We start from the raw sequence: 50490 nt of genomic DNA on the forward strand, positions 1-50490 counted from the left end.
TAAAAAGTCGCGGTCACCGGGGCACCCCTTGGGCGCGACTCTTTAAGAGTTGCGGTGGGGGTGGGGGTGGGGGTGGGGTGGGCGGGCGGGGAGGTCAGGGGAGGAGGACGACCTTGCCGACCGTGGCTCGGTTCTCCAGGGCGGTGTGGGCGTGGGCTGCTTCGGTGAGGGGGAAGGTGGTCAGGGCAGGGGTGAACCAGCCCTCGGCGGCGTCGCGCAGGGCCTGCTCCTCCAGCGGGCGCAGGCCGCCGGGGGTCTTCATCATGGCGGGGCCGATCGCGGAGGAGGCGACGATGCCGCGGGCGTACAGGTCCTGGGTGGTGATCTGGGTCGGGGTGCCCGCCGAGCCGCCGAAGATCAGGAAGCGGCCGAGCGGGGCGAGCAGTTCCAGGGCCGCCCGGCCCTCGGTTCCGCCGACGCCGTCGAGCACCACGGTCAGCTCGCGTTCGCCCAGTTCGGCACGCACCTTCTCGGCCCAGCCGGGCTCGCGGTAGTCGGCGGCGATGTCGGCCCCGTTGCGCTGCACGAGGGCGACCTTGTCCGGGCCGCCCGCCACGCCGACGACCAGCGCCCCGGCCCGCTGCGCCGCCTGGACGAGCAGCGTGCCCAGCCCCCCGGCCGCGCCGGTGACCAGCACGGCGTCGCCGTCGCGGAGCTGCGCCTGGCGCAGCACGCCGACCGCCGTCCGGCCCGTTCCGATCATGGCCACGGCGGCCGGGGCGGTCAGCGAGGCCGGGATCTCGTGCAGGGAGGCGACGTTCGCGACGGCACGGGAGGCGTACCCGCCGCTGGTCATGCCCAGGTGCGCGACCACCCGCCGGCCGTGCCAGACCGGGTCGACGCCCGGACCGGTCCGTGCCACCCGCCCGGCGACCTCACGGCCCGGCGTCATCGGCAGCCGAGGCGGCGGGAACGGGCCGGGGCTGCCGGACCGGATCGTGGTGTCGATCAGGTGTACGCCGGCGGCCTCGACGTCGATCAGCACCTGCCCCTCGCCCGGCAGGGGGTCGGGAACCTCCTCGTAGCGCAGGTTCTCGGCCGGGCCGAACTCGTACTGCCGGATGGCGTGCATGGTCGCTCCTCGCGTCGGATGCCGACGACGCTAGAAGCTCCAGCGCACTTGAGGTCAAGCCTTAGGCGTGCTCAGCCAGCGCGCGGACCGCCTCCAGCAGCACGTCCACGTCCTCGGCGGTCGTGTAGTGGTAGATGCCCGCCCGCACCGCGCCGCCGGTCTCGCGCAGGCCGGTCGCGGTGAAGTACTCCCACGCGTAGTAGTCGCCCGCGAAGGCGCAGATCCCGGCCTCGCCGAGCAGCTTCGACGTCTCGGCCGGGGGCTGCCCGCCGACCCGGAACGACACCGTCGGGCAGCGGTCGGCCGGGGCCGGGCACAGCCGCACCCCGTCGATCGCGGCGAGCCCGCCGACCAGCCGCGCGAACAGGTCCGCCTCGTAGTCGCGCACCGCCGCCAGGGAGGTGAGCAGCCGCTCGCGGCGGGTGCCGGTCGCGGCCGGGTCCAGCCCGGCGAGGTGGTCGACGGCGGCGGTCACCCCGGCCAGCGAAGCGAAACTCGGCGTGCCGAACTCGAAGCGCTCGGGCACCGCGTCGCTGGACGGGCGCAGCTTCGGCGGGAACATCCACGCCCACGTGTCCGGGTCGGCGACACAGGCCGCCAGGTGCGGCCCGGACCACTTGTAGGCGCTGGTCACGTAGAAGTCCGCGCCGAGCGCGGTCACGTCGGTCGGCTGGTGCGGCGTGGCGTGCACACCGTCGACGAACACCAGCGCGCCGACCGGGTGCGCGAGCGCGGCGATCGCGGGCACGTCGGGCCGGGTGCCGATGGCGTTGCTGGCCGCGGTCACCGCGACCAGCCGGGTCCGGTCCGTGATCAGATCCCGGTACTGCAGGGTCGGCAGCTCGCCGGTGGCCGGGTCGAACTCGGCCCAGACGACCGTCGCACCGCGCTCCTCCGCGACCTGCACCCAGGGCCGCACGTTCGCGTCGTGGTCCAGCCGCGACACGACGACCTCGTCGTCCGGCCCCCAGGACTGCCCGAGGGTACGGGCCACCAGGTACACCAGCGACGTCGCGCTGTTGCCGAACACCACCCCGGCCGGGTCCGCGCCGAGCAGGTCCGCGACCGCGCGCCGCGCGTCGGCGACGATCCCGATCGCGCGTCGGCCCGGCGCGAACGCCTCACTGCGGTTAGCCACCGCACCCCGGTAAACGGCGTCGACCGCCGCCGCTACCGGCTCCGCGACCAGCGACCCCGCCGCCGCGTCGAAGTGCCGAAAACCCTCACCCAACGCCGGGTACGCCGCCCGCGCCCACGCGATCTCAAACGCCATGCCCGCCACCCTAACCACCCCGCCCGCCCCCGTCATGATCCGGACGGCTTGCACTTTCGGGGCCGCACCCTCGGGGAAAGTGCACGAACCGGCGGCCCGATGGCTGCGCTTCCCCGAAACGGCAGCTCCGGCCCGTGGCTTCGTAGAATGCAGGGCGTGGCGGAGATCGTGCAGTTGCTGGCGTCACCGGTGCGGCGGTTCCAGGGGCGGCCCGGGGACGGGCCGTCGGCGGCGCCGGAGGGTGAGCTGGTCGAGCTGGTGCGGGTGCGGGCACTGCTGGGCGTCGCCGGGGACCGGTACTTCGGCAGGCAGGCGCACCGCGACGCGAGCGTGACCGTGATCGCGCAGGAGTCGCTGCCGCCGGGCGCGGACCTCAGCCACGTCCGGCGCAACATCCTCACCAGCGGCATCCCTGTCGACGACCTCGTCGGATCGGTGCTGGTGCTCGACACCGGGGACGGTCCGGTGCGGCTGCGCGTCAACCGCCCCGCGAACCCGTGCGCCTGGATGGACGTGACCATCGGCCCCGGCGCGTGGCGGACGCTGCGCGGCCACGGCGGCATCCGCTGCACCCCGCTCGACGACGGCATCCTGCGCGTCGGCCCGGTCACGTTCAGCATCGGCGCTGTCGTTCCGGCGGCACCTCCAGCCTCGGCTCGCTGATGATCGCTGTTTCGGGTCAGAACATCGGGTCCCACCGCAGCTTTTGACACGAAACGGCGATCATCAGCGGCCCGCCGTCCGCCCGTCCGGCCGCCGATGGGGGGCTACTAGGCTGGTTCGTATGACGTACGTGGCAGAGGCGAAGCGATACGACTCCATGATCTACCGGCGTACCGGGCGCAGTGGGCTGAAGCTGCCCGCGATCTCGCTGGGCCTGTGGCACAACTTTGGCCACGAGCGTCCGTGGGACCGCCAGCGCGACATCGTGCGGCGCGCGTTCGACCTCGGGGTCACCCACTTCGACCTGGCCAACAACTACGGCCCGCCGCCGGGGGCGGCCGAGGAGAACTTCGGCCGGATGCTGGCCACCGACCTGAAGCCGTACCGGGACGAGCTGGTCATCGCGACGAAGGCCGGATATGACATGTGGCCGGGCCCGTACGGCGAGTGGGGTTCGCGCAAGTACCTGACCGCGTCGCTGGACCAGTCGCTGCGGCGGATGGGCCTGGACTACGTCGACGTGTTCTACTCGCACCGCTTCGACCCGGACACCCCGCTGGAAGAGACGATGGGCGCGCTGGACGCGGCCGTACGCGCGGGCAAGGCGCTGTACGTCGGCATCTCGTCGTACACGGCGGCGCAGACGCGCGAGGCGGCGGCGATCCTGAAGTCGCTGGGCACGCCGCTGCTGATCCACCAGCCGTCGTACTCGATGATCAACCGCTGGACCGAGCGGGACCAGCTCCTGGACACCCTGGAGGAGGTCGGCGCGGGCTGCATCTCGTTCTCGCCGCTGGCTCAGGGCCTGCTCACGGACCGCTACCTCCAGGGCGTTCCCGAGGATTCGCGTATCCGGACCAGCCATTTCCTCAACGAGGACGCGCTGACCCCGAGCAACCGGGTCAAGGTCGAGGGCCTCAACGAGATCGCCCGGCGGCGCGGGCAGTCGCTGGCGCAGCTCGCGCTGGCCTGGGCGCTGCGCGACGAGCGGATGACCAGCCTGGTCATCGGCGCGTCCAGCGTGGGCCAACTGGAGAACAACATCGCGGCGCTGGGCAACCTCGACTTCACCGCCGAGGAGCTGACCGAGATCGACCAGTTCGCCACCGAGGCGGAGATCGTCATCTAGTGCTCGGCGATCACCGGCTCGTCACCGAGCACAGCATCCTGTCGGTGGTGGTGGGCTCGCGGGCGTACGGCCTCGCGGGTCCCGCCTCCGACACCGACCGCCGGGGCGTGTTCGCCGCGCCCACCCGGCTGTTCTGGGGCCTGGACAAGCCGCCCACGCACGTGGACGGCCCGGCCGAGGAGCAGTTCTCGTGGGAGGTCGAGCGGCTGTGCACGCTCGCGCTGACGGCGAACCCGACGGTCCTGGAGTGCCTGTGGTCGCCGCTGGTCGAGCTGTGCACGCCGACCGGCGAGCGGCTGCTGGGGGTGCGCGGGGCGTTCCTGTCGAGCCGGGCCGCCGAGACCTACGGGCGGTACGCGGCCGACCAGTTCGCGAAGCTGCGGGCGCACCGGGAGCGGACCGGCGACGTGCGCTGGAAGCAGGCCATGCACATGCTGCGGCTGCTGCGGGCCGGGGCGCACGTGCTGCGCACGGGCGAGGTGCTGGTGGACGTGTCCGACGAGCGTGAACTGCTGCTGTCGGTCAAGCGCGGCGAGGTGCCGTTCGCCGAGGTGGCGGCGCTGGCCGAGGCCCGCTCCGCGGACCTGGCCAAGGCCGCGGCCGACACCGCGCTGCCCGCCGAGCCGGACCGTGCCACGGTGGACGATTTCCTGATGGGGGTACGCGAAGAGGGGCTGGACTCGGCCGTTCGGTGACGGCGGCGGCCGATCGGGTGGTCTTACCGCAGGGCACGGTCGTTGTGGATACTTGCCCGGTGACCCGACCCCTCGGCCGCCGCCTCGCGCTGCTCGTCGCCGCGCTCCTCGCCACCGCCGTCGCCGCCTGCGACACCGCCCCCGACGAACCGGCGTTCGTCGCGCCGAGTTCGGCCGCGCCGTCGGGCTCGACGGCCCCGGAACCCTCCCCGGCCGCGTACGCGGGCTGGCACGATCCGGCGTCGGCCGGTAAGCCGTGGGGCGACAAGGTCAAGGGGCTGCTGACGTTCCGGGGCAACCCGACACGCACGTACCTGGGCTCGGGGCCGATCCCGAAGACCAAGCCCGAGGAGCTGTGGCGCTTCCCGAAGACGGGCGGCATGTGCCGTCCCTCGGTCGACGAGCACGGCGAGCGCATCTGGTGCGGCATGGGCTGGACCGGCCAGCCCGCGGTGTTCGAGCGCGACGGCAGGACCTGGCTGGTGTTCGGGGCGTACGACGGCAAGGTGCACTTCCTCGACGCGACCAGCGGCGAGCGGATCCTGCCGGACTTCACCACCAACGACATCATCAAGGGCTCGGTGACCATCGACCCGGACGGTTTCCCGCTGGTCTACACCGGTTCGCGCGACGACTACTTCCGGATCATCGCGATCGACGGCGACAAGCCCAAGGAGCTGTGGAAGCTCTCGGCGTACGCGGTGAAGCCGACGCTGTGGAACAACGACTGGGACAGCTCGGCGATCATCATCGACGACTACCTGTTCGAGGGCGGCGAGAACAGCCAGTTCCACATCGTGAAGCTGAACCGGGGCTACGACGCGAACGGCAAGGTCACCGTCAAGCCGAAGCTGATCTGGAACACCCCGAGCTGGGACGAGAAGCTGATCAAGGACGCCGGGCACAAGACGTTCTCGGTGGAGAACTCGGTCAACGTCTCCGGCAACACGATCTACTTCGCGAACTCGGCCGGGCTCGTGCAGGGCTGGGACATCAGCGGGCTGAAGAAGGGCGAGAAGCCCAAGCGGGTGCTGCGCTTCTGGACCGGCGACGACACCGACGGCTCGATCGTCTCCGACGAGAAGGGCATGCTGTACGTCGGCTCGGAGTACGAGAAGAAGAACGCCCGGTCCAAGCAGGTCGGGCAGCTGATGAAGCTCGACCCGAGCAAGCCCGACGACCCGCTGGTCTGGAAGATCGACGAGCGCAACGGCGGCACGTACAGCACCGCGGCCCTGCACAAGGACCTCGTCATCTTCGGCACGCACGCCATGGACCTGGTCGGCGTGGACCGGGAGACGGGCAAGGTGCGCTGGCGGCACCACGTGCCGGGGATGGGCCACGGTTCGCCGGTCATCGTCGACGACGTGCTGATCATCGGTGACTGCAACGCGGGCTGGCTGTACGCCTACGACGTCGCCGACACCGCGGTCGCGCCGAAGCTGCTGTGGAAGGTCAAGCCGGGTGCCTGCATCGAGTCGACGCCCGCGGTCTGGAACGGCGTGATCTACGTCGGCACCCGGGCCGGGCAGCTGCACGCCATCGCGCTGCGATGACGGTCACTATCCCGGACTGGACCGGCCAGGTCGCCGACGAGCAGCCGTACCCGCTGGTCTTCGCGACGGTCAGCGGCGCGCACCTGTACGGCTTCGCGTCGGTGGACTCCGACGTCGACCTGCGCGGCGCGCACCTGCTGCCCGCCGCCGAGCTGGTCGGGCTGCGGCAGGGCCCGGCGACGATCAACCACATCGGCGACCGGCACGGCGTCGAGCTGGACCTGGTCACCCACGACCTGACCAAGTGCGCCAAGCTGCTGCTCGGCCGCAGCGGCGACGTGCTGGAGCAGGTCACCTCCCCGCTGGTGGTGCGCACCACGCCGCTGCACGCCGAGCTGCTGTCGCTGGTGCCGGGCTGCCTCAACGCCGGGTACGCCGACCACTACCTGGGTTTCTCGATCTCGTCGGAGAAGCTGTTCGCGAGCACCGGCAAGCTCAAGCCCGCGCTGTACCTGCTGCGGGTGCTGGCGACCGGCCTGCACCTGATGCGCACCGGCGAGGTGGTGGCCGACCTGAACCTGCTGGCCGAGGACGCGAAGCTGCCGTACGTGCCGGAGCTGATCGCGGCCAAGCGGCAGGGCGAGCACCGGCGGCTCGGCGTCGATGCGGGCCTGCCCGCCCCGGAGCAGATCCTCGCCGACGTCGAACGGCTGCGCGAGCAGCTCCGCGAAGCGAGGACGACGACCGCGCTGCCACCGCAGCCGACCGCGTACGACGCCCTGCACGACCTGGTCGTGCGGGTCCGCCTCGAACGGGTCTGAAGACAGAAAGGCCCGCCTGCGCCCCTGACCGGCGCAGGCGGGTGACTGTGGAGCTGAACGTCAGCGACGGCGCCAGTTGCGCCCGCGCACCGCGGCGGCGAAGCCGGCCAGGTGCAGCGCGACGAACAGGAAGCCCAGCAGGGTCAGCGTGCCGACGGTGAACAGCGGCTCGACACCCTCCCCGAGCAGGTCGAGCAGCAGGGCGAGCCCGAAGCAGATCGCAGCGATGATGGCGAACATCGTGACTCCAGTTATGTCAGTAGGGGTTGACTGACACTCCGATGTCCACATGCGCACAGCCGCAAACCTCAGCGCAGATCGACCCGCAACCGGCCCTGGTCGGTGGCGGTGACCTGGGTGCCGAGTTCGGCGCAGGCCTTGCCGAAGCGCCACCCGATCCACTCCGCCTCGTGCGGCGCCGCCGCGCGGGTACGGGTGAAGTCCAGCGCCAGCGGCACCGCCTCCACCGACACCGGCCCCCGCTCGTCGATGGTGACCTCGAACAGCAGCCCGAGGTCGTTGCGCAGGCCGGGGTCGACGGCGTAGTCGTCGACGAAGTCGCCGAGGTCGTACAGCACCGGCCCGTGCACACCGTGGAACACGTGCGCCGAGTGCCCGGCCACCAGCGTCGCCCCAGCCGCCAGCAACTGCGTCGCCGCCTCGCGTACGTGCCCGACCGGCCCGCTGGTCATGTTCGGTCCCCAGTGCGGCGTCACCAGCGCCACGTCGACCTGCGCGGCCATCTCGCCGACCAGCGTGGCCAGCCAGTCCGGCAGCCCGCGGCGCAGGTCGGCGAAGGCGACGCCGGGGCTGTCCTCGGTCGCCGCGAAGTCCAGCGGGTGATCGGTCACGCCGAGCACGCCGACGCGTACGCCGTCGGCCTCCAGCAGCCGCCAGGCCCGCGCGCGCTCCTGGTCGGGGCCCGCGCCGACGACCGCGACCCCGGCCCGTTCCAGGTGCTCCAGGGTGTCGGCGAGCGCGACCGGGCCGAAGTCGAGGGCGTGGTTGTTGGCCAGGGTCACGCAGTCGACGCCCAGCCAGGCCAGCAGGCCAGCGGCCCGGGGCGGGGCGCGGAAGAAGAACGGCTTGCCGGGCGTGGGCCACGGCTCGCCGCGCTCGGAGATGCAGCACTCCAGATTGACCACGCACAGGTCCGCGGCGGCGGTGAGCTGCTGCACCTGCTCAGCGAAGATCTCCTCGTACGCCGCATGCCCCAGGCTGAGCCGCTCCCCCACGGACCGGCCGAGCATCGTGTCCCCCGCCAGCACGAGCTTCACGCCCTCATTGTGCGCCCGCTGCGATCTTGCGCCACCTCGGAGCGCCTTGTTGCACATTGGTGGCAACAGCGGATACCTTGCGAAACGTGTCGTCACCCGGTGTCGTCGTCGAGGCCATCCTGCTCTCCGCGCGGGACGGCGGTCTGTGCTTCCGCCAGCGTCGCGCCGAGGTGACCGGAGGCGCGCACCCGGACGACGTCGCCCGGCAGCTCGCGGGCCTGTCCCCGTGTACGGACGGCGGGCTGCTGCACTCGACCTCGTGGCGCGTCGAGGACGGCGCGGTCGTGCTGACCTACGCCGCCCTGCCCGACCTCGACCCTCAGCACACCCGGCCGGTACGCCTCGACGCGATGACCTCCGGCCCGCACCCGCTCGCGCCCAGCCCCGCGACCGTCGACCTGGACGCCGTCGCCGCGCACGCGTGCCGCCACCTGGCGATGCTCGCCGACACCGACGCGACCGTGGCCGCCGCCACCCGGCTGCAACCGCAGCTGTGGGAACCGCTGCGCAAGCTCACCCCGGTCCCCGCCGGCGCACTGGCCGCCGTCCCGGTCTGAACCCCACGGCGCCGATCCGCACCGACGTCGCCAGTCCGGTCGCCGACGCCGCAGCGGCACGACGGTTCCTCGCACCACTGGTCGCGGTTGGACCAGACGAGCTCCCCGCATGACCTTCACCGGCTCGCGCGATCGTGTCGGCCGCCTCCATTCCACGAATTCATGAATAACGGCCGCGTGGATGGGGTAGATCTCCAAAGGACGACTAATCGGACCTTCGGGAGGAACCATGAGCCAGACGGCGAGCACCACCCGCCAGAGCAAGGCCGCGACCCCGGCGAAGAAGGCGGCCAAGGCCACCAAGACCGCGGCCAGGACCGCGGCGAAGTCCGTGGCGAAGACGGTCGCCAAGGCCGCCCCCAAGTCCGCGGCCAAGACGACGGCCAAGACCTCGCAGGGCAAGAAGTCCATGCCGGCGGCCGCCGTCGGCCAGGACGCGATCGCGCTGCTGAAGGACGACCACAAGGTGGTCGAGAAGCTGTTCAAGGAGTTCGAGAAGGCCGGCGACTCGGCGTACGCCAAGAAGCGCAAGATCGTGGACCAGGTGATCACCGAGCTGACCACCCACGCGTACATCGAGGAGACGCTGTTCTACCCGACGGCGCGCAAGGCCGCTCCGGAGACCGGCGAGCACGTGCTGGAGAGCGTCGAGGAGCACCACGTGGTGGCCTGGATGATGTCCGAGCTCAAGGACCTCGACGCGCACGACGAGCGCTTCGACGCCAAGATGACGGTGCTGATGGAGAACGTCCGGCACCACGTCAAGGAGGAGGAGCAGGAGTGGTTCCCGGAGGTCCGCAAGGCGATGAGCCGCGGCGACCTCAAGGAACTGGGCGCGAAGATGGAGGCGGCCAAGGGCAAGGCCCCGGCCGACCCGCTGAAGCTGCGCAGCGCCAAGTCCTGATCCACCGGCCGCCGCCCCGGACCGTGTACCACGGCCCGGGGCGGCGACGCTGCGTCCGGGCCCTTAAGAGGGCCCGAGCGCGGCAGGCAGACCCGCGTGTGATCATCGAGCGGTGACGGTGACGGGTGTGCACGACCGGGACGAGCTGGCGCGGCTGCTCGGCGGCGCTCCGGCGCTGCACGCGTACCAGCTGGGCGATCTCGACGACTTCTTTTGGCCGTACACGACCTGGTATCGCGAGGGCGACGCGGTCGCGCTGGTCTACCACGGCGGCGGGCTGCCGGTCCTGCTGGCCTTCGACGACCGGCCGCAGGGGTCGCACGCGCTGCTGGCGGGACTCGTGCCGCTGCTACCCCGGACCTTCTACGCCCACCTGTCCCCCGGCGCCGAGCAGGTGTTCGACGGTTTCGCCTGCGAGCCCGGCGGGCCGCACCTCAAGCTGGCGCTGACCGACCCGGCCGCGCTCGCCGCGCCGCTCGGTGACGTGCTGACCCCCGCCGACCTGCCGGACCTGCTGGCTCTCTACGAGGTCGCCTACCCCGGCAACTGGTTCGACGCGCGGATGCTGGAGACCGGGCAGTACGTCGGGGTGCGCCGCGACGGCGAGCTGCTGGCGGTGGCGGGCGTGCACGTGTGGTCGCCGAAGTACCGGGTGGCGGCGCTGGGCAACGTCACGACACATCCGCGGGCTCGGGGCGAGGGGCTGGCCCGGGGCGCGGTGTCGGCGCTGTGCAGGCGGCTGCTGGACACCGTCGACCACGTGACCTTGAACGTGAAGGCCGACAACACGGCCGCGCGCGCCCTGTACGCGGGCCTCGGCTTCACGCAGGCCGCCGCGTACGGCGAGTTCACCTTCACCGCTCGTTGACGGACGGGGCTGCGGCTCCTACGCTCGACGCCGTCCGGTGATGTTGGATTTCGTTGGAACGGGTGGAATTCCGTGGGCGGTTCGGAGCTGGTGGCGCTGCGCGCCGCCGGGGTGTCACTGGTGCTCGACGTGGCGGGTCCGGGCGTGCCGCGGGTGCTGCACTGGGGCGCCGACCTCGGCGAGGCCGTCGACGGGCTCGCCGCCGCGCAGGACGCGGGTGGCAACGCGGTCCCGCCGACCGTGCCGCTGCTGCCCACCCAGCTCGACCGCTGGGCGGGCCGCCCCGGCCTGTCCGGCCACCGCGACGGCGGGCCCGGCCACCTGCGGCTCAGCCTGACCGCGCCGGTCACGGTCGTCGCCGACCCGTCCGGCGGGGGTACGGTGACCGCCACGTCCCGCGACGAGCGCGCGGGCATCACGGTGCGCACCGAGCTGGAGCTCACCCCGCAGGGCCTGATCCGCCAGCGCCACGCCGTCACCAGCACCGCGCCGGGAGTGTGGCATGTCGACAGCCTGCTCTGCCTGCTCCCGGTGCCCGCCCAGGCCGCCGAGGTGCTCGACTTCACCGGCCGCTGGTCGCGCGAGCGCGCCCCGCAGCGCAGCGCGTTCGGCGACCAGACCATCGCCCACGAGAGCCGCCGCGGCCGCACCGGCTTCGGCGCGCCGTCGCTGTTCACCGCCGGGACCCCCGGCTTCGGGTTCCGCACCGGCGAGGTGTGGGGCGTGCACGTCGGCTGGTCCGGCGACCACCAGCATTTGGCCCAGCGGCTGCCCGAGCGCGACGGCGTGCTCGGCGGCGGCGAGCTGCTGGAACCGGGCGAGGTACGGCTGTCGGAGGGCGAGACGTACACCAGCCCGTGGGTGCACTTCGCCTACAGCGGCAGCGGCCTGGACGGGCTGTCCGCGGCCGTGCACGGCTGGCTGCGCGCCCGCCCGTCGCACCCGGCGTCGCCCCGGCCGCTGACTCTGAACACCTGGGAGGCCGTCTACTTCGACCACGACCTGGACAAGCTGACCGCGCTCGCGCGTACGGCCGCCGAGCTGGGTGTGGAGCGGTTCGTGCTCGACGACGGCTGGTTCCTGGGCCGCCGCGACGACAAGGCGGGCCTCGGCGACTGGCACGTCGACCCGGACGTGTGGCCCGACGGCCTGCACCCGCTGGTGGACGAGGTGAACCGGCTCGGCATGCAGTTCGGCCTGTGGGTCGAGCCGGAGATGGTCAACCCGCGCTCCCGGCTCGCCGAGCAGCACCCCGACTGGGTGCTGGCCGCGCCCGGCCGGCTGCCCGAGGAGCAGCGCTGGCAGCACGTGCTCGACGTGGCCCGGCCCGAGGTCTTCGCGTACCTGCTGGAGCGGCTCGACGCGCTGGTCGCCGAGTACCGCCCGGCGTACCTGAAGTGGGACCACAACCGGGACCTGGTCGAGGCGGTCCACGACGGCGCCGCCGGGGTGCACGCGCAGACCGAGGCCGTGTACCGGCTGCTGGACGCGCTACGCGAGCGGCACCCCGGGCTGGAGATCGAGTCCTGCTCGTCCGGTGGCAGCCGCGTCGACCTGGGCGTGCTGGCCCGCACCGACCGGGTCTGGGGCTCGGACAACAACGACCCGCTGGAGCGCCAGCACATCCAGCGCTGGACCGGCCTGCTGCTGCCGCCGGAGCTGGTCGGCAGCCACGTCGGCCCGCCCGTCTCGCACACCAACGGCCGCGCCACGTCGCTGGCGTTCCGGTGCGCGACCGCGCTGTTCGGCCACGCGGGCATCGAGTGGGACATCACCGGCTGCACCGACGCCGAGCGGGACGCGCTGTGCTCCTGGATCGCGGCGTACCGGCGGCTGCGCGGGCTGATCCACACCGGCCGCACGGTGCGGGCCGACCACCCGGACCCGACGGCGTTCCTGCACGGCGTGGTCGCCGCCGACGGCGGGCACGCGCTGTACGCGTACGCCCAGCTGGGTGCGAGCGCCCGGGACGGCGCGACCCGGCTGCGGCTGCCCGGCCTGGACCCCGACGCGACCTACCGGGTGCGGCTGCTGCCCGAACTGCCCGGCCCGCAGCTGCACGGTCGGCCCTGGCAGCCCGACCTGGTCCTCACCGGCGCGGCCCTGGCCGGGCACGGCCTGCTCGCGCCGCCGCTGCGCCCCGCCGAGGCCTTCGTCCTGGAACTCCACCGCCAGCTCTGACGGGCGAGACCCGACCGGGTGCGCACGACTCGTCGCCGAGCTGTGCGCACCCGGTCGTGGTCGAACGCTGCGCGGGGGTCAGGGCTGGGACTTGCGCTGCTGCCCGATGCCGACGCCGAGGGCCACGCCGATCGCGACGCCCATGCCGATGCCCAGCGCCAGGTTGCCCAGGGCCAGGCCCAGGCCGGCACCGATCGCGGTGCCGAGAGCGATGCCCAGGGCGAGGGCGTTGTTCGCGTTCTTGCCCGAGGCCGGTGCGCCGCCGGATTCCGGGCCGCCTTCGGATTCCGGGCCGCCACCCGATCGACCCGGGTCGTCGCCCTGGTGCTCGACGGGCTTGTCGGGGCCGTTGTCCGTCACAGTCGCCTCCTCGCGGTCGTGCATCCGTTGGAGCCGTTCCGATACCCGGTCCGCCCCGGACTATGTCAGACCGTGTCATCCCGGCGGTCACCGTGCACGGGTCCGGGCAGGCCGGGGATCGCGAGCTGCCCGGGGATCTCCGGGGTCGGGCCGCCGGGTTCCCGTTCGGGTCCGCCGGAGACCGGCGGCAGGGGCACCGGGGGCAGCGGCTCGGTCGGCAACTGCGGGAACAGGCGGGCGAGGGCGGGCAGGCGGCGGGCCATCTCGGCGGGGTCGTCGAAGTTCCAGTGCTCGTCCTGCAGGGTCTGCAGCCGCGGCTCGCGCCGGTGCTCCTCGACCGCGCGGTAGATGTTGGCGCCGTGGCCGCGTACGCCCTCGAAGGCTTCGGAGGCGGCGTAGTTGAGCTCCTCCCACTCCGGCCACTCGTCGGCGAGCCAGCCGCCGCGCGCACGACCGGCCAGGCTGCGGACCTGCGGCACGGCCGCCAGCGCGTCGGGGTCGTCGACCAGGCGCTCGAAGGACTCCCGGCCCAGGCTCATCAGCCAGGTCCGGAAGTAGCAGAAGCCGTCGTCGGAGCAGCCGCCGAAGATCCGGTATGCCGCGCCCCACATCAGCCAGGACATGGCACGGTCGGACGCGTCGTCCAGGTGCGCCTCGAAATCCAGGATCTCCTCGACCTCACGTGCCGCGAGCTGCTCCTGGAGCCACCCCGCCCGGTGCGCCCGGCCGGGCTCCTGCCGCACCGCACGCTCGATGAGCCCCCAGAACTCCCCCACATCCACGGCAGGCACTCTCCCACATCCGTCCGACGGTCCCACCCCGGCACCGCCGTCGAGCACGGTGCCGGGGTGGTGACACGCCGTCGAACACGTCCACAAGTTCATGATCGACGGCGTGCGGGGTCGGGCCGGGGTCAGCCGGCGGGGAACAGGCTGCCGTAGTCGGCGAACGCCATGGCGATGTCCGACTGGGCCCAGAACCGGTGGTAGGTGAAGGTCGGAGCCGGGCCGGTGCCGTTCATGTACGCCGCGACGGCCGGCCAGGCCGGGTCGGTGGCGTAGAACGGGCGGACCGACATGAACGTCGAGCTGGAGTTGATCGGCACGCCGGTGCCCATCATGCCGCTGAAGCTCGACGGGACGTACATGCCGGTCTGCGTGGTGGAGTTCCACACGTCGTCGAACCGGTTGTAGTCCTCGCGGACCTCGGGGACCACGATGCCCTTGGTGTCGTTGGCCTTGAGCAGGATCATCCGGTCCAGCAGGCCCTTGGCGGTCGCCTTGGCGGAGTTGCCCAGCGTGGTGCTGCCCGCCTTGGCCGCGTAGTACGTCAACGTACGGGCGTAGGCCGCCGCGACGCCGACGTCGTTGCTGGTCTTGGACACCGTCACGTGCAGGCCGGGGTTGGCCGCCGGGGTGCCGCCGCCGCTGAAGTTGCCGGACGGCTGGCCGGACCAGGTCATGTCACCGGGGATGGTGAACGCCGAGCCCGAGCCGAGGGTGGTGTTGGCGACCGCCCAGGCGACCCACTTGTCGAGGATCTGCTTGGCCTTGGCGTTGCCGGTGACGTAGTAGTACTCCGCCACCCGGTGCAGCGACCACGCCTGGAAACCGAACCACTGGTTGCTGGGCGGGTCGTGGTAGACCGGCTTGACGTCGTACGCCATGCCGTAGAAGGTCGGCGTGCCGGACGGCGGCGCCGAGTAGTTGCCGTTCCAGCTGTTCGTCGCGCCACCGGCGATGGCGCCCTCGGCCGACTGCAGCCAGAGGTAGAAGTCGAGCTGGCGGGTGAGGCTGGTGTCCCAGTCCGTCGCCGCCGTGGGCGACTGCGGGCGCAGCGCCGACGGGCCCGACGAGCCGAGCACGTACGCCGCGAGCGGGTTCTGGTAGCCCTGGTGGTTGTGGCTGGAGCCGATGCGCCACGACCACGCCCCACCGATGTCGCCGCCCCAGGCGTAGTACCACGACATCAGGTAGTTGCTGCTGCTCTTGCCACTGCCCGGCGTGCAGGACGTGGACGTGCAGCCGGGGGTCTTGAAGTACTTGTCGTACATCGCGTACCGCAGGAAGTCGCCCATCTTGGCGGCCTTGGCGATCGTCGCCGAGATCTGCGACTGGTTGCCCTGGGCCGTGGCCCACTGCAGCGCCCAGTACGCCGCCTCGACGGCCCGCGCGTCGGCGTCCGGCGCGTTGGTGTACCGCCACTGGTTGGTGCCCGAACCCGCGATGAACAGGGACGGGAAGTTCGCGAACCGGCCCGTGTCACAGGACGGGTGCGCGACCGTCTCCCAGGTGGACTCCTGCGGCCCGCGCTGGAACGTGTTGATGTAGGTGACGCGCTGCGTGCTGTCGCCGCACTCGGCCCCGGTGCGCCCGGTGCCGTACTTGTACACGTCGTCGACGTCGAGCAGCCAGTGCATGCCGTAGATGTTGCGGTTGCCGTACGTGCTCTGCAGCTCGTTGGCCAGCGGGTCCTGACCGGCGACCACGCTGGTGCTCAGCGCCACCGGGTAGCCGTTGGGCTGCAACGACTCGGGCGCGTAGTCGGCCGGGTCGCTCGGGTTGTACGTGCTCTGCCCCGGCTGGGCGGCCGCGGACGGGATGATGTACTGCTCGGTGATGTTCCAGGCGTTGTTGAACGGGGTCCAGTTGCCGGTGACCCGGCCGTACTGGGCCTCCATCCAGATCCAGAAGCTGAACGCCTCCGACGTCGTCTCGTGGCCGTGGTCCGGCGCCTCGACGAGCAGCGTCTCGATGGTGTGGTACGGGATGCCCTCCGGCGAGAAGTAGCCGTTGGCGGGGTCCTTGAGCTTGTTGTACTGCGTGGTGAACTCGGTGATGTAGGCGTTGGCGGTGTTCTCGTCGTCGACCTCGGTCGCGGTGACGGTCACCGAGGACAGCCCGCTGGACGCGACCGTGATCGGCCGGGTGCCGTTGGTGCTGTCACTGTCCTGCGCCGCGGCCAGGGTCACGTTCTGTGTGGTGGCCCAGTTGCTCGTCGTGAACGTCAGGCTCGCGCCCGACGACACGGTGATGCTGGTGTCACCGGACCCGGCCGTGTTCGTGACCGTCACGCTGCTGGACGGCTGCGCGGCCAGGCGTACGGCGTACACGGCGGTCGAGCCCTCGGGCACGCTGACGCTGGTCGGCGAGACGACGAGGGACTGCGGGGTGACCGTGTCGTTGTCGGCCTCGGTCGCGTTCACGGTCACCGAGGTCAGTCCGCTGGACGCGACGGTGAACGGCCGGGTGCCGTTGCTCGTGTCGCCGTCCTCGGCCGCCGCGAGCGTGACGATCTGATTCGTGTTCCAGTTGCTCGTCGTGAACGTCAGGCTCGCGCCGGACGACACGGTGAGGTTGGTGTCACCGGAACCGGCCGTCGTGGCGACCGTGACGTTGCCGCTGGGCTGGGCCGACAGGCGTACGGCGTAGGTGGCGGTGCCGCCCTCGGGCACGCTCACCGACGTCGGCGACACGACCAGGCTCACCGTCGGCGTGGTGCCACCGCAGGAGACGCCGTTGACGGCGAAGTTGCTCGGGTTGGTGTTGGTGCCGCTGTAGGAGGCGTTGAAGCCGATACCGGTCGACGCGCCCGTGGCCAGGCTGCCGTTGTAGGACAGGCTGGTGGCGGTGACGTTCTGGCCGGACTGGGCGTAGTTGGCCGACCAGCCCTGGATGCCGCCCTGGTTACCGGGCCAGGTCCAGGTCAGTGACCAGCTGGTCAGCGGGTCGCCGGTGTTGGTGAGGTTCAGGTTGGCGCCGAAGCCGCTGCCGTTGTCCCAGGCCTTGGTGTAGGTCACCTGGCAGGACACGGCGGCGTGGGCCGGGGACGCGATCGTCGCCCCCGTGACCACGACCATGGCGCCGACCGCGACGAGCGCGACGCGGCGTCTCAACGTGCGGATACTCACGAGTTCTCCTCATGGAGCGGGTGCCGGCCGCTAGTCCCGGATCGGGGCCGTGGACGGGACGGGAACGCGGCGGCCGCGCAGCGGCCAATCAGGCGCCGTCCGGTCCCCCGGTTGCCCTCGGCCGCCCGATCCGCGTGAGGCTCCACACGAGTAGATGCATCGTCGCATCGACCTCCACTGATCACAAGGCCCGTCCACGCAGCACTTCTCAGCCCCCTCCCAGCCTTCCCAGCAACTCCCCAGCAACCCCGCCACACACCATCCGCCCCGCCCGCCGCCCCACGCCGCGCCACCGCCCCACGCAACGCCACCACCGCACCGGGCCGCGCCACCACCGCATACCGCGCCACCGCACCGCGCCACCGCCGCACGCCGCGCCACCGCACCGCACCGCGCCCGCGCCGCGCCGCGCCGCGCCGCGCCGAAGGAAGGGCACCTTCCCATCGCTATGCGTAGAGGAAGGTGCCCTTGTTAACCCTGCCGTTCGGGGCGGCGGTCGAAGATCGCTGTTTACGGTCAGAAAGTGTGGTCCCACCGCAGGTTTTGACCACAAACAGCGATCATCACCATGCGAGCCGAGCCCCGCCGAGCCCAGCCCAGCCGAGCCCCGCCGAGCCCAGCCCAACCGAGCCCCGCCGAGCCCAGCCCAGCCCTGCCGAGCCCAACCCAGCCACCCGCGCCGCTCCGTGTCACCTCAGCCGCGCAGGACCAGCCCTCGCCGCTCGCCGGTGAACCGGCCAGCCTCGATCACGATGTGGCCCGCCAGCAGGACGTGCTCGACGCCGGTCGGCCGGATGTCGGGTACGGCGTAGGTGCCGTCGTGGCCGATCGTGGCCGGGTCGAACACGACCAGGTCGGCGGCCGCCCCGATGCCGACGTAGCCGCGCCCGGTCAGCCCGAACTGGTCGGCGATCGCCGAGGTCATCTTGCGGATCGCCTCGGGCAGGGTGAGCAGGCCGCGCTCGCGGACGTACTCGCCGAGCACCCGCGGGAAGCAGCCCCATGTACGCGGGTGCTGCAACCCGACCGGCGGTCCGTTGTCGGAGCCGATGCCGACCAGCGGGTCGACCATGATCGTCTCCACGTCCTCCTCGGCCATCATCGTGATCACCATGCCCGCGCCCGGATCGGCGATCAGCACCTCGCAGAGCGCGTCGAAGGCGTCGCCCGTACCCGCCAGCTCGGCCAGTGTCCGGCCGATGACCTCGGGCCGGGTCGTGTGCGTGGTGACCAGGACGTCGGCCGGGGTCACCCGCGCCCAGAACCCGTTGGGCCGCGTCAGGTCCTCGGCCAGGGCCCGCAGCTCGGCGCGAACCGCCGGGTCGGCGAGCCGGGCCCGCATCGCGTCGGTGCCGCCGACCTGGGCCGCGCCGGGTAGCAGCGCGTTGAGGAAGGTGCCGCCCGCACGGTACGGGTACTGGTCGCCGCGTACGTCGACGCCCGCCAGGCGGGCCTGGTGCAGTTTCGCGAGGAGCTGCTTGGCGGTGCCGTGGTTGGCCTGCCCGGCGACCTTGCAGTGCGACACCTGCAACCGGACCCGGGCCTGTGTGGCGATGGCGATCGCCTCGTCCAGGGCCTCGCCGAGCCGGTCGTCCTCGTTGCGCAGGTGCGTGGTGTAGGGCCGGTTCCAGCGGTGCGCCACCCGGGCCAGGGCGACCAGTTCGGCGGTGTCGCCGTAGCTGCCCGGCGGGTAGATCAGGCCGCTGGACAGGCCGACCGCCCCGGCCGCGAACGCGTCGTCGGCCAGGCGGCACATCCGGTCGAGCGCGCCGGGGCGCAACCGCTCGTCCATGCCGTTGGCGTACGCCCGCAGGGTGTTGTGCCCGACCAGGGCGGCGATGTGGTTGGTCGGCCCGGCGGCCGCGATGTCGGCCAGGTAGCCGGCGAAGTCGCGCGGCACGACCGGGACCCCTCCGGCCAGCTCGGCGAACAGCGGCCCGGTGGCCGCGATCGTGGCGTCGTCCAGGGGCGCGAAGGAGAATCCGCAGTTGCCGACGATCTCGGTGGTGACGCCCTGGTGCAGCTTGAACGGCTGTGGGTCGGGCATCAGCGGCACCGGGTCGGAGTGGCTGTGCGCGTCGATGAAGCCGGGCGCGACGGCCAGGCCGGTCACGTCGAGCGCGCGGCGGGCGGGGCCGGGGTCCGCGCCGACGGCGACGATCCGGTCGCCGGTGACCGCGACGTCCGCGGCCAGGCCGGGGCCGCCGAGGCCGTCGTACACCGTGCCGCCGCGCAGCACCAGGTCGTGCATGGTCTTTCCTCCACAGGACGAGCCGACCGGGCACCGGTCGTGGGGGTGGGTCCGCGCCGGGGAGGCTCAGGCCGCGACGCGGGCGCGGGCCGCGGCGGCGAAGGCGATGAGTCCGGCCGCGACGACGGGCAGGCCGATGGTGAACAGGGCCAGCGCGCCGAGCGCGCAGAGCAGCACCCCGGACGCCAGCAGCGCGGGAGCCCTGAACCGCCGCGAGCGGATCGAGCCGTGCAGGGTCAGCGCGGCCGCGACGAGCAGCCCTGCGACGAACCACAGCACGGGCGCGTCACCGGCGCCGACGACCAGCGCGACGTAGCCGCCGGCGGTCGCCAGGCACAGCAAGGCGACGACGAGTGCCAGCCAGTCGATGCCTGCTCGGGTACGCGTGGCCACCTGGTCATTGTCGCCGACGCAGGCCCCACCGGCAGGGGCAACAGGCCGACGGCCGGCTCATCTGCTGATCCACTCGGTGGCGGTGGTGACCTCGGCGAGGGCGTCGGGGTCGGGGTCGACGCCGATGCCCGGTCCGGTGGGCACGGCCAGGTGGCCGTCGGCGAGCACGAACGGGGCGGTCACGTCGCGGCGGAAGTAGCGGTCCGAGGCGGAGGTGTCGCCGGGCAGGACGCAGCCGGGCAGCGCGGCCAGGGCCACGTTCGCGGCCCTGCCGATGCCGGTCTCCAGCATGCCGCCGACCCAGACCGGCACGCCGCTGGCGGCGCAGACGTCGTGTACGCGGCGGGCCTCCAGGTAGCCGCCGACCCGGCCCGGTTTGATGTTGACGACCGAGGTGGCCCCGAGCGCGATCGCGTCGGCGGCGGCCCGCGCGCTGGTGATCGACTCGTCGAGGCAGATCGGGGTGCGCACCTGACGGGCCAGCTCGGCGTGGCCGCGGATGTCGTCCTCGGGCAGCGGCTGCTCGATGAGCAGCAGGTCGAACGGGTCCAGTTTGGCCAGGTGGCGGGCGTCGGCCAGGGTGTACGCCGTGTTCGCGTCGACCTGGAGCATGATGTCGCCGAAGCGCTCGCGTACCGCCCGGACCGGCGCGACGTCCCAGCCGGGCTGGATCTTCAGCTTGATCCGCAGGTAGCCCTCGGCCAGGTAGCCCTCGACGGCCTCCATCAGCTCCGGGATCGAGTCCATGATGCCGACCGACACGCCCGCGGGCACCCGGTCGCGCACCCCGCCCAGGTAGGAGGCCAGCGGCAGCCCGGCTGTACGCAGCCGCGCGTCCAGCAGCGCCGTCAGCACGGCCGCCTTGGCCATCGGATGGCCCTTGATCTTCGCGAACGGCACCTCGGCGCGGTACGGGTCGGCGTCGGGCAGGCTCAGCACCGCCGGGATGAGCAGCCGTCGGATCACCTCGGCGGCCCCGTCGACGTACTCGCTGGAGTACAGCGGCTCGGCCATCGCCACGCACTCGCCCCAGCCCTCGGCCCCGTCCTCGGTGACCGCGCGCACCAGCAGCACGTCGCGGTCGTGCTCCACCCCGAACGAGGTCCGGAACGGACTGACCAGCGGCATCGCGATGCGGCGCAGCTCGAACCCGGTCACCTTCATGCGCTCTCCTCCAACACGTACCATCCGTCACGGCTCATCCCGGTGATCCGGTAGCCGCTGTCCAGCGCCCGGCAGATCGCGTCCCGCACCGCGGGCCGCCACAGTCTCGCCACCTCGCGGTCGTCCACCCGCAGCCGTTCCACGTCGGCGGGCACCGCGACCAGCACCGGACGCCGGTCGGCAGGCGGCCGGAGCGCGGACGGCACCGGCCAGTCGCGCTCGGTGCGGCCCAGCAGTTCGACCGCCCCGGCGGCGCGCAGCGCGGGCACGTCGACGTCGCGCACCTCGCCCTGGGCCGCGGCGCGGGCGGCCGGGGACAGCAGCTCCCAGCGGATGTAGATGCGGTCGGTGGCCTCGCCGGTGTTGATGCCGTCGTTCATCTCGCCGTAGAAGTCCGGCAGGTACTCCGCCGCCGTCGCGCCGAGCTTGTGCAGGTTCACGTAGGCGTTGCGGCGCACCAGCGGGTCGAAGGTCCAGCACACCTCGCCGATGCCGCGCGCCAGCGACCAGGCCCGCTGGTGCTGCTTGAGCACGAAGCCCACCCCGCCGCTCTGCCGCGCCGGGTCCACTCCGGCGATGTGCGAGTGCAGGTGGCCGGTCCCGAAGAAGCCCACCGCCGCGCCGACCAGGTCGCGGTCGCGGTATGCCCCGACGACGTAGTTGCCGGAGTGCTCCAGCGCGCGCATCATGCCCGCGTTGACGAGCTGGTCCGGCGAGTCCGCCCGCCACACCCGGCACAGCAGCTCCGCGGCCGCGTTCTGCTCCGCCACCGTCGACAGCTCCCGTACGCGGACGCCGACCCGGTCCGCGGCGGCCCGCGCCAGCTCCTCGGCCCGTACCACCGTGTCCACGGTGATCTGCTGCGTCACGTCGCCCCACTCTCCTGACCGGGCGTGCCCGGAGCGCGCCGTGTCCACCGTAGGCACGATCATGCCGTGCCGCGATGGGCCTGCCCGGCGGAGGCGGTGGTACGAAAGCCCGGTGTCAGCGAGGGTCGGCCGTGTCGACCAGCGCCAGCGCCTCCTGGAGTGTGCGCGGCCGCAGCACCCCGGTCGGCAGCTCGTCGGGCCAGCCCGGACCGGCCGCCGCGACCACGGTCGGCCGCCGCGGCAGCTCCAGCACGGCTGTCACGGTGGCCAGGTCGGCGGTGTCGGCCTGGTGCGACCACACCAGCACGACCGACGGCCCGGTACGCCGCACCGCGTCCAGCAGCGCGCGCGGCGGGACCCGCGCCCCGAGCAGCCGGGCGGCGACGCCGCGTTCGGCGAGCGCGGCGGCCATCGCCTCCAGCGGCAGGCTGTGCTGCTCCTCGTCGGCGCAGGCCAGCAGCACCGGCACGGGCGAACCCGGGGCGGGTCGGCGGATGCCGCCGAAGACCTCGCTGACGCAGCGCGAGACGAGGTGTTCGACGTCGACCAGGCGCTGGGTGGCGGCGTGCCGGGTGCCGATGCCGACCAGTACGGGCACCAGCAGGTCCTGCCAGGCGTCGACGACGCCGTGCTCGGCCACGGACTCCTGCACCAGGTGGCGCACCGTGAGCGCGTCGAGCCGCATGGCCGCCCGCGCCAGGCCGCGCGCCTGCGCACCGGCCCGGCCGACGGCGACGGTGTGGCCGCCGCCGTCGCGTACGGGCGGGCGGTCCTCGGCGAGCTGGGCGATGCCGGCGGCCCCGGCGGAGCGGGCGACGCGGGCGGCTTCGGCGGCGGGCACGCCCTGGGTGGTGAGCCGCCGCATGGTCTCCAGCCGGGCCAGGGCGTCGGCGTCGTAGCGGCGGTGGTGGCCGGGATCGTGCCCGCTGGGCCCTAGCCCGTAGCGCTGATGCCAGGTGCGCAGCGTGGTCACGGCGATGCCGAGCCGACGCGCGACCGCACCCGCGCTCAGACCCTCGTCCTCGCCTGCCACCTCAGGAGCCTATCGCAGCGTACAGTTGCGTTGATTGCTGCATCGTTATCTCCCGCCGAACGCCTGGGGATGATCATGAAAACCGTCGTAGTCCTCTTGACCCGTGATCTGCGCGTGCACGATCATCCCGCGCTGGCCGCCTCCTGCGCCAACGCCGAACGGGTCGTCCCGCTGTTCGTCGCCGACCCGGCACTGGCCGTCCCCGACAACCGCCGCCGCTTCCTGCTGGAAAGCCTCCAGGACCTGCGCGACGGCCTGCGCAAGCGCGGCGGCGACCTGCTGGTGCGCTCCGGCGACCCGGTCGCCGAGGCGGTTCGGCTGGCCCGCGAGGTAGGCGCGGAGGGCATCGCGCTGACCGCCGACGTGTCCGCGTACGCCGCGCGCCGCCAGGAGCGGCTCACCCGGGCCTGCGCGCGCGAACGCATCGCGCTCAAGCTGTTCCCGGGCGTCACCATCGTGCCCGCGGGCGAGGTCACCCCCTCGACCGGCGGCGACCACTACAAGGTCTTCACCCCGTACTGGCGGGCCTGGCAGTCGAAGCGCTGGCGCAGCACCGTCGCCACGCCACGCCGCGTCCCGCTGCCCGACGGGCTCACCGGCGACGATCCGCGCACCGTGCTCGGCGAGGCGAAAAGCGAGTCGCCGAGCCCGATGCCCGGCGGGGAGACCGAGGCGCTGCGCCGCCTCAAGAGCTGGCAGACCAAAGCCGCGGCGTACGCCGACCGCCACGACGACCTGCCCGGCGACGCCACCTCACGAGTCAGCCCGTACCTGCACTTCGGCTGCCTGTCCCCGCTCGCCCTGGCCACCGCCGACGGGATGCCCGACGCGTACCAGCGACAGCTGTGCTGGCGCGACTTCTACCACCAGCTGCTGGCCGCGTTCCCGAAGCTCGGCACGCAGGCCTACCGGCCGGGCGCGCAGGAGCAGTGGAAGGACGACCCGAAGGCGCTGCAGGCGTGGCAGGCGGGCGAGACCGGGGTGCCCATCGTGGACGCGGGCATGAAGCAGCTCGCCGCCGAGGGCTGGATGCACAACCGGGCCCGCCTGGTCACCGCGTCCTACCTGACCAAGACCCTCGGGCTGGACTGGCGCGACGGCGCGGCCTGGTTCAACCGCCTGCTCATCGACGCCGACGTGGCCAACAACAACGGCAACTGGCAGTGGGTCGCCGGGACCGGCACCGACACCAAGCCCTACCGCCGCTTCAGCCCGGACCGGCAGGCCGAACGCTTCGACCCCGACGGCGAGTACGTACGCCGCTGGACCTGACCGGCCCCGAAACCGGTTCCGAGACGCCCACCCATCCTGCGAGCTGCGGTTTCGCGGACCCTCCCAGCTCACGATCCCCGTTGGCTGATCCGCTCGCCGCCCACCCGGTGCTTCCGGAGCGTCTTACGTCAACGCGTTGACCTGCTGCTTCTCACAGAAACGCCAGGCACGATCCATGATCACAGTCTTCGTGATCATGGATCGTGTGCGCCTGCGCGGCATCAGGCCGCGCGGGCGCCCTGCCGCGCCAGGTGCTCGCGCGCCTTGGCGACGAACTCCTTCGGCTCGTCAGCCCAGATCCGCAGCTCAGTGACCGGCTCGGTCGTGCCCTTCGGGAGCGCGAACACCGTCGGCTCGCGCAGCACGACGTCCACGTTGGTCTGGCTGAGCACGACGACGCTCAGGACGGTGCCGTCGGAGGTCTGCTCGTACTGGAAGGCGCGGCCCGTCGGCAGCGAGCGGTTGCGCGTGCTGACCGAGACCACGTTCTCCCACGGGATCGGCAGCAGGACCGTCGCCGACTGCCGCAGGCGCAGGCCGGTGGGGGCGACCACGTGCGGGTGCGTCTTCACCATGGCCAGCAGGCCGACCATCCAGACCAGGCCGTACACGCCGAGGAAGGCGAACGCCAGCCGGGCGCTCTGCCACGGCAGCAGCAGGTCCACGGCCGGGATCTCGATCGCGGACAGCACGATGAACACCCAGATGACCGGCGTCGTCGACTTGGCATGACCGAAGGGCACCGCCCCCGGCTCGGTCACCAGCGGGCGGCGCAGCGTCCAGCGGTACAGGCTGCGCCACATGGCGACCTCGTACGCCCAGAGCCTGCGGAGCAGCCGCCACGCCGGTGCGGACCAGTGCGTCGCCGGGGGTGTCATGGCTGCTCCTCGCTGGGGGTGGTGGTCAGACCGGCCGCGCGCAGCCGGTCCACGATCTCGCTGAGGCCCGCGTACAGGCAGTCGAACCGCTCGTCCGGCATGCCGCCGAACAGCAGGTCGGCGAATCCGCCCTGCTGCTGCTCCATCTCGGCGACGACGGCCGCGCCGTGCTCGGTGAACGTCACGAGCAGCGCCCGGCGGTCGGTGGGGTGCGGCTGCCGGGTCACGAAGCCGGTGGCCTCCAGCCCGTCGACCAGCCCGGTGACGGTGCGGGCGCTCACGCCGAGCCCGTCGGCCAGCGCCCGTTGCGTGCTCGGGCCGTTGCTGCGCAGCAGCCACAGCAGGGTGGTCCGGGACGGGGTGAGGCCCTGCGTGGCCAGGCTCTCGGTCATGTCCTTGTCGAGCAGCACGACCAGTTCGAGCACCCGGTCGAGCCCCGCGATGTGCCGCTGCTCGGCCATCGACCCTCCCAATATCGTGATGCACACTCACTATGTGCTAGGCACACAATGATGGCATGACACGACTGGGCGGGCAAACAGAACCCCCGCGCGACGAGTCCCGCGCGGGGGTTCTGCACGCTGTCAGCGCCCGGGAGCCCGGACCCGGATCTCCTGGAGCACCCAGCCGTTGCCGTCCGGGTCCTCGAACTCGGCGAACGAGCCGTAGTCGGCCCGCTCCGGCTGCGGACCGGCCACCCGGTCCTTGCCGCCGACGTGGTGGAAGATGCCGCCCGCGTCGTGGAAGATCTCACCGACCTGCGCACCCTTGCCGATCAGCTCGTCACGGGCCTGCACGATGTCCTTGACCACCAGGTGCAGGTTCTGCTGCGAACCCGGCGCGGCGTCGGTGATCCCCGAACCGATGATGACGGCGCACTCCGAGCCCGGCGGCGTCAACTGCACCACCCGGAAGCCCTCCTCGCCGACGTAGTCGATGTCCATCCGGAAGCCGAGCATCTCGTAGAACGCCTTGGCCCGGTCCACGTCGGAGACGGGCACCACGAGTACTTCGAGCTTCATGTCCATACGGCACTCCGATCAGCCCGCCACGCAGGCTGGGCATGTCGCCAGGCACGCCAACAATGATCAACATCGTATCCCGGCCACCCCGCCCGACGCGGACGAACGCCGACACCGGCCAGCTCACCAGCCGCGCGGGCAGGCGTCGCGAGGCACACTGGGGTCAGTGCCGAACCATGATCGAGGGAGCCGAGGTGCGCGAACCCGCGCTGGAGATCCGCGACGCCACCGACGTCCCCCGCGCGCTGGTGATCCTGCTGCCCGGCGGGGCCGAGCGCGGACACGGCAGGCTCTGGCGCGGCAGCCCGGCATACCTGCGCATGCTGCCCTTCCAGCGGGCCCTGCCCGCCGACGTCACCGTGTGGCGGCTGCGCTACCGCCTGCGGGGCTGGAACGGCCCGGCCGCCGACCCGGTCCGCGACCTGGCCTGGGCCCTCGACCGGGCGCGCGAGCGCCACCCACGGCTGCCCGTCATCCTGATCGGCCACTCGATGGGCGGCCGCGCCGCGCTGTGGGGAGCGGGCGACCCGCAGGTCACCGCCGTATGCGCACTCGCCCCGTGGATCGAACCCGGCGACCCCGTCGGGCAGCTCGCCGGACGCACCGTGCTCATCGCCCACGGCGACCACGACCGGATCACCGACCCTGCCGCCTCCCGCCGGTACGCCGCCGCGGCCGAGCGGGCCGGTGGGCACGTCACGTTCCTGTCCGTCGCCGGGGACGGCCACGGGATGCTGCGCCGCGCCCGGTACTGGCACCGGCTGGTCGGGGGCTTCGTCGCGGCCCGTACGCCCCGGCCCAGCACAGCCCCCACGGCCTGAAACGGGCCCGGACAGCGCGATGCGGGCCGGGTATCCACCCGGCCCGCATCATGGTCGATGGGTCAGTCGACGCGCGACCGCGAGGCGATCGGCGCGACCAGCGCGACACCCAGCGCCGCGAATCCGATCTGGAACAACAGCTCCAGCCAGTCCACGCCACCAGTGCTCGCGACGTTCAGCGCACCGGCCACGAACGTGCCCAGCAGCGCGGCGGCGATGCCGATGACGACGGTCAGCCACAGTGCGATGGACTGGCGGCCCGGCAGGACCAGCCGGCCGAGCACACCGATGACCAGACCGATGATGATCGCGGTGAAGATACCGGTGATTTCCACGGTGCCCTTCCTCTCCCTGTCGTTGACAAGAAGATGCCCACCCCCCACCCCCGCAAAACCACCCGAGGTCCACACCCGACCCGACCTGCCTCACCCGGCGGAAACGGCGTGACGGAACGGCGCTGTCGACGCACACTGCACGGATGGATCGCGTGTATCGGTACGTGGGGCCTGGCGAACTGCTCGTCGCGGCCGCCGCCCAGGACGGCGGGCGGCCACTGGAGTCGTTTGAGGCGGTCGGCGCGTGGGCGGCACGGGTGAGCGGAGAGCCGTTCACGTACGTCGTGGATCTGGACGGGCGGCTGCTGGTCGCCGACCGGCGCAGCGAGCATGTCGCGTGCGCGGGCGGCCGCGACGTGCTGGGCGCGGGCGAACTGTCGCTGCGGTGGACGGGTGCGGGCTGGGCCGTCGCCGAGATCAGCAACCAGTCGACCGGGTACGCCCCCGCGCCAGGCTCCTGGCCCGCGGTGGCCGCGGCGCTGGACCGGGCCGGGATCGCGCGGCCGGGCGGGTTCACGGCGGCGTTCGAGTTCCGGCACTGCCCCGGCTGCGGGCAGCTGAACCTGGTCAAGGACGGCGACTACACCTGCTGCCTGTGCGAGACCGCGCTGCCTGAGTAGGCACGAGAAGGGCGGGCCCCGGCGTGTATACGCCGGGGCCCGCCCTTTCACATCGTCACCGACGTTCGCGGTCGCCGTAGTACGTGCCGACCTGATCGCGGTACAGCGTGTCGTCGCGACGGTCCGGGTCGTACTCCGGAGCGTCCTTGATCTCGGCCTTCGAGCGGTTGACGTACACCTTCTCCTCGGCGAAGTCGATGTTGTTCACGACTCCCGCCGGGAGCATCCGCTTGCTGCCGAAGATCCACGGACCGGTGTCGACCACGATGTAGCTGGAGCCGACAGCCCCGGTCGCTTCATCGATCTTGCCGATACCGCCGTCGACGGCCTCGATGTGGAAACCGACGATCGAACGGTCACCGCCGTCGTCCGCCGTCTTGTAGTCGAGGTCCGCGCTGTAGCTCCACGGGTCCCAGGGGATCGGGTTCATGGCAGTCATGATTTTTCCTCCTCCTCGTTGGACTGGTTGCTGACGACGACCGCCTACCCGTTCTCCTGCCCGCCTAACCCGTCCTCCCCCGCCCATGATCACTCGACTTGCCGGGCACCTGGGCGAATGGCCGCTCAAGATACGCGCGATTCCCCGGCAGGTCGGATGATCATCGCGGCATATGGGCGAAATGCATATTTCGTACGCCGGGCGGGTACGACCCAGCCATGGCACGAACCGAGCGCGTCATCGCGACCTCGCCCGAGCGCGTCTTCGCCGTCCTCGCCGACGGCTGGACGTACGCGGACTGGGTCGTCGGCACCGCGCACATCAGGGACGTCGACTCCTCCTGGCCCGCCCTCGGCAGCCGGCTGCACCACAAGGTCGGCCCCTGGCCGCTGTCGACCTCCGACGTCACCCACGTGGTGGCCTGCGACCCGCCGCACCGGCTGGTGATGCGGGCGCGCATGTGGCCGCTCGGCGAGGCCGTCGTCGACTTCCGCCTGGTCCGGCTGGACGCCACGACGACCCTGGTGACCCTCGTCGAGGACTTCACCAGCGGCCCGCTGCTGGCCGCCCGCAACAAGCTCAACGACCTGCTGCTGCACGGCCGCAACCGGGAAGCGCTGAGCAGGCTCGCCGACTTCGCCGAGAACCGCGAGAACACCTACGACGCGCGGGCACTGGCCGAGGTCCGGCTGGAGCGTGTCGCCCGGCACTGACGCCCGGCGCGGGTCGCTGTACCCGCCCCGGCGCCCTAGGGTGCATCATCTGCTCATGCCCCATCCGCCGACCCCACCCACCCGGCAGCTGGACTACTACCTGCTCGCCGCCGACGGATCCGGCCGCCCCGAGGCGGTCGTCGTCGAGGAGTGGGTGCTGCGCGACGACGGCACCGCGATCGGCATCGACAACGTGACCTGGACGGCGGCCGAGCGCTCATGGCAGTGCACCCCGGCACTCAGCCGGGATTTGCGCGCGGACGGCGGCATACGTACCAGGATCAGCGCGATCAGCGCTGACGCGGCGCAGGACGCGCTGGAACTGCTCGGCGGGGGCGAGCTGCCGGACGAGCGGTGGCTGCGTGGCCGGTTCGCCGATTTCCTGCCGCTGCCGTCGGCCCCGCTGCTGCGCCTGGGCCCGGCGCAGGCTCCGCCCGGCTTCCGGGACCGGCACGTGTACCGCATCCTGTTCGCGGGCGACCTGGACCGGCACGGGCTGCAATGCCTGCGGCTGTGGTGGCGGCTGGAGCCGGTCGAACCGGCTGCCGACCCGTCGGGGCGGCTGGTCGGGCGGGCCCGCCGCGAGGTCGACGGGCACGAGCTGAGCTGGGAGCTGCGGCGTGTCGGGCCTGGCCTGGGCTGGGCCGTCGACCTGACCGCCTGCCTGCGTGACGGCCCCGCGAGCGCGGTGCCGGTGCTGCTGCGCGACCTGCGGCAACTGGCCCGTGCCCACGGCCTGCTCCCGGTCGCCGTCGAACGCCTCGGCTGAACCCGTCGGTAGCGGCCGGTTACCTGCCGCCATGCGCTGGGGGTTACACGTCCGAGGCTTCGCGCTCAAGCCCTACCGTACGGTGCTCAGACGCGGTCCAGCGGCAGGTGCGGTTCGGCGGGGAGCTCGACGGTGACCGTGTCGCCGGGGCGCACCGGGCCGCCGGTCAGCACGATGCTCATGATGCCCGCCTTGCGGACCAGGTTGCCGTCGGCGTCGCGGTGGACGACCTGCTTGAGCAGGCCCGGTTCGAAACGGTCGATCTGCGGGCACGGGTTGCGCAGTCCGGTCACCTCGACGGCGGCCTGCGGGCCGAAACGCAGCACGGTGCCCCGGGGCAGTGACAGCAGGTCCAGGCCTCGGGTGGTGATGTTCTCCCCGAGCTGGCCGGGGGCGACCTCGAAGCCCTGCTCGCGTACCTCGTCGTGCAGTTCGGCGTGGATCAGGTGGACCTGGCGCAGGTTCGGCTGGGTCGGGTCGGCGGCAACGCGGGACAGGTGCTGCACGGTCACGCCCGCGTGCGCGTCCCCGGCCACCCCGATTCCCGCGACCAGCTCGATCTCGTCGAGGTTCGGCTTGCTGAATCGGTGCTCGGCGTCCCGGCTGACGGCCACCACGATCGGAGCGGACATGCACACATTCTCGCATCAGCCCGAACGGGCCGGATCGGCCCAGGCGGCGAGCGCCGTGAAGTCGCCGTCGCGCAGGCCGAGGCGGGCGTCGACGCGGTGCACCAGCGCCCGTCCGGGGTGGGCCGCGCCGATCCACGCCGTGTCGGCGTCGCTGACCTCGTCGTCGACCCAGGCGAAGTCACGGCCGCCGGCCCACTCGACCAGGCGGCGGGTCTTCCAGTGCACGCCGTCCCGGACCGCCGAGCGCGGCTGCGGCCAGTCGACCACGGGCAGCTCCGGCAGGCCGAGCACGGGCGCGATCCACTCGTTCGCCTCGTCGGTCCAGGTGGTCGCCCACACCAGGTCATAGGGCAACGCCAGCAACTGCGGGCCGTGGTCGGCCCGCGCCACACTCGCAGCGGCTTGCGGCGGCGGCCGTACATGTCGTAGCCGTAATCCGAGGCGGTGGTGATGCGATGCGTGAGGTAGCCCTCGGGGCGGCGGCTGGGCTTGGCGGCGTACGGGTTGAGTGGTCCGTCGACGTCGAGGAACAGCAGCGGCCGGGTCATCGGCGAACTGTAGCGGCGGCGGGCCGGGCGGGTCCGCTGGTTTTCCGGGTCCGGGGCCGCAGAATCATGTCATGGCATACGGGGTGATTGCTGACGAAACCGCCAACGAGCGGCTGGCGGTGCGGGTCGCCGGGGTTGTTCAGGGGGTGGGGTTCCGGCCGTTCGTCTACACCCTCGCGCAGCGGCTGCACCTGCATGGACACGTCGGCAACGACACCGAGGGCGTGTTCATCGAGGCGGAGGGGCCGCGCGCCGCGCTGGACGTGTTCCTGTGCGCGCTCGACCTGGAACGCCCGCCGCTGGCGGTGATCGACTCGATGACCGCCGCGCCGCTGCCGGTGACCGGCGCGCCCGGTTTCAGCATCATGCCCTCCGACGCGTCGGGCCCGCCGGCCGCGCAGGTCGCCCCCGACGCCGCGACCTGCGAGGCGTGCCTGGACGAGACCACCGGCGGGGGCGGGCGGCGGCAGGGGTACGCGTTCACGAACTGCACCCACTGCGGTCCCCGGTTCACCATCGTGCGCAACGTCCCTTACGACCGGCCGCACACGACCATGGCCGGGTTCGCCATGTGCGGCGACTGCGCCGGCGAGTACGCCGACCCGGCCGACCGCCGCTTCCACGCCCAGCCCGTGTGCTGCCCCGCATGCGGGCCCCGGCTGAGTCTGCTCAGCATGGACGGCAGTTCGCTGCTCACCGCCGGTGCCGACCCGGTCGCGGCCACGGCGCGGCTGCTGCGCGGCGGGGCGATCGTCGCGATCAAGGGACTGGGCGGCTACCACCTGGCCGTCGACGCGACCCATCCCGAGGCCGCCGCCCGGCTGCGGGCCGCCAAGCACCGCGAGGACAAGCCGTTCGCGCTGATGGTGGCCGACCTGTCCGAGGCCGCCGGGATCGCCGAGGTGGAGCCCGCCGCGGCACGGCTGCTGCGCCACCCGGCCCGGCCGATCGTGCTGCTGCCCCGGCGCACCCGTCATCCGGCGCACCGGATCGCCGAGGCCGTCGCGCCGGGCTGCGGCGAGCTGGGCCTGATGCTGCCGTACACGCCGCTGCACCACCTGCTGCTCGCGACGCTCGTCCGACCGCTCGTGATGACCAGCGGCAACGTGTCCGACGAGCCCATCGCGTACCGCGACGACGACGCGCTGACCCAGCTGGCCGGCATCGCCGACGTCACGCTGACCCACGACCGGCCGATCCACCTGCGCACCGACGACTCGGTCGCGCGGGTGGTGCGCGGTGCGCCGACGCTACTGCGCCGCTCGCGCGGGTACGTGCCGCGCCCGGTGCGGCTGCCGATCAAGCTGCGCCGTCCCGTGCTCGGCTGCGGTGCCGCGCTGAAGAACACGTTCTGCCTGGCCCGGGGCGAGTTCGCGACGCTGTCGCACCACGTCGGCGACCTGACCAACGCGGCGACGTATCGCGCGTACACCGAGGGGGTCGGGCATTTCGAGCGGCTGCTCGGGATCACGCCGGAACTCGTCGCGCACGACCTGCACCCCGATTACCCGTCGACGGCGTACGCGCTGGAGCGGGACGGGGTCGAGGCGGTCGGGGTGCAGCACCACCACGCGCACATCGCGTCCTGCCTGGCCGAGCACGGCGAGCGGGAGCCGGTCATCGGGGTCGCCTTCGACGGGCTCGGCTACGGCGACGACGGCACGCTGTGGGGCGGCGAGATCCTGGTCGCGGATCTGGCGGCGTACACCCGGGTGGGTCATCTGGCGACGGTGCCGATGCCCGGCGGCGCGGCGGCGGTCCGCGAACCCTGGCGGATGGCCCTGTCCTACCTGGACGCGCTCGGCGGCGAACTGCCCGGGGTGGCGGTCGCGCAGCGGCACGCCCACGCGTGGCGGCCGCTGCGCGAGGCGGTGCGGGCCGGGGTGAACGCGCCGCTGACCTCCAGCGCGGGGCGGTTGTTCGACGCGGTCGCGGCGCTGCTGGACCTGCGCGACGAGGTCACCTACGAGGGTCAGGCCGCGATCGAGCTGGAGCAGGTGGCGCAGCGCGGCGAGGTGGCCGGTTACCCGGCGGAGATCGCCGAGGACCCGGTGCTGACCCTGCGCGGGGCCGACCTGGTCCGCGCCGCGCTGACCGACCGGCTGGCGGGGGTGGGCACGCCGCAGATCGCGGCCCGCTTCCACGCCGGGGTCGCCGACCTGATCGTGAACGCCTGCCTGCTGGTACGCGAGCGGCACGGCCTGCACACCGTGGCGTTGTCGGGCGGGGTCTTCCAGAACACGCTGCTGCTGGGCCGGACGCTGGACGGGCTGACCCTGTCGGGGTTCCGGGTCCTCACCCACCGGCAGGTCCCCTGCAACGACGGCGGCCTCAGCCTCGGCCAGGTCGCCGTGGCCGGCGCCCGCGACCGGCACTGAGCGGGCCTGCCGCCACGGTTGGCAGGGTTCAGTCGATGAGGCGCTGGACGCCGTCGAGGATGACGTCGAGTCCGAACGCGAAGGCGTGCACGGGGTCCGCGGAGGCCTGGTAGACCTGGCTGCTGGCCTCGCCGACGCGACCGGCGAGCGGGAAGTCGTGGCCGGTCATGACGCGTTCCAGGACCGGGGCGGTGGCACGCCACCATTCCAGTTCGGTCAGGCCGGAGTCGCGCTGCGCGCGGGCCAGCCCGGCGTGGCTGCGGGCGACGCCCTCGACGTGGGTGAGGACCAGGGTGAGCACCGAGTCCATCTGCACGTCGGTCAGGCCGATGCCGTCCAGCACGCGCAGCTCGGCCTCGTACTTGAGCAGGGCGTTGGGGCCGAGCGTGGGGCGGCCGCCGGTGGCGTCGAGCAGCCACGGGTGGCGCAGGCTGAGGTCCCAGTTGCGCTCGGCGACGTACCGCATGCCCGCGCGCCAGCCGTCGCGCCCGGACGGGTCGTCGACGCCGGTGTAGAGCTCGCCGATCACCGTGTCGACCATGAGGTCGTTGAGCTCGGTCTTGCCGGGCACGTGGGTGTAGAGCGACATGGTGCCCGAGCCGATCTTGTCGGCGACCCGGCGCATGGTGGCCGCGTCCAGCCCTTCGGCGTCGGCCAGCGCGATGGCCGCCTCGACGATCGCGCGGACCGTCAGGCCGGACCGGCCGGGTCGGGTGTGCGAGCCCCACAGCAGCGCGAGACTGCGACCCGGGTCGCTCTTGGCACTCACAGGAACACTCCACCTCGCCACGTCCGTCGGCGTACATCGTACGGCACCCGCGTCGTCACGAGCCTTTCCGGGCATAGTCAAAGAAGTGTTTGACATTTCGTATTGCCAAAGTAGTCTTTGACATATGGACGTCAGTGACCCCACGGCGATGCGCGCCCTGGCCCACCCGCTACGGCTGGACCTGCTCGAACTCCTCGGCGCGACCGGCCCGGCCACCGCCGCGCACTGCGGCCGCATCCTCGGCGTGCCGCAGGCGAACTGCTCGTTCCATCTGCGACAGCTCGCCAAGTACGGCTTCGTCGAGGACGCCGGACCCGGCCGGGACCAGCGGGAGCGGCGCTGGCGGCTGCCCGAGGGCTCGACGCGGCTGCGCATTCCCGCCGGCGCCGACAAGGTCGTACGCCGCGAACTGGAACGCGTGGTCGTCGAACGGGAGACCCGCGCGATTCTCACCCACGTCGACCACAAGGCCCGCGACCTGGACGCGACCGGCGACCAGCCGACGCAGCGCCTGGCCCACGCCGTCGTCGCGCTGTCCGCAGCGGAGGCCGAGCAACTGTGGCGGCAGTGGACGGCGCTCCTGGAGCCGTACGCCGCCCGAACCGCCACCGAAGGCCAGCACTACCTGCGGTTCTTCGCCGCGGCGACCCCCATCGCCGGCACCGGCCCGAAGGAGGACGGCGATGCCGCCGACAACTGACCACCCGATCGCCGGGTCCCTGGATGTGGTGTGGAACTCCGGCATCTCGCGCGACGAGCCCCCGATCCAGGTTCACGCGTACACCGAGAACACGGTCATCCTGCGGCAGAGCAAGGCGACCAGTTACGAGGCGCCGTTCCTGTATCTGCTGTTCGGCGACGACAGGGCACTGCTGCTCGACACCGGCGCGACCGGCGACCCGGCCGCGTTCCCGTTACGTGCCACCGTCGACCGGCTCGTCGACGGGTGGCTCGCCGCCCATCCGCGCGACGGATACGCGCTAGTCGTCGCCCACAGCCACGGGCACGGTGACCACGTGGCCGCCGACGAGCAGTTCGCCGACCGCCCGGCGACCACCGTGGTCGGGCGCGACCTGGACGCGGTGCGCTCGTTCTTCGGCATCGCCCACGACCGACCCGACGACATCGCGGCCTTCGATCTCGGCGGGCGAGTGCTGGAGGTCATCCCGTCACCGGGACACCACGCCGCGGCCATCACCGTCTACGACCCGGCCACCGGGATCCTGCTCACCGGCGACACCGTCCTGCCGGGACGGCTGCTCGTGTTCGACGCCACCGCCTACCGGGCGACGATGGACCGCCTGGTCGCCTTCGCGGCCCGCCGACCCGTGACGCACGTGCTCGGCTGCCACGTCGAGATGACCCGCCGCCCGGGGCGCGACTTCCCGATCGGCGCGACCCGGCAGCCGGGCGAGCGCGCCCTGGCGATGACGCCGCAGCAGCTCACCGCCGTCCGCGACGCGGCCGTCGCCATGACCGGCCGCCGTGGCGTGCGCCGGTACGACGACTTCATCCTGTACCACGAACCGCGCCCGTGGGACCTGCGCCGCCTGCTCACCCGAGGCCGCGTCCACCAGGCCTGGGCCAGGGTGTTCCACCGCTGAGCACATCGCGCCGGTCACGGCGTCCCACTCCGGGCCGCCGTGACCGGCGCGGTGGCGGTCAGGTGAGGTTGGGGCGCAGCCAGCGTTCGGCGTCGGCCAGGTCCGCGCCGCGGCGGGTGGCGTAGTCCTCCAGCTGGTCGCGGCCGATACGGCCGACGGTGAAATAGCGCGAGTCCGGGTGCGCCAGCAGGAGGCCGCTGACGGCGGCGGCGGGGGTCATCGCGTACGACTCGGTCAGGCCCATGCCGATCTTCTCCGCGCCGAGCAGGTCGAACAGCTCCTGCTTGAGGGTGTGGTCCGGCGTGGCCGGGTAGCCGAACGCGGGGCGGATGCCGCGGAAGCGCTCGGCGTGCAGCTCCTCGATGGCCGGGTCGGCGTCCGGCTCGAACCAGTCGCGCCGCGCCTGCAGGTGCAGGTGCTCGGCGAACGCCTCGGCGAGCCGGTCGGCCAGCGCCTTGACCATGATCGCCTTGTAGTCGTCGTGCTCGGCCTCGTACTTGCCGGCCAGCTCGTCCGCGCCGTGGATGGCGACGGCGAAGCCCCCGATGTGGTCACCGGCCGGGGCCAGGTAGTCCGACAGGCAGCGGTTGGGCCGACCGGCGGGCTTGACCGTCTGCTGGCGCAGCATCGGCATCCGGCTCTCGCCCTCGATGACGATGTCGTCGCCCTCGGCGTGCGCGGGCCAGAAGCCGTACACGCCCTGGGCGCGCAGCGAGCCGTCCGCGATGATCTGGTCGAGCATCGCGTTCGCGTCGTCGAACAGTTCACGCGCCTGCGGCCGGTCCAGGATCGCCGGGTACTTGCCCTTGAGCTCCCAGGCCAGGAACAGGAACTGCCAGTCGATCATCTTGCGCAGCTCGGCCAGGCTCGGCGTGACCTCGCGCAGGCCGGTGAAAGCGGGCACGGGCAGGTCCGTGAAGTCGGGCCGTTCGGCGTTGGCCCGCGCCTGCGCCAGGGTCAGCAGCGGCTGGCGGGTCTTGTTGGCGTGCTCGTCGCGCAGCCGCGCCTGCTCGGTGCGGTTGTTGTCGGCCAGCTCCTCGGCCCGCGCGGGGTCGAGCAGCTGCGACACGACGCCGACGACGCGGGAGGCGTCGAGCACGTGCACGGTCGCCGACTCGTACGCCGGGGCGATGCGCACCGCCGTGTGCTGCCGGGACGTGGTGGCCCCGCCGATCAGCAGCGGCAGCTTCAGCCCGCGCCGCTGCATCTCCTGGGCGACCGACACCATCTCGTCCAGCGACGGCGTGATCAGCCCGGACAGGCCGATCACGTCCGCGCCCTCGGCGAGCGCGGTGTCCAGGATCTTCGCTGCGGGCACCATCACGCCGAGGTCGACGACCTCGTAGTTGTTGCAGCCCAGCACGACGCCGACGATGTTCTTGCCGATGTCGTGCACGTCGCCCTTGACGGTGGCGAGCACGACCTTGCCCTGGCCGCGCGTGGTCTCGGCCCGGCCCTCGCGGCGGGCCTGCTCCTTCTCGGCCTCCATGTACGGCTCCAGGTAGGCCACCGCGCGCTTCATCACCCGGGCGCTCTTGACCACCTGCGGCAGGAACATCTTGCCCGCGCCGAACAGGTCTCCGACGACCTTCATGCCGTCCATCAGCGGGCCCTCGATGACTTCGAGGGGCCGGGCCACCTGCTGGCGGGCCTCCTCGGTGTCCTCCTCGATGAAGTCCACGATGCCGTGCACCAGCGCGTGCGACAGCCGCTGCGCCACGGGGGCCTCGCGCCAGGTCAGGTCGGCGACGCGCTTGGTGCCCTGCCCGCTGACCGTGCCCGCGTACGTGACGAGCCGGTCGGTGGCGTCGGGACGGCGGTCGAACAGCACGTCCTCGACGAGCTCGCGCAGCTCGGCCGGGATGTCCTCGTACACGGCGAGCTGTCCGGCGTTGACGATGCCCATGTCGAGCCCGGCGCGTACGGCGTGCAGCAGGAACGCCGAGTGCATGGCCTCGCGCACGATGTCGTTGCCGCGGAACGAGAACGACAGGTTGGAGATGCCGCCGCTGGTCCGCGCCCCGGGGCAGCGGGCCTTGATCAGCGGCAGCGCGTCGATGAACGCCTTGGCGTAGCCGTTGTGCTCGGCGATACCGGTGGCCACGGCCAGCACGTTCGGGTCGAACACGATGTCCTCGGCGGCGAACCCGGCCTGCTGCGTCAGCAGGTCGTACGCCCGCCCGCAGATGCTGACCTTGCGCTCGACGGTGTCGGCCTGGCCCTGCTCGTCGAAGGCCATGACGACCACGCCCGCGCCGTAGCCCTGGATGCGCCGGGCCTGGTCGAGGAAGACCTCCTCGCCCTCCTTGAGGCTGATCGAGTTGACCACGCCCTTGCCCTGCACGCACTTGAGCCCGGCTTCGAGCACGGACCACTTCGAGCTGTCCACCATGATCGGGATGCGAGCCACCTCGGGCTCGGTCGCGATCAGGTTGAGGAACGTGGTCATCGCCAGCTCGCTGTCGAGCAGGTCGGCGTCCATGTTCACGTCGAGCAGGTTGGCCCCGCCGCGCACCTGGTCCAGCGCCACGGCGACCGCGCCCTGGTGGTCGTCGGCCTCGATGAGGCGGCGGAACTTCGCCGAGCCGGTCACGTTGGTGCGCTCGCCGATCATGACGAAGCCGGTGTCGGGGCCGATCGCGAACGGCTCCAGCCCGCTGAACCGGGTCGCCTTCGGCAACTGCGGCACCACGCGCGGCGGCAGGCCCTTGACGGCCGCGGCGACCTGCGCGATGTGGTCGGGCGTCGTGCCGCAGCAGCCGCCCGCGATGTTGACCAGGCCGGACGTGGCGAACTCGCCGAGCAGCACCCCGGTCTGCTCCGGCGTCTGGTCGTAGCCACCGAACGCGTTGGGCAGGCCGGCGTTGGGGTGGCTGGCGGTGTAGATCCCGGCGAGCCGGGACAGTTCCTCGATGTGCGGGCGCATCTCGGTCGCGCCGAGCGCGCAGTTCACGCCGACGATCAGCGGCTCGGCGCGTTCGATCGAGCGCCAGAACGCCTCGACGGTCTGCCCGGACAGGGTGCGGCCGGACAGGTCGACGATGGTCACCGAGATCCACAGCGGCAGCTGGGGCGCGACCTCGCGCGCGGCGGCGATGGCGGCCTTGGCGTTGAGGGTGTCGAAGACCGTCTCGATGAGCAGGATGTCGACGCCGCCTTCGGCGAGTGCGGCGATCTGCTCGGCGTACGTGGCGAAGACCTGGTCGTAGGAGGCGGTCCGGTAGGACGGGTCGTCGACGCGCGGGGACAGCGACAGGGTCACGTTGAGCGGGCCGACCGACCCGGCCACGAAGCGCCCGCCGAACTCGTCGGCGGCCTGCCGGGCCAGCTGCGCGCCGCGCAGGTTCATCTCCCGCACGTGCTCGCCCAGGCCGTAGTCGGCCTGGGCGATGCCGGTCGCGGTGAACGTGTTCGTGGAGGTGATGTCCGCGCCCGCGGCGAGGTAGCGCCGGTGCACGTCGAGGATCAGGTCGGGCCGGGTCAGGATGAGCACGTCCGGGTTGCCGGTGAGGTCGTGTGAGTGGTCGGCGAAGCGGTCGCCGCGGTAGTCCTCGGGACCGAGCCGCGCGCCCTGCAGCATGGTGCCCCACGCGCCGTCGAGCACCGCGATCCGCTGGTCGAGCAGCGTACGCAGTTCCTGCACGCGGGTGGCGGAAGAAGAAGACCGGCTCAACGCGAACACCTCCGAAAGAACTCTCGGAGGCGCCCTTGCAACGGTGTGTCCAGCCGAGCGTGGCGGGCTGTGCCCGTTGCAGCGCCTCTCGACCTGAACACGAAGTTTACCGCCCGCCCGCCGCCTCCACGATCACGGCACCGCCCGTGTCCCGTTCTGCGGGAAACGATCGACCGTTCCACCTCGATCATCCGACTTGCCAGGCACCTGGGCGTATCTTGATCGACCTTTCGCCCACCTGCCGGGCAAGTCCGACGATCGTGTGCGCCGTCCCGCGATGCGGACGCCTCCGTGGCGGTCAACGCCACGGAGGCGTCCTTCGTTCCCGCGGCTCAGGCGAGCGGGCGCAGGGCGTCGACGAGCGGGGTGGTCGGGCGGCCGGCCAGGCGGGACAGGTCGCCGGTGGTCAGGGCCAGCGCGCCGTCGCGGATGTCACCGTCGACGGCGACCAGGAAGCCCGCGGTGCCCGCGTCGAGGCCCGCCTCGGTGAGCAGTTTCAGGTGCTCGTCGGCCGACTCACGCCGGTAGACCACGTCGCGGCCGAGCACGGTCGCGAACGCCGCGGCCAGCTCGTCGAAGTCCCAGGCGTGGTCGCCGGACAGCTCGTAGACCGCGTTGGAGTGCCCGTCACCGGCCAGCGCGGCGGCCGTGGCGGCGGCGTAGTCGGCGCGGGTGGCGCTGGCGACCCGGCCGTCCCCGGCGCTGGACAGCACCACGCCCGCGGCGCGGGCCTGCACGAGCGCGGGCGCGTAGTTCTCGGTGTACCAGCCGTTGCGCAGCAGGGTGAACGGGATGCCCGACGCGCGGATCGCCTGCTCGGTCGCGACGTGGTCGGGTGCCACCGGCAGCGGGGACGCGGCCGCGTCCAGCACGCTGGTGTACGCGATACGGGCCACCCCGGCGGCCTTCGCCGCGTCGATCACGGCCTGGTGCTGGCCCACCCGGCGACCGACCTCGCTGCCGGAGACCAGCAGCAGGGTGTCCCCCTCGGCCAGCGCCGCGGACAGCGTCGCCGGGTCGTCGTAGTCGAAGCGCACGACGCGTACGCCGAGTGCGGCGACGTCGGCGAGGCGGCTCTCGTCGCGGGCTCCGGCCACGATCTGGCGGGCGGGCACGCCCCGGTCCAGCAGCGCCGCGACGACGAGTCGCCCGAGCTGCCCGGTGGCCCCGCTGATGACTATCGACATGACTTATTTCTCCCACACTGTCCAGGCGGTCCGGGCACGATCGCCCAGGCCGCAGGGCTCGATCCAAAACGGGGATGACTCCCCGTTTGACGTTCGACCGTAGCACAACCGGGGAGAGTCCCCCACTTCGCTATGCTGGACGGCATGGCCCCCACCGCGCTGCGCGCCGACGCCGAGCGCAACCGTCGTCGCCTCGTCGACGCGGCCCTCGCCGTGTTCAGCGAGCGCGGGCTCGACGCCCCCCTCGACGACATCGCGCGCCGCGCCGGGCTCGGCAACGCCACCCTCTACCGGCACTTCCCCGTCCGGCGCGACCTGATCGCGGCCGTCTACGCCGAGACGCTGGACGAGATCGTCGCGACCGCCGAGCGGGCGACCGCCCAGTCCGACGCCTGGACCGCGTTCCGCGACCACCTCGTCTACCTGTGCGGCGTGCAGTCGCGGTGCCGGGCGACGTCCGACCTGCTCACCGCGGCGGTAGCCGGGGTGCCGGGACTCGACGCGCTGCACGAGCGGGCGTACCAGGGGCTGCAGGTGCTCATCGAGCGCGCGCAGGTCGCCGGTGAGCTGCGCGCGGACTTCCGGCACGAGGACGTGGTCCTCATCCTGATGAGCAACGCCGGGCTGATCGAGCGCACCGCCGAGGCCGCCCCGGACGCGTGGCGGCGGCTGCTCGCGTACACCCTCGACGGGTTGCGGGCCCCGGGCCGCACGCCCGCGCCGCCGAGTCCCGGCGTGGCGCGCGTGGTGGACGCGATGCGCGAGCGCGGACGGCGCTTCAGCGGCGAACCGGCGCAGGGACATCACGCTTCGTAGTCGCCGGTGACGCATGGGGGCGTCACGGCAGCCGAAATGATTTCGGCACATTCCGAAAGCGTTGCGGTCGCAGGTGGTACGGCATACCCGAATTTGCCTGTATGCATGCCATTGACATCGATCAGACCCTCTGCCTGAATGGACCGAAAGCGTTTTAGATCGTCTTCGTTCGATCATCCGGTGGCAGCTCACCGCCTGCCGCGCACCACACGCACGGTGACGGTTTCACCGTGCCCGCTCCCTCCCGATGCGCGTATCCCGGCGCGCTCGCCGAAAGGACGCCCATGCACCCCTCCCCACCCCGCCGCCGATGGCCGGTCATCGTGGTGACCCTGCTGGCCCTCAGCGCCGCCGCCCCCGCCTCGGCCGCCCCGGCCGGCGCGCAGGACGGCGCCACCCCCGCCGCCCCCGGCCTGGTCTACTCCGGACTGGCCGCCGAACGCACCGGCGCGTGCGCCGGCATGTACCGCGTCACCGGCATCAACGCGACCATGTGCACCCACGGCCCCGACCCGGCCCCCGCCGGGCTGTCGGTCACCCGGTCCGTCGCTCCCCTGCCCGCGCGGGCCGCCACCGCGGCCTCTCCGCTGGCGCTGCCGGTGTGCGAGGGCGACGGCACCACCGGCCGCCGCGTCGAGGTGCTGTACGTACACGGCAGCACCAGCCGCTACAGCCAGTACCTGGAGACGTTCCGGCAGCTCGCCGAGCAGGTCGACGTCATCTTCAACGAGAGCGCCAAGGCCACCGGCGGGGAGCGGCACGTCCGCTACGTCACCGAGACCGTCGGCGGGGCATGCCGCCCGGTCGTACGCGACGTGCAGATCGCGGACTCGGCGCTCAACGCCAACGACTGGGCCCCGCTGCTCAACGCCGTCAAGGCCGCCGGCTACGCCCGCACCGACCGCAAGTACCTGCAGTTCGTCGACGCGAACGTGTACTGCGGCATCGGCGGGTTCGCCGGAGACACCCGCAAGAGCGACGCCAACCGGTCCAACACCGGGCCGGAGTACGCCCGCGCCGACAACGGCTGCTGGACCGCCGGGGTCGCCGCGCACGAACTCGGGCACACGCTCGGCGCGGTGAACAACAACGCCCCCAACGCCTCCGGCGCCGCGCACTGCGTCGACGAGTACGACGTCATGTGCTACAAGGACGGCCCCAACGTGGTGCTGCGCTACTCCTGCCCGAGCCAGGCCCTGGACCAGCGGCTGGACTGCAACCACGACGACTACTACCACACCAACCCGCCCGCGGGCAGCTACCTGGCGACCAACTACAACGTCGCTGACAACCTGTTCCTGATCAAGGGCGGCACCACCACGCCACCGTCCACCAACCTCGCGCTGAGCGCGACGGCGAGCGCGTCCTACACCTCGGCGTGGGAGAGCGTGCTGGCGGTCAACGACGGCATCGACCCGCCGTCGTCGAACGACACCGTCAACCGCCGCTGGGGCACCTGGCCCAACACCGGCCAGCAGTGGGCCCAGCTGACCTGGTCGGCCGCGCAGTCGGTCCGTGTCGCCGACGTCTACTTCTTCGACGACAACGGCGGCGTACGCCTGCCCGCGTCCTGGTCACTGCAGTACTGGAACGGCACCGCGTACGTCGCCGTGCCCGGCGCATCCGGCTACCCGGTGGCGGCCAACCAGTACAACCGCGTCACCTTCACCACGGTCAGCACCACCCGGCTGCGCGTCGTGCTCAACAGCGGCGCGGGCTCGGTGGGCCTGCTCGAAGTCAAGGTCACCAGCTGACGATCCGTAAGGAAGGGCACCTTGCCGACCACATTGGTGCGCAAGGTGCCCTTCCACACCACTCAACGAGGGTGGGCAGGGAGGACGCGTGTGAGAGCGGGATGGCGGGTGATGGTCGCGGCCGGTGTCGTGGCCGGGTTCGTGCTGGGGATGGGGGCACCGGCGGGGGCGCATCGGGGTGTGCTGCCGACGCTGCATGCCGACGGGCGGGGGTCGGTCTGGGTCACGCTCGCGTGGGATGACGGGCACCCGGTCACCGAACCGGGGCTGGCGATGCTGTCGGCCAGCAGCGATGGCGGGGCGAGTATGCCGGTCACCGCACTGCGCCCGCTCCCCCACGACCCGGCGACGCTGCCGTTGCCTGGTGCGCTGGCCGCAGGCGCGTGGACGGTCACCGTGGACGTGGCCGCGCCGGGGGTGGCGTACTGCTCCGCGCGGCTGCGGGTCGCGGCGGACGGCGTACCCGAGACGATCCCCTGCGCCACTCCTGGCACGGCCGGTCCGGCCGCCCCGGTCGCCGCGCCCGCGTCCGGGCCGCCCGGCTGGCTGGTCGGCGCGCTGGGCGTGGCAGCAGCCGTCGGCCTCGGCGCGCTGTGGTCGCGCCGCTGCGCCAAGCGACGCCCCGCACGCCGCTTCGCATCCCCCCTTCGATAGACGCTGGCCTATCTGGATGAACTTTTCGTGATCAACTTCATCCAGATAGGCCAGCGTCTATGAGCCAACGGCGCTCACACGGCGCGGAGTGATCGCGTGCGATCGACCGGCAGTGCATAAGTAACTTCTATAAGCTCGTGATATGTTTGAACCGTGGTTACGACACCGGCTGCCGGTTCCGCCGACACCGCGCAGTACGACCTGGCCCTGACCGTGCAGCGCCTGTTCGCCGCGTTGCGGCGGCTCAGCCCGCCCGGCATCAGCCTCAGCGCCGCCGCCACCCTGGCCACCCTCGAACGCGAGGGCCCCCAGCGGCTCACCGAACTCGCGGTGCGCGAGGGCGTCACCCAGCCCGCGATGACCCAGATCGTCACCCGCCTGGAACGCGACGCGCTCGCCGCCCGGACCGCCGACCCCGCCGACCGTCGCGTCGTCCTCGTCGAGATCACTGCGGGCGGGCGCGACCTGCTCCGCCACCGCCGCGACGTACGTGCCGAACGCGTCGCGGCCCTGCTGGCCCAGCTCGACCCCGCCGACCGGGCCGCCATCGAGGCGGCCCTGCCCGCCCTCGGCCGACTGGCCGACCACGCCACCACCGCCTGACCGGTCACCGCCGACCGACGCGACTCGACCGACGCGACCCGCCCGCCTGACCCGACAGCCGAAGGCAACCCTCATGAACAGCCACGAAGCCCGCTACAAATGGGTCGCCCTGTCCAACACGACGCTCGGCATGCTGATCGCCACGATCAACTCGTCGATCGTGCTGATCTCGCTTCCGGCGATCTTCAACGGCGTGGGACTCAACCCGCTGCAGCCCGGCAACGTCGGCTACCTGCTGTGGATGCTGATGGGCTACATGCTGGTCACCGCCGTACTCGTGGTCACCCTGGGCCGCCTGGGCGACATCTACGGCCGCGTACGCATCTACAACCTCGGCTTCGCGATCTTCGCGGTCACCTCGGTGATCCTCGCCCTGGACCCGTTCACCGGCGGCGCGGGCGCGCTGTGGCTGATCGGCTGGCGGGTGGTGCAGGCCGTCGGCGGCGCGATGCTGATGGCCAACTCCGCCGCGATCATCACCGACGCGTTCCCGGCCCGCCAGCGCGGCACCGCACTGGGCATCAACGTCGTCGCCGCCATCGCGGGCTCGTTCATCGGCCTGGTGCTCGGCGGACTGCTGGCCGAGTGGAGCTGGCGCTCGATCTTCTGGGTCAACGTGCCCATCGCGGCGGTCGGCACGATCTGGGCGTACCGGTCGCTGCGCGACAACGGCGAGCGCCGCCCCGGCCGCATCGACTGGTGGGGCAACGTCACCTTCGCGGCGGGCCTGACCATGCTGCTGGCGGCGATCACCTACGGCATCCAGCCGTACGGCGGTCACCCGATGGGCTGGACCAACCCGTGGATCATCGCCGGGCTGACCGGCGGCGTCGTACTGCTGGCGCTGTTCGGCCTCATCGAGACCCGCGTCGCCGAGCCGATGTTCCCGCTGCACCTGTTCCGGATCGCGGCGTTCACCGGCGGCAACGTGGCCAGCCTGCTCGGCTCGATCGCCCGGGGCGGCCTGCAGTTCATGCTGATCATCTGGCTGCAGGGCATCTGGCTGCCCCTGCACGGCTACGACTACGAGTCGACGCCGCTGTGGGCGGGCATCTACCTGCTCCCGCTGACGGTCGGCTTCCTGGCCGCCGGGCCGCTGTCCGGCGCGCTGTCGGACCGCTACGGGCCGCGCCGGTTCGCCGCGGGCGGGCTGCTGCTCATGTCGGCCTCGTTCGCCGCGCTGCTGCTGGTGCCGACCGACTTCCACTACGGCGTGTTCGCGGCACTGGTGTTCCTCAACGGCTTCGGCGGCGGCCTGTTCTCCGCGCCGAACACCTCGCTGATCATGTCGAGTGTGCCCGCCCACCTGCGCGGGGTCGCCTCCGGAATGCGCGCCACGTTCCAGAACGCGGGCATGGTGCTGTCGATCGGCGTCTTCTTCTCGCTGATGGTGGCGGGCCTGGCCCGCTCGCTGCCGACGGCGCTGGACGCGGGCCTCACCGCGCAGGGCGTGCCCGCCGGGGCCGCGCACGCCGTGTCGCAGCTACCGCCGGTCGGCACGCTTTTCGCCGCGTTCCTCGGCTACAACCCGATCCAGGAACTCCTGGGTCCGCAGGTGCTCGGCGAGCTGCCCGCGGCGAACGCGGCCGCGCTGACCGACCGCCAGTTCTTCCCCGACCTGATCGCCGGCCCGTTCCACGACGGCCTGGTCATCGTCTTCTGGCTGGCCATCGTCATGGGCGTGCTCGGCGCCGTCGCCTCCCTGGCCGGACCCCGCCGCAGAACCACCGCCGGTGAACCCGACGCCGAGGAGGTCCTCGACGAGATGTACGGCGCCCAACCCCTGAACCCCGTCCCCGTCACCCAACCCGCCCACCGCTGAGCGCGCCTGTGCCGCACGGATGGGTGATCGTGGTAGTCCGATCGGCGCTTATCCTGGGCGGCGCGCGGGCCTAGCGTGTGGGGCATGACGGCATTCCGCAGCGCGCGTCCGGCGGCGCGGGCCGCGGCGGCGCTCCTGGCCATCGGGTTCGTGGCAGCGTGCGACGGCTGGCCCGCCGCCGCGCCCGAACCCGCCCCGAGCTGCGCCGCACCCGTACGCTGTGTAGCCGTAGGCGGGCTGGCCACCACGGTCGCGTTCAGCCCGAACGGCAGCCGCTACGCGGTGGGCGGTTTCGGGGCGCTGCACGTGTTCGACACCGCCACCGGCGCGACGGTCGCCTCGATGCCGGTGCGGGACTTCGAACCTGTCTCCCACCTGGTGTTCAGCCCCGACGGCAGCCGCCTGGCGACGCCGGTCGAGGGCGGCGTACGCCTGTGGGACACCGGCACCGGCCGCCCCGCGGGCACCCTGACCGGGCATTCGCGCATACCCATGGACCTGGCCTTCAGTCCCGACGGCACGCTGCTGGCCGGGGCGGGGCACAACGGCGTGGTCCGGCTGTGGAGCGTTGCCACGAACAAGACCGTCGCGGTGCTGACCGGGCACACCGACTGGGTGGGCGCGGTCGCGTTCAGCCCAGACGGGACCACCCTGGCGTCCGCGGGCCAGGACGGGCTGGTCCGGCTGTGGCAGGTGGCCACCGGCACCGTCACGGCGACGCTGACCGGGCACGAGGGCCCGGTCCAGGACCTGGCGTTCGCCCCCGGCGGCAGGCTGCTGGCCAGCGCCGGCAACGACGGCACCGTGCGGATCTGGGACGTCGCGGGCGGGGCCGCGCCGCACGTGATGTCCGGACACGACGGCGTCGTCTACACGGTCGCGTACAGCGCCGACGGAGCGTCCCTGGCCAGCGGCGGCTGGGACGGCACCGTCCGGTTGTGGCGCGCGGCCGACCACGCGCAGGCCGCGCTGCTGCCCGGCTGGATCCGCGAGGCCGACGGCCACATGGGCGGCGTCTCCGGCGTCGCCCTCAGCCCCGACGGTCACACCGTCGCCATCGCCGACGGCGCCGACCGCGTCCGCCTCTGGCCAGTCTGACCACCACCCCCAGCGAGCGCGCCCCGCGCCCCGCGCCCCGCGCCCTCCGCGCAACTCTTTAAGAGTCGCGGCTATGAGAGCGACCTGAGGCCGCGACTCTTTAAGAGTTGCGGCAGAAGGGGCGGCCGGGCCGGGCGGCGGCGGGGCGGCGGGCGAGGCTGGGCGAGGGTGGGCGGCGGGTGAGGGTGGTGACACGCCGGGGAGCCCCGCTCGGCTCCCCGGCGGGAGTCAAGGAGTGGGGTAACCCGGGCGCGCCGCCTTTCCACGTGCGACGCGCCCGGCCCCCACCGACATCAACCGAGCCCGTTGCGCCCGATGACGCCGGCAAACCAGCGGGCACTGTCCTTCGGAGTGCGCCGCTGGGTGTCGTAGTCGACATGCACGATGCCGAATCGCTTGCCGTAACCGTATGCCCACTCGTAATTGTCCAACAGCGACCACGCAAGATATCCACGCATGTCCGCTCCCTCGGACAGCGCCGCGTGCACGGCCCGCAGATGCCCGTCGAGGAAACCGATCCGGTCGGCGTCGGCGACCCGTCCGCCGTCGAGCACGTCGTCGTACGCCGCCCCGTTCTCGGTGATCATCATCGGGGTGCCGGGATAGTCCGTGGCCAGCCGCATCAGCAGCTCGTACAGCGCGGACGCGTCCACCGGCCAGCCCATCGCGGTCACCGGGAGGTCCTGCTGGACGTACTCGCAGCCCTCGCTGCCCGGGTTGGCCGGTCCGCAGTCGACGCCGACCCCGGCCCGCACCCGAGACGGCTGGTAGAAGTTCACCCCGAGCAGGTCGATCGGGGACGCGATCACGTCGGAATCCCCGGCCAGGATCAGCTCGTCGACCCCGAACCGGCCGAACAGCGCCAGCATGTCCTGCGGGTAGCCGCCGCGCAGGGTCGAGTCCAGGAAGATCCGGTTGTGCAGGCCGTCGATGTGCCGCACGGCGGCGAGGTCGTGCGGATCGTTCGGATCATCCGGGCGTACGCACGCCAGGTTCAGCGTCAGCGACACCTCCCTCGCCCCGCCCGCCCGCAGCGCCTGCACCGACAGCCCATGCCCGAGCAGCAGGTGGTGCACCGCCGACAGCGCGGCGACCGGGTCCGTGCGGCCCGGCGCGTGGTCCCCGCTGCCGTAACCGAGGAACGCCGAGCACCACGGCTCGTTCAGCGTGGTCCAGGTACGCACCCGGTCCCCCAGCCGCCCTATCGTCGCAGCGGCGAGGTCGGCCAGGTAGTACGCGGTGTCCCGGTTGGTCCAGCCGCCCCGGTCTTCGAGCACCTGCGGCAGGTCCCAGTGGTAGAGCGTCACCATCGGGTCGATGCCGTTGTCGAGCAGCTCGTCGACGAGCCGGTCGTAGAAGTCGAGGCCACGGGCGTTGACGGGGCCGGAGCCGTCGGGCTTGATGCGCGGCCAGGCGACGGAGAACCGGTAGGTGCCCAGCCCGAGCTGCTTCATCAGCGCGACGTCGTCGCGGTAGCGGTGGTAGTGGTCGCACGCCACGTCCCCGGAGTGCCCCTGGAAGACCTTCCCCGGCGTACGCGCGTACGTGTCCCAGATCGACGGCGTCCGGCCGTCCTCGGTCGCGGCCCCCTCGATCTGGTACGAGGCGGTCGCCGCGCCCCAGCGGAAGCCCTCGGGGAACCGGAGTCCGGTCAGCTCGTCGAGCCGCCGGTCGGGTGCCACAGCCGTCACGACTTCACCGCTCCCTGCATGATTCCTCCGATGATGTACTTGCCGAGCAGCGCGAACACGACCAGCAGCGGGATGGTCGCGATGGCGGTTCCGGTGAGCGACAGCGAGTAGTCCTGGATGTAGCCGCTGGCCAGGGTCGACAGCGCGGTCTGTACGGTCGGGTCCTCGGGGGTGAGCACGACCAGCGGCCAGAAGAAGTCGTTCCACGCCGACATGAAGGTGAGCATGCCCAGCACGGCCGCCGCCGGTTTCGACGCGGGCAGGACCACGTGCCAGAAGATCCGGAACGTGTGGCAGCCGTCGACGCGGGCGGCCTCGATCAGCTCGCTGGGCACGGCCTCGCGCAGGAACTGGGTCATGAAGAAGACGCCGAACGCGGTGACCAGGCCGGGTGCGACGACGGCGTACATGGTGCCGGTCCACTCGATCTTCGCCATCAGCAGGTAGAGCGGGATGATACCGAGCTGGGTGGGGACCATCATCGTCGCGATGACCATGACCAGCATGGCGTTGCGGCCCTTGAAGTTCAGCTTCGCGAACGAGAACCCGGCCAGCGTGGAGAACAGCACGACGCTGATCGTGATCGAGACGGAGACCAGGAACGAGTTGGTCAGCGCCCTGGCGAAGTCCACGGTCCCGAAGGCGCGTTCCAGGTTCGCGAAGAGGTTCGGGCCGATGCCCAGCGGCGGCGGGACCTGGCCCAGGATGCCGTTGTCGTGCGACGCCACGACCAGTGACCAGTAGAGCGGGAATCCCGAGAACAGCGCGAGTCCGGCCAGCGCCAGGTAGGCGAGCTTGCCGGGACGCCGGTCGGCCATGAACGACTTCCGGCGTCGCCGGATCACCTGCGGCTCGGCCGCGACAGCGGGAGCCGTGCGGGTCGGCGCACCGGTCAGGGGTGTCGTGGTGGTCATGAGGACCTCCGCAGGCGGCTGGTCAGGAAGTAGTTGATCGCCGCGACGATCACGATGATGCCGAACATCGCCCACGCCGCAGTCGAGGCATAACCGAAGTCGAACCGGGAGAACGCCACCTCGTACAGGTACAGCGACAGCGTCTGGAACTGCCGGTCCGAGCCGCCGGTGACCGATGCCCCACCGAACAGCAGCGGCTCCGCCAGGACCTGCATGCCGCCGATCGTCGACACGATGACGGTGAAGATGATCGTCGGGCGGATCGCCGGAACCGTGATCCGGGTCAGCTGCTGGAAACTCGACGCCCCGTCGAGCGAGGCCGCGTCGTAGAGGTCCTTGCTGACGGCCTGCATCGCGGCCAGGTAGATCAGCGCGTTGTAGCCCGTCCACCGCCAGATGATCATCACGGAGATCGCGATCTGCGAGGAGGCGGTTCCGGCCTGCCAGTCGATACGCCCCAGCCCGAGGGTCTCCAGCAGCCAGTTGACCAGACCGTAGTCCTTGCCGAAGATCTGCCCGAAGATGATCGCCACCGCGGCCACCGACGTGATGTTGGGCAGCA

48 protein-coding genes are annotated in these 50490 nt (G+C 72.2%); 23 read left to right on the plus strand and 25 right to left on the minus strand.

Annotated elements, in window-relative coordinates:
- Positions 1–94: 94 nt before the first annotated feature.
- Together HAV40_RS35455 and HAV40_RS35460 are read right to left on the minus strand one after the other, a co-directional pair.
- Entirely contained in the window at positions 95–1072 is a 978-nt protein-coding gene (locus HAV40_RS35455; RefSeq protein ID WP_166388680.1) for a zinc-binding dehydrogenase, read from the minus strand.
- 61 nt (positions 1073–1133) lie between these two features.
- A complete protein-coding gene (locus tag HAV40_RS35460) occupies positions 1134–2345 on the minus strand; it encodes a cysteine desulfurase-like protein (RefSeq protein ID WP_166388681.1) in 1212 nt (403 codons plus the stop codon).
- Positions 2346–2501: 156 nt separating this feature from the next.
- Here HAV40_RS35460 and HAV40_RS35465 point away from each other — a divergent pair, with 156 nt between their 5' ends.
- From HAV40_RS35465 to HAV40_RS35485, 5 genes are all read left to right on the plus strand, one after another.
- Entirely contained in the window at positions 2502–3008 is a 507-nt protein-coding gene (locus tag HAV40_RS35465) for a molybdenum cofactor biosysynthesis protein (RefSeq protein ID WP_166388682.1), read from the plus strand.
- Between the two features lie 121 nt (positions 3009–3129).
- Positions 3130–4137 carry an L-glyceraldehyde 3-phosphate reductase gene (gene mgrA, locus HAV40_RS35470; protein ID WP_166388683.1) on the plus strand — a complete coding sequence of 336 codons (1008 nt, stop codon included), beginning with the start codon at positions 3130–3132 and terminating at the stop codon, positions 4135–4137.
- Positions 4137–4832: a nucleotidyltransferase domain-containing protein gene (locus tag HAV40_RS35475; RefSeq protein ID WP_166388684.1), complete on the plus strand. Its 696-nt coding sequence runs from the start codon at positions 4137–4139 to the stop codon at positions 4830–4832. Before mgrA ends, HAV40_RS35475 begins: the two co-directional genes overlap by 1 nt.
- A gap of 59 nt (positions 4833–4891) precedes the next feature.
- Positions 4892–6388 (plus strand): outer membrane protein assembly factor BamB family protein, encoded by a 1497-nt coding sequence (locus tag HAV40_RS35480; RefSeq protein WP_166388685.1) that lies wholly within the window; start codon positions 4892–4894, stop codon positions 6386–6388.
- Complete coding sequence (locus tag HAV40_RS35485; protein ID WP_166388686.1) at positions 6385–7149, plus strand: nucleotidyltransferase domain-containing protein; 765 nt, start codon at positions 6385–6387, stop codon at positions 7147–7149. Before HAV40_RS35480 ends, HAV40_RS35485 begins: the two co-directional genes overlap by 4 nt.
- A 60-nt stretch (positions 7150–7209) precedes the next feature.
- Here the strand turns inward: HAV40_RS35485 and HAV40_RS35490 are convergent, their stop codons facing one another.
- On the minus strand, positions 7210–7389 hold the full coding sequence (locus HAV40_RS35490; RefSeq protein ID WP_120315464.1) for a hypothetical protein: 180 nt from the start codon (positions 7387–7389) through the stop codon (positions 7210–7212).
- Between the two features lie 68 nt (positions 7390–7457).
- On the minus strand, positions 7458–8426 hold the full coding sequence (locus tag HAV40_RS35495) for a CapA family protein (RefSeq protein ID WP_203672169.1): 969 nt from the start codon (positions 8424–8426) through the stop codon (positions 7458–7460).
- An 86-nt stretch (positions 8427–8512) separates the two neighbouring features.
- Between HAV40_RS35495 and HAV40_RS35500 the strand changes: the two genes are divergently transcribed.
- From HAV40_RS35500 to HAV40_RS35515, 4 genes are all read left to right on the plus strand, one after another.
- Complete coding sequence (locus HAV40_RS35500) at positions 8513–8983, plus strand: hypothetical protein (RefSeq protein WP_166388687.1); 471 nt, start codon at positions 8513–8515, stop codon at positions 8981–8983.
- A gap of 229 nt (positions 8984–9212) precedes the next feature.
- Positions 9213–9887, plus strand: coding sequence for a hemerythrin domain-containing protein (locus HAV40_RS35505; RefSeq protein ID WP_239087040.1), 675 nt, complete (start codon positions 9213–9215; stop codon positions 9885–9887).
- Positions 9888–9999: 112 nt separating this feature from the next.
- Positions 10000–10755 carry a GNAT family N-acetyltransferase gene (locus HAV40_RS35510; RefSeq protein WP_239087039.1) on the plus strand — a complete coding sequence of 252 codons (756 nt, stop codon included), beginning with the start codon at positions 10000–10002 and terminating at the stop codon, positions 10753–10755.
- 72 nt (positions 10756–10827) lie between these two features.
- Complete coding sequence (locus HAV40_RS35515; protein ID WP_239087038.1) at positions 10828–12936, plus strand: alpha-galactosidase; 2109 nt, start codon at positions 10828–10830, stop codon at positions 12934–12936.
- Between the two features lie 78 nt (positions 12937–13014).
- Here the strand turns inward: HAV40_RS35515 and HAV40_RS35520 are convergent, their stop codons facing one another.
- The 8 genes from HAV40_RS35520 to HAV40_RS35555 all read right to left on the minus strand — a co-directional run bounded on the left by HAV40_RS35520 (position 13015) and on the right by HAV40_RS35555 (position 22916).
- On the minus strand, positions 13015–13296 hold the full coding sequence (locus tag HAV40_RS35520) for a glycine zipper domain-containing protein (protein WP_166388679.1): 282 nt from the start codon (positions 13294–13296) through the stop codon (positions 13015–13017).
- 65 nt (positions 13297–13361) lie between these two features.
- A complete protein-coding gene (locus HAV40_RS35525) occupies positions 13362–14087 on the minus strand; it encodes a DUF4240 domain-containing protein (protein ID WP_166388688.1) in 726 nt (241 codons plus the stop codon).
- Between the two features lie 122 nt (positions 14088–14209).
- The gene (locus HAV40_RS35530; protein WP_166388717.1) at positions 14210–17155 is read right to left on the minus strand and encodes a glycoside hydrolase family 48 protein; all 2946 of its coding nucleotides are present in this window, start codon (positions 17153–17155) and stop codon (positions 14210–14212) included.
- A gap of 745 nt (positions 17156–17900) precedes the next feature.
- The gene (locus HAV40_RS35535; RefSeq protein ID WP_166388689.1) at positions 17901–19457 is read right to left on the minus strand and encodes an N-acyl-D-amino-acid deacylase family protein; all 1557 of its coding nucleotides are present in this window, start codon (positions 19455–19457) and stop codon (positions 17901–17903) included.
- A gap of 66 nt (positions 19458–19523) precedes the next feature.
- Positions 19524–19850 carry a hypothetical protein gene (locus HAV40_RS35540; protein WP_166388690.1) on the minus strand — a complete coding sequence of 109 codons (327 nt, stop codon included), beginning with the start codon at positions 19848–19850 and terminating at the stop codon, positions 19524–19526.
- 57 nt (positions 19851–19907) lie between these two features.
- Positions 19908–21014, minus strand: a complete 1107-nt coding sequence (gene menC, locus HAV40_RS35545) for an o-succinylbenzoate synthase (protein ID WP_166388691.1) — start codon at positions 21012–21014, stop codon at positions 19908–19910.
- Positions 21011–21883 (minus strand): GNAT family N-acetyltransferase, encoded by an 873-nt coding sequence (locus HAV40_RS35550; protein ID WP_203672166.1) that lies wholly within the window; start codon positions 21881–21883, stop codon positions 21011–21013. The genes menC and HAV40_RS35550 overlap by 4 nt, the downstream gene beginning before the upstream one ends.
- Positions 21884–21998: 115 nt before the next feature.
- Positions 21999–22916, minus strand: coding sequence for a MerR family transcriptional regulator (locus HAV40_RS35555; protein WP_166388692.1), 918 nt, complete (start codon positions 22914–22916; stop codon positions 21999–22001).
- 69 nt (positions 22917–22985) lie between these two features.
- Here HAV40_RS35555 and HAV40_RS35560 point away from each other — a divergent pair, with 69 nt between their 5' ends.
- Positions 22986–24188: a cryptochrome/photolyase family protein gene (locus HAV40_RS35560; RefSeq protein WP_166388693.1), complete on the plus strand. Its 1203-nt coding sequence runs from the start codon at positions 22986–22988 to the stop codon at positions 24186–24188.
- 221 nt (positions 24189–24409) lie between these two features.
- Here the strand turns inward: HAV40_RS35560 and HAV40_RS35565 are convergent, their stop codons facing one another.
- From HAV40_RS35565 to HAV40_RS35575, 3 genes are all read right to left on the minus strand, one after another.
- On the minus strand, positions 24410–25066 hold the full coding sequence (locus HAV40_RS35565; protein ID WP_166388694.1) for a hypothetical protein: 657 nt from the start codon (positions 25064–25066) through the stop codon (positions 24410–24412).
- Positions 25063–25527: a MarR family winged helix-turn-helix transcriptional regulator gene (locus tag HAV40_RS35570; protein WP_166388695.1), complete on the minus strand. Its 465-nt coding sequence runs from the start codon at positions 25525–25527 to the stop codon at positions 25063–25065. Before HAV40_RS35570 ends, HAV40_RS35565 begins: the two co-directional genes overlap by 4 nt.
- A gap of 123 nt (positions 25528–25650) precedes the next feature.
- A complete protein-coding gene (locus HAV40_RS35575) occupies positions 25651–26088 on the minus strand; it encodes a VOC family protein (RefSeq protein ID WP_308441079.1) in 438 nt (145 codons plus the stop codon).
- 176 nt (positions 26089–26264) lie between these two features.
- On the opposite strand from HAV40_RS35575, the gene HAV40_RS35580 reads away from it, so the two are divergent.
- Positions 26265–26909, plus strand: coding sequence for an alpha/beta hydrolase (locus tag HAV40_RS35580; RefSeq protein WP_166388697.1), 645 nt, complete (start codon positions 26265–26267; stop codon positions 26907–26909).
- Between the two features lie 62 nt (positions 26910–26971).
- On the opposite strand, the gene HAV40_RS35585 is transcribed toward HAV40_RS35580, so the two are convergent.
- Positions 26972–27244 (minus strand): GlsB/YeaQ/YmgE family stress response membrane protein, encoded by a 273-nt coding sequence (locus HAV40_RS35585; RefSeq protein ID WP_166388698.1) that lies wholly within the window; start codon positions 27242–27244, stop codon positions 26972–26974.
- Between the two features lie 143 nt (positions 27245–27387).
- On the opposite strand from HAV40_RS35585, the gene HAV40_RS35590 reads away from it, so the two are divergent.
- Positions 27388–27864: a hypothetical protein gene (locus HAV40_RS35590; RefSeq protein ID WP_166388699.1), complete on the plus strand. Its 477-nt coding sequence runs from the start codon at positions 27388–27390 to the stop codon at positions 27862–27864.
- Positions 27865–27919: 55 nt separating this feature from the next.
- On the opposite strand, the gene HAV40_RS35595 is transcribed toward HAV40_RS35590, so the two are convergent.
- Positions 27920–28303, minus strand: a complete 384-nt coding sequence (locus HAV40_RS35595) for a PRC-barrel domain containing protein (RefSeq protein WP_166388700.1) — start codon at positions 28301–28303, stop codon at positions 27920–27922.
- A 218-nt stretch (positions 28304–28521) separates the two neighbouring features.
- On the opposite strand from HAV40_RS35595, the gene HAV40_RS35600 reads away from it, so the two are divergent.
- On the plus strand, positions 28522–29016 hold the full coding sequence (locus HAV40_RS35600) for an SRPBCC family protein (RefSeq protein WP_166388701.1): 495 nt from the start codon (positions 28522–28524) through the stop codon (positions 29014–29016).
- Positions 29017–29071: 55 nt separating this feature from the next.
- On the plus strand, positions 29072–29785 hold the full coding sequence (locus tag HAV40_RS35605) for a hypothetical protein (RefSeq protein ID WP_166388702.1): 714 nt from the start codon (positions 29072–29074) through the stop codon (positions 29783–29785).
- 86 nt (positions 29786–29871) lie between these two features.
- On the opposite strand, the gene HAV40_RS35610 is transcribed toward HAV40_RS35605, so the two are convergent.
- Positions 29872–30417: an MOSC domain-containing protein gene (locus HAV40_RS35610; RefSeq protein ID WP_166388703.1), complete on the minus strand. Its 546-nt coding sequence runs from the start codon at positions 30415–30417 to the stop codon at positions 29872–29874.
- A gap of 15 nt (positions 30418–30432) precedes the next feature.
- The gene (locus HAV40_RS35615) at positions 30433–30807 is read right to left on the minus strand and encodes a hypothetical protein (RefSeq protein WP_203672163.1); all 375 of its coding nucleotides are present in this window, start codon (positions 30805–30807) and stop codon (positions 30433–30435) included.
- A gap of 229 nt (positions 30808–31036) precedes the next feature.
- Here HAV40_RS35615 and hypF point away from each other — a divergent pair, with 229 nt between their 5' ends.
- Positions 31037–33343: a carbamoyltransferase HypF gene (gene hypF / locus HAV40_RS35620; protein WP_203672159.1), complete on the plus strand. Its 2307-nt coding sequence runs from the start codon at positions 31037–31039 to the stop codon at positions 33341–33343.
- A 28-nt stretch (positions 33344–33371) separates the two neighbouring features.
- On the opposite strand, the gene HAV40_RS35625 is transcribed toward hypF, so the two are convergent.
- Complete coding sequence (locus tag HAV40_RS35625; protein ID WP_239087037.1) at positions 33372–34112, minus strand: TetR/AcrR family transcriptional regulator; 741 nt, start codon at positions 34110–34112, stop codon at positions 33372–33374.
- 124 nt (positions 34113–34236) lie between these two features.
- Here HAV40_RS35625 and HAV40_RS38200 point away from each other — a divergent pair, with 124 nt between their 5' ends.
- Together HAV40_RS38200 and HAV40_RS35635 are read left to right on the plus strand one after the other, a co-directional pair.
- Positions 34237–34812 carry a winged helix-turn-helix domain-containing protein gene (locus HAV40_RS38200; protein ID WP_203672156.1) on the plus strand — a complete coding sequence of 192 codons (576 nt, stop codon included), beginning with the start codon at positions 34237–34239 and terminating at the stop codon, positions 34810–34812.
- Positions 34796–35716, plus strand: a complete 921-nt coding sequence (locus HAV40_RS35635) for an MBL fold metallo-hydrolase (protein WP_166388705.1) — start codon at positions 34796–34798, stop codon at positions 35714–35716. The genes HAV40_RS38200 and HAV40_RS35635 overlap by 17 nt, the downstream gene beginning before the upstream one ends.
- 58 nt (positions 35717–35774) lie before the next feature.
- Here the strand turns inward: HAV40_RS35635 and metH are convergent, their stop codons facing one another.
- Together metH and HAV40_RS35645 are read right to left on the minus strand one after the other, a co-directional pair.
- Entirely contained in the window at positions 35775–39389 is a 3615-nt protein-coding gene (gene metH / locus HAV40_RS35640; protein WP_239087036.1) for a methionine synthase, read from the minus strand.
- 332 nt (positions 39390–39721) lie between these two features.
- Entirely contained in the window at positions 39722–40576 is an 855-nt protein-coding gene (locus HAV40_RS35645; protein WP_166388706.1) for an SDR family oxidoreductase, read from the minus strand.
- 144 nt (positions 40577–40720) lie between these two features.
- Here HAV40_RS35645 and HAV40_RS35650 point away from each other — a divergent pair, with 144 nt between their 5' ends.
- The 6 genes from HAV40_RS35650 to HAV40_RS39020 all read left to right on the plus strand — a co-directional run bounded on the left by HAV40_RS35650 (position 40721) and on the right by HAV40_RS39020 (position 47323).
- Positions 40721–41392, plus strand: coding sequence for a TetR/AcrR family transcriptional regulator (locus HAV40_RS35650; protein WP_166388707.1), 672 nt, complete (start codon positions 40721–40723; stop codon positions 41390–41392).
- A 284-nt stretch (positions 41393–41676) separates the two neighbouring features.
- Positions 41677–43146: a hypothetical protein gene (locus tag HAV40_RS38760; RefSeq protein WP_239087035.1), complete on the plus strand. Its 1470-nt coding sequence runs from the start codon at positions 41677–41679 to the stop codon at positions 43144–43146.
- A gap of 90 nt (positions 43147–43236) precedes the next feature.
- Positions 43237–43800 carry a hypothetical protein gene (locus HAV40_RS35660; RefSeq protein WP_166388708.1) on the plus strand — a complete coding sequence of 188 codons (564 nt, stop codon included), beginning with the start codon at positions 43237–43239 and terminating at the stop codon, positions 43798–43800.
- Positions 43801–43953: 153 nt separating this feature from the next.
- Positions 43954–44403 carry a MarR family transcriptional regulator gene (locus tag HAV40_RS35665; RefSeq protein ID WP_166388709.1) on the plus strand — a complete coding sequence of 150 codons (450 nt, stop codon included), beginning with the start codon at positions 43954–43956 and terminating at the stop codon, positions 44401–44403.
- A 73-nt stretch (positions 44404–44476) separates the two neighbouring features.
- The gene (locus HAV40_RS35670; protein ID WP_166388710.1) at positions 44477–46225 is read left to right on the plus strand and encodes an MFS transporter; all 1749 of its coding nucleotides are present in this window, start codon (positions 44477–44479) and stop codon (positions 46223–46225) included.
- An 84-nt stretch (positions 46226–46309) separates the two neighbouring features.
- A complete protein-coding gene (locus tag HAV40_RS39020) occupies positions 46310–47323 on the plus strand; it encodes a WD40 repeat domain-containing protein (protein WP_166388711.1) in 1014 nt (337 codons plus the stop codon).
- A gap of 293 nt (positions 47324–47616) precedes the next feature.
- Here the strand turns inward: HAV40_RS39020 and HAV40_RS35680 are convergent, their stop codons facing one another.
- The 3 genes from HAV40_RS35680 to HAV40_RS35690 form a co-directional block, all read right to left on the minus strand.
- Entirely contained in the window at positions 47617–48978 is a 1362-nt protein-coding gene (locus tag HAV40_RS35680; RefSeq protein ID WP_166388721.1) for a GH1 family beta-glucosidase, read from the minus strand.
- Between the two features lie 32 nt (positions 48979–49010).
- Positions 49011–49832, minus strand: coding sequence for a carbohydrate ABC transporter permease (locus tag HAV40_RS35685; RefSeq protein ID WP_166388722.1), 822 nt, complete (start codon positions 49830–49832; stop codon positions 49011–49013).
- Between the two features lie 92 nt (positions 49833–49924).
- On the minus strand, positions 49925–50490 hold a 566-nt coding region (locus HAV40_RS35690; RefSeq protein ID WP_166388712.1), incomplete at its 5' end, for a carbohydrate ABC transporter permease.

This window comes from Catellatospora methionotrophica (genome assembly GCF_011297335.1).
GTDB lineage: Bacteria > Actinomycetota > Actinomycetes > Mycobacteriales > Micromonosporaceae > Catellatospora > Catellatospora methionotrophica.

Coding starts and splice junctions, on each gene's coding strand:
- HAV40_RS35455 (WP_166388680.1), bottom strand. CDS start 1,072: ATGCACGCCATCCGGCAGTACGAGTTCGGCCCGGCCGAGAACCTGCGC.
- HAV40_RS35460 (WP_166388681.1), bottom strand. CDS start 2,345: ATGGCGTTTGAGATCGCGTGGGCGCGGGCGGCGTACCCGGCGTTGGGT.
- mgrA (WP_166388683.1), top strand. CDS start 3,130: ATGACGTACGTGGCAGAGGCGAAGCGATACGACTCCATGATCTACCGG.
- HAV40_RS35485 (WP_166388686.1), top strand. CDS start 6,385: ATGACGGTCACTATCCCGGACTGGACCGGCCAGGTCGCCGACGAGCAG.
- HAV40_RS35490 (WP_120315464.1), bottom strand. CDS start 7,389: ATGTTCGCCATCATCGCTGCGATCTGCTTCGGGCTCGCCCTGCTGCTC.
- HAV40_RS35505 (WP_239087040.1), top strand. CDS start 9,213: ATGAGCCAGACGGCGAGCACCACCCGCCAGAGCAAGGCCGCGACCCCG.
- HAV40_RS35530 (WP_166388717.1), bottom strand. CDS start 17,155: ATGGTCGTGGTCACGGGGGCGACGATCGCGTCCCCGGCCCACGCCGCC.
- HAV40_RS35535 (WP_166388689.1), bottom strand. CDS start 19,457: ATGCACGACCTGGTGCTGCGCGGCGGCACGGTGTACGACGGCCTCGGC.
- menC (WP_166388691.1), bottom strand. CDS start 21,014: ATGAAGGTGACCGGGTTCGAGCTGCGCCGCATCGCGATGCCGCTGGTC.
- HAV40_RS35560 (WP_166388693.1), top strand. CDS start 22,986: ATGATCATGAAAACCGTCGTAGTCCTCTTGACCCGTGATCTGCGCGTG.
- HAV40_RS35565 (WP_166388694.1), bottom strand. CDS start 25,066: ATGACACCCCCGGCGACGCACTGGTCCGCACCGGCGTGGCGGCTGCTC.
- HAV40_RS35570 (WP_166388695.1), bottom strand. CDS start 25,527: ATGGCCGAGCAGCGGCACATCGCGGGGCTCGACCGGGTGCTCGAACTG.
- HAV40_RS35575 (WP_308441079.1), bottom strand. CDS start 26,088: ATGAAGCTCGAAGTACTCGTGGTGCCCGTCTCCGACGTGGACCGGGCC.
- HAV40_RS35580 (WP_166388697.1), top strand. CDS start 26,265: ATGATCGAGGGAGCCGAGGTGCGCGAACCCGCGCTGGAGATCCGCGAC.
- HAV40_RS35590 (WP_166388699.1), top strand. CDS start 27,388: ATGGATCGCGTGTATCGGTACGTGGGGCCTGGCGAACTGCTCGTCGCG.
- HAV40_RS35595 (WP_166388700.1), bottom strand. CDS start 28,303: ATGACTGCCATGAACCCGATCCCCTGGGACCCGTGGAGCTACAGCGCG.
- HAV40_RS35600 (WP_166388701.1), top strand. CDS start 28,522: ATGGCACGAACCGAGCGCGTCATCGCGACCTCGCCCGAGCGCGTCTTC.
- HAV40_RS35605 (WP_166388702.1), top strand. CDS start 29,072: ATGCCCCATCCGCCGACCCCACCCACCCGGCAGCTGGACTACTACCTG.
- HAV40_RS35610 (WP_166388703.1), bottom strand. CDS start 30,417: ATGTCCGCTCCGATCGTGGTGGCCGTCAGCCGGGACGCCGAGCACCGA.
- hypF (WP_203672159.1), top strand. CDS start 31,037: ATGGCATACGGGGTGATTGCTGACGAAACCGCCAACGAGCGGCTGGCG.
- HAV40_RS38200 (WP_203672156.1), top strand. CDS start 34,237: ATGGACGTCAGTGACCCCACGGCGATGCGCGCCCTGGCCCACCCGCTA.
- HAV40_RS35635 (WP_166388705.1), top strand. CDS start 34,796: ATGCCGCCGACAACTGACCACCCGATCGCCGGGTCCCTGGATGTGGTG.
- HAV40_RS35645 (WP_166388706.1), bottom strand. CDS start 40,576: ATGTCGATAGTCATCAGCGGGGCCACCGGGCAGCTCGGGCGACTCGTC.
- HAV40_RS35650 (WP_166388707.1), top strand. CDS start 40,721: ATGGCCCCCACCGCGCTGCGCGCCGACGCCGAGCGCAACCGTCGTCGC.
- HAV40_RS38760 (WP_239087035.1), top strand. CDS start 41,677: ATGCACCCCTCCCCACCCCGCCGCCGATGGCCGGTCATCGTGGTGACC.
- HAV40_RS35670 (WP_166388710.1), top strand. CDS start 44,477: ATGAACAGCCACGAAGCCCGCTACAAATGGGTCGCCCTGTCCAACACG.
- HAV40_RS39020 (WP_166388711.1), top strand. CDS start 46,310: ATGACGGCATTCCGCAGCGCGCGTCCGGCGGCGCGGGCCGCGGCGGCG.
- HAV40_RS35685 (WP_166388722.1), bottom strand. CDS start 49,832: ATGGCCGACCGGCGTCCCGGCAAGCTCGCCTACCTGGCGCTGGCCGGA.